The 54,005-nt window shown below is 60.1% G+C and carries 70 protein-coding genes, 2 tRNA genes and 1 pseudogene (1 of these 73 running past the window's edge); 11 read left to right on the forward strand and 62 right to left on the reverse strand.

Features of this window, described 5'->3' with window-relative positions; translation table 11 throughout:
* Positions 1-323 precede the first annotated feature (323 nt).
* On the forward strand, positions 324-680 hold the full coding sequence (locus tag RQ865_RS06675) for an Lsr2 family protein (protein ID WP_311478363.1): 357 nt from the start codon (positions 324-326) through the stop codon (positions 678-680).
* 142 nt (positions 681-822) lie between these two features.
* Here the strand turns inward: RQ865_RS06675 and RQ865_RS06680 are convergent, their stop codons facing one another.
* Positions 823-1,548, reverse strand: a complete 726-nt coding sequence (locus RQ865_RS06680; protein ID WP_311478364.1) for a thioredoxin domain-containing protein — start codon at positions 1,546-1,548, stop codon at positions 823-825.
* Positions 1,549-1,720: 172 nt separating this feature from the next.
* On the opposite strand from RQ865_RS06680, the gene RQ865_RS06685 reads away from it, so the two are divergent.
* On the forward strand, positions 1,721-2,551 hold the full coding sequence (locus RQ865_RS06685; protein WP_311478365.1) for an NADPH-dependent oxidoreductase: 831 nt from the start codon (positions 1,721-1,723) through the stop codon (positions 2,549-2,551).
* Positions 2,552-2,624: 73 nt separating this feature from the next.
* Entirely contained in the window at positions 2,625-3,122 is a 498-nt protein-coding gene (locus RQ865_RS06690; protein WP_311478367.1) for a DUF2087 domain-containing protein, read from the forward strand.
* 28 nt (positions 3,123-3,150) lie between these two features.
* On the opposite strand, the gene RQ865_RS06695 is transcribed toward RQ865_RS06690, so the two are convergent.
* A complete protein-coding gene (locus tag RQ865_RS06695; protein WP_311478486.1) occupies positions 3,151-3,498 on the reverse strand; it encodes a macro domain-containing protein in 348 nt (115 codons plus the stop codon).
* 2 nt (positions 3,499-3,500) lie between these two features.
* Between RQ865_RS06695 and RQ865_RS06700 the strand changes: the two genes are divergently transcribed.
* Complete coding sequence (locus RQ865_RS06700) at positions 3,501-3,941, forward strand: hypothetical protein (protein ID WP_311478369.1); 441 nt, start codon at positions 3,501-3,503, stop codon at positions 3,939-3,941.
* 138 nt (positions 3,942-4,079) lie between these two features.
* On the opposite strand, the gene RQ865_RS06705 is transcribed toward RQ865_RS06700, so the two are convergent.
* Together RQ865_RS06705 and RQ865_RS06710 are read right to left on the reverse strand one after the other, a co-directional pair.
* A complete protein-coding gene (locus RQ865_RS06705; RefSeq protein ID WP_311478370.1) occupies positions 4,080-4,457 on the reverse strand; it encodes a VOC family protein in 378 nt (125 codons plus the stop codon).
* A 41-nt stretch (positions 4,458-4,498) separates the two neighbouring features.
* Positions 4,499-5,140, reverse strand: a complete 642-nt coding sequence (locus RQ865_RS06710) for a hypothetical protein (RefSeq protein WP_311478372.1) — start codon at positions 5,138-5,140, stop codon at positions 4,499-4,501.
* 684 nt (positions 5,141-5,824) lie between these two features.
* Here RQ865_RS06710 and RQ865_RS06715 point away from each other — a divergent pair.
* Together RQ865_RS06715 and RQ865_RS06720 are read left to right on the forward strand one after the other, a co-directional pair.
* Complete coding sequence (locus RQ865_RS06715; RefSeq protein WP_311478373.1) at positions 5,825-6,019, forward strand: hypothetical protein; 195 nt, start codon at positions 5,825-5,827, stop codon at positions 6,017-6,019.
* Between the two features lie 103 nt (positions 6,020-6,122).
* Positions 6,123-6,623 (forward strand): hypothetical protein, encoded by a 501-nt coding sequence (locus RQ865_RS06720; RefSeq protein ID WP_311478374.1) that lies wholly within the window; start codon positions 6,123-6,125, stop codon positions 6,621-6,623.
* A 71-nt stretch (positions 6,624-6,694) separates the two neighbouring features.
* Here RQ865_RS06720 and RQ865_RS06725 read toward each other — a convergent pair whose 3' ends face one another.
* The 40 genes and pseudogenes from RQ865_RS06725 to RQ865_RS06920 all read right to left on the reverse strand — a co-directional run bounded on the left by RQ865_RS06725 (position 6,695) and on the right by RQ865_RS06920 (position 35,179).
* Positions 6,695-6,913, reverse strand: coding sequence for a hypothetical protein (locus RQ865_RS06725; protein WP_311478375.1), 219 nt, complete (start codon positions 6,911-6,913; stop codon positions 6,695-6,697).
* On the reverse strand, positions 6,913-7,209 hold the full coding sequence (locus tag RQ865_RS06730) for a hypothetical protein (protein WP_311478376.1): 297 nt from the start codon (positions 7,207-7,209) through the stop codon (positions 6,913-6,915). Before RQ865_RS06730 ends, RQ865_RS06725 begins: the two co-directional genes overlap by 1 nt.
* Positions 7,210-7,220: 11 nt before the next feature.
* A complete protein-coding gene (locus tag RQ865_RS06735) occupies positions 7,221-7,631 on the reverse strand; it encodes a hypothetical protein (RefSeq protein WP_311478377.1) in 411 nt (136 codons plus the stop codon).
* Between the two features lie 8 nt (positions 7,632-7,639).
* Positions 7,640-8,377: a peptidoglycan-binding domain-containing protein gene (locus RQ865_RS06740; protein WP_311478378.1), complete on the reverse strand. Its 738-nt coding sequence runs from the start codon at positions 8,375-8,377 to the stop codon at positions 7,640-7,642.
* A 141-nt stretch (positions 8,378-8,518) separates the two neighbouring features.
* Positions 8,519-9,076: a hypothetical protein gene (locus RQ865_RS06745; protein ID WP_311478379.1), complete on the reverse strand. Its 558-nt coding sequence runs from the start codon at positions 9,074-9,076 to the stop codon at positions 8,519-8,521.
* Positions 9,076-9,972, reverse strand: coding sequence for a hypothetical protein (locus RQ865_RS06750; RefSeq protein WP_311478380.1), 897 nt, complete (start codon positions 9,970-9,972; stop codon positions 9,076-9,078). The genes RQ865_RS06745 and RQ865_RS06750 overlap by 1 nt, the downstream gene beginning before the upstream one ends.
* Positions 9,965-10,906: a hypothetical protein gene (locus RQ865_RS06755; RefSeq protein ID WP_311478382.1), complete on the reverse strand. Its 942-nt coding sequence runs from the start codon at positions 10,904-10,906 to the stop codon at positions 9,965-9,967. Before RQ865_RS06755 ends, RQ865_RS06750 begins: the two co-directional genes overlap by 8 nt.
* Positions 10,907-11,099: 193 nt before the next feature.
* Positions 11,100-11,915 carry a hypothetical protein gene (locus RQ865_RS06760; RefSeq protein WP_311478384.1) on the reverse strand — a complete coding sequence of 272 codons (816 nt, stop codon included), beginning with the start codon at positions 11,913-11,915 and terminating at the stop codon, positions 11,100-11,102.
* Complete coding sequence (locus RQ865_RS06765) at positions 11,915-15,124, reverse strand: phage tail tape measure protein (protein ID WP_311478385.1); 3,210 nt, start codon at positions 15,122-15,124, stop codon at positions 11,915-11,917. Before RQ865_RS06765 ends, RQ865_RS06760 begins: the two co-directional genes overlap by 1 nt.
* Positions 15,117-15,509, reverse strand: a complete 393-nt coding sequence (locus tag RQ865_RS06770; protein ID WP_311478387.1) for a hypothetical protein — start codon at positions 15,507-15,509, stop codon at positions 15,117-15,119. Before RQ865_RS06770 ends, RQ865_RS06765 begins: the two co-directional genes overlap by 8 nt.
* Before the next feature lie 14 nt (positions 15,510-15,523).
* The gene (locus RQ865_RS06775; protein ID WP_311478388.1) at positions 15,524-16,057 is read right to left on the reverse strand and encodes a hypothetical protein; all 534 of its coding nucleotides are present in this window, start codon (positions 16,055-16,057) and stop codon (positions 15,524-15,526) included.
* A gap of 74 nt (positions 16,058-16,131) precedes the next feature.
* On the reverse strand, positions 16,132-16,659 hold the full coding sequence (locus RQ865_RS06780) for a hypothetical protein (protein ID WP_311478390.1): 528 nt from the start codon (positions 16,657-16,659) through the stop codon (positions 16,132-16,134).
* Positions 16,659-16,823: a hypothetical protein gene (locus tag RQ865_RS06785; RefSeq protein WP_311478392.1), complete on the reverse strand. Its 165-nt coding sequence runs from the start codon at positions 16,821-16,823 to the stop codon at positions 16,659-16,661. Before RQ865_RS06785 ends, RQ865_RS06780 begins: the two co-directional genes overlap by 1 nt.
* Before the next feature lie 10 nt (positions 16,824-16,833).
* The gene (locus tag RQ865_RS06790; protein ID WP_311478393.1) at positions 16,834-17,232 is read right to left on the reverse strand and encodes a hypothetical protein; all 399 of its coding nucleotides are present in this window, start codon (positions 17,230-17,232) and stop codon (positions 16,834-16,836) included.
* Positions 17,229-17,519, reverse strand: coding sequence for a hypothetical protein (locus tag RQ865_RS06795; protein ID WP_311478395.1), 291 nt, complete (start codon positions 17,517-17,519; stop codon positions 17,229-17,231). The genes RQ865_RS06790 and RQ865_RS06795 overlap by 4 nt, the downstream gene beginning before the upstream one ends.
* A gap of 95 nt (positions 17,520-17,614) precedes the next feature.
* Complete coding sequence (locus RQ865_RS06800) at positions 17,615-17,998, reverse strand: DUF6093 family protein (RefSeq protein WP_311478397.1); 384 nt, start codon at positions 17,996-17,998, stop codon at positions 17,615-17,617.
* On the reverse strand, positions 17,995-18,552 hold the full coding sequence (locus tag RQ865_RS06805) for a hypothetical protein (RefSeq protein WP_311478398.1): 558 nt from the start codon (positions 18,550-18,552) through the stop codon (positions 17,995-17,997). The genes RQ865_RS06800 and RQ865_RS06805 overlap by 4 nt, the downstream gene beginning before the upstream one ends.
* 145 nt (positions 18,553-18,697) lie before the next feature.
* Positions 18,698-19,660: pseudogene (locus tag RQ865_RS06810) on the reverse strand (phage major capsid protein); the annotation flags it as partial.
* A gap of 27 nt (positions 19,661-19,687) precedes the next feature.
* A complete protein-coding gene (locus RQ865_RS06815; RefSeq protein ID WP_311478399.1) occupies positions 19,688-20,188 on the reverse strand; it encodes a hypothetical protein in 501 nt (166 codons plus the stop codon).
* Between the two features lie 72 nt (positions 20,189-20,260).
* Complete coding sequence (locus tag RQ865_RS06820; protein WP_311478401.1) at positions 20,261-20,545, reverse strand: hypothetical protein; 285 nt, start codon at positions 20,543-20,545, stop codon at positions 20,261-20,263.
* Positions 20,546-20,548: 3 nt separating this feature from the next.
* Positions 20,549-22,396, reverse strand: a complete 1,848-nt coding sequence (locus RQ865_RS06825) for a hypothetical protein (protein WP_311478403.1) — start codon at positions 22,394-22,396, stop codon at positions 20,549-20,551.
* Positions 22,341-23,810 carry a phage portal protein gene (locus tag RQ865_RS06830; protein ID WP_311478405.1) on the reverse strand — a complete coding sequence of 490 codons (1,470 nt, stop codon included), beginning with the start codon at positions 23,808-23,810 and terminating at the stop codon, positions 22,341-22,343. Before RQ865_RS06830 ends, RQ865_RS06825 begins: the two co-directional genes overlap by 56 nt.
* Before the next feature lie 11 nt (positions 23,811-23,821).
* Positions 23,822-25,414 (reverse strand): hypothetical protein, encoded by a 1,593-nt coding sequence (locus RQ865_RS06835; protein ID WP_311478406.1) that lies wholly within the window; start codon positions 25,412-25,414, stop codon positions 23,822-23,824.
* Between the two features lie 9 nt (positions 25,415-25,423).
* On the reverse strand, positions 25,424-25,798 hold the full coding sequence (locus RQ865_RS06840) for a hypothetical protein (RefSeq protein ID WP_311478407.1): 375 nt from the start codon (positions 25,796-25,798) through the stop codon (positions 25,424-25,426).
* A gap of 786 nt (positions 25,799-26,584) precedes the next feature.
* Positions 26,585-26,653, reverse strand: a tRNA-Trp gene (locus RQ865_RS06845).
* A 64-nt stretch (positions 26,654-26,717) separates the two neighbouring features.
* Positions 26,718-27,551 (reverse strand): hypothetical protein, encoded by an 834-nt coding sequence (locus tag RQ865_RS06850; RefSeq protein WP_311478409.1) that lies wholly within the window; start codon positions 27,549-27,551, stop codon positions 26,718-26,720.
* Positions 27,552-27,566: 15 nt separating this feature from the next.
* Complete coding sequence (locus RQ865_RS06855) at positions 27,567-27,746, reverse strand: hypothetical protein (protein ID WP_311478410.1); 180 nt, start codon at positions 27,744-27,746, stop codon at positions 27,567-27,569.
* Positions 27,736-28,440 (reverse strand): hypothetical protein, encoded by a 705-nt coding sequence (locus tag RQ865_RS06860; protein WP_311478411.1) that lies wholly within the window; start codon positions 28,438-28,440, stop codon positions 27,736-27,738. Before RQ865_RS06860 ends, RQ865_RS06855 begins: the two co-directional genes overlap by 11 nt.
* A complete protein-coding gene (locus RQ865_RS06865) occupies positions 28,437-29,093 on the reverse strand; it encodes a hypothetical protein (RefSeq protein ID WP_311478412.1) in 657 nt (218 codons plus the stop codon). The genes RQ865_RS06860 and RQ865_RS06865 overlap by 4 nt, the downstream gene beginning before the upstream one ends.
* A gap of 12 nt (positions 29,094-29,105) precedes the next feature.
* Positions 29,106-29,327, reverse strand: coding sequence for a hypothetical protein (locus tag RQ865_RS06870; RefSeq protein WP_311478413.1), 222 nt, complete (start codon positions 29,325-29,327; stop codon positions 29,106-29,108).
* Positions 29,320-30,039 (reverse strand): hypothetical protein, encoded by a 720-nt coding sequence (locus tag RQ865_RS06875; protein WP_311478414.1) that lies wholly within the window; start codon positions 30,037-30,039, stop codon positions 29,320-29,322. The genes RQ865_RS06870 and RQ865_RS06875 overlap by 8 nt, the downstream gene beginning before the upstream one ends.
* A 29-nt stretch (positions 30,040-30,068) precedes the next feature.
* Complete coding sequence (locus RQ865_RS06880; RefSeq protein ID WP_311478415.1) at positions 30,069-30,563, reverse strand: single-stranded DNA-binding protein; 495 nt, start codon at positions 30,561-30,563, stop codon at positions 30,069-30,071.
* Between the two features lie 2 nt (positions 30,564-30,565).
* Entirely contained in the window at positions 30,566-30,889 is a 324-nt protein-coding gene (locus RQ865_RS06885) for a hypothetical protein (RefSeq protein ID WP_311478416.1), read from the reverse strand.
* On the reverse strand, positions 30,867-31,454 hold the full coding sequence (locus RQ865_RS06890) for a hypothetical protein (protein ID WP_311478417.1): 588 nt from the start codon (positions 31,452-31,454) through the stop codon (positions 30,867-30,869). Before RQ865_RS06890 ends, RQ865_RS06885 begins: the two co-directional genes overlap by 23 nt.
* Positions 31,455-32,230: 776 nt before the next feature.
* Positions 32,231-32,449 carry a hypothetical protein gene (locus RQ865_RS06895; protein ID WP_311478418.1) on the reverse strand — a complete coding sequence of 73 codons (219 nt, stop codon included), beginning with the start codon at positions 32,447-32,449 and terminating at the stop codon, positions 32,231-32,233.
* Positions 32,446-32,889 carry a hypothetical protein gene (locus RQ865_RS06900; RefSeq protein WP_311478419.1) on the reverse strand — a complete coding sequence of 148 codons (444 nt, stop codon included), beginning with the start codon at positions 32,887-32,889 and terminating at the stop codon, positions 32,446-32,448. Before RQ865_RS06900 ends, RQ865_RS06895 begins: the two co-directional genes overlap by 4 nt.
* Before the next feature lie 5 nt (positions 32,890-32,894).
* Positions 32,895-33,317: a hypothetical protein gene (locus RQ865_RS06905; protein ID WP_311478420.1), complete on the reverse strand. Its 423-nt coding sequence runs from the start codon at positions 33,315-33,317 to the stop codon at positions 32,895-32,897.
* A 263-nt stretch (positions 33,318-33,580) separates the two neighbouring features.
* The gene (locus tag RQ865_RS06910) at positions 33,581-34,537 is read right to left on the reverse strand and encodes a YqaJ viral recombinase family protein (RefSeq protein WP_311478421.1); all 957 of its coding nucleotides are present in this window, start codon (positions 34,535-34,537) and stop codon (positions 33,581-33,583) included.
* A 208-nt stretch (positions 34,538-34,745) separates the two neighbouring features.
* The gene (locus RQ865_RS06915) at positions 34,746-34,946 is read right to left on the reverse strand and encodes a hypothetical protein (RefSeq protein ID WP_311478422.1); all 201 of its coding nucleotides are present in this window, start codon (positions 34,944-34,946) and stop codon (positions 34,746-34,748) included.
* Between the two features lie 8 nt (positions 34,947-34,954).
* Positions 34,955-35,179: a hypothetical protein gene (locus RQ865_RS06920; RefSeq protein WP_311478423.1), complete on the reverse strand. Its 225-nt coding sequence runs from the start codon at positions 35,177-35,179 to the stop codon at positions 34,955-34,957.
* 68 nt (positions 35,180-35,247) lie between these two features.
* On the opposite strand from RQ865_RS06920, the gene RQ865_RS06925 reads away from it, so the two are divergent.
* Positions 35,248-35,838, forward strand: a complete 591-nt coding sequence (locus RQ865_RS06925) for an HIRAN domain-containing protein (RefSeq protein ID WP_311478425.1) — start codon at positions 35,248-35,250, stop codon at positions 35,836-35,838.
* 5 nt (positions 35,839-35,843) lie between these two features.
* On the opposite strand, the gene RQ865_RS09810 is transcribed toward RQ865_RS06925, so the two are convergent.
* On the reverse strand, positions 35,844-36,083 hold the full coding sequence (locus tag RQ865_RS09810; RefSeq protein ID WP_399521811.1) for a helix-turn-helix domain-containing protein: 240 nt from the start codon (positions 36,081-36,083) through the stop codon (positions 35,844-35,846).
* 167 nt (positions 36,084-36,250) lie between these two features.
* Here RQ865_RS09810 and RQ865_RS06930 point away from each other — a divergent pair, with 167 nt between their 5' ends.
* The 4 genes from RQ865_RS06930 (at position 36,251) to RQ865_RS06945 (ending at position 38,986) form a co-directional block, all read left to right on the forward strand.
* Positions 36,251-36,721, forward strand: coding sequence for a hypothetical protein (locus RQ865_RS06930; protein ID WP_311478426.1), 471 nt, complete (start codon positions 36,251-36,253; stop codon positions 36,719-36,721).
* A 273-nt stretch (positions 36,722-36,994) separates the two neighbouring features.
* The gene (locus RQ865_RS06935) at positions 36,995-37,450 is read left to right on the forward strand and encodes a DUF2335 domain-containing protein (protein ID WP_311478428.1); all 456 of its coding nucleotides are present in this window, start codon (positions 36,995-36,997) and stop codon (positions 37,448-37,450) included.
* A 61-nt stretch (positions 37,451-37,511) separates the two neighbouring features.
* Positions 37,512-37,907: a hypothetical protein gene (locus RQ865_RS06940; protein WP_311478429.1), complete on the forward strand. Its 396-nt coding sequence runs from the start codon at positions 37,512-37,514 to the stop codon at positions 37,905-37,907.
* Positions 37,907-38,986, forward strand: coding sequence for a tyrosine-type recombinase/integrase (locus RQ865_RS06945; RefSeq protein WP_311478430.1), 1,080 nt, complete (start codon positions 37,907-37,909; stop codon positions 38,984-38,986). The genes RQ865_RS06940 and RQ865_RS06945 overlap by 1 nt, the downstream gene beginning before the upstream one ends.
* A gap of 95 nt (positions 38,987-39,081) precedes the next feature.
* Here the strand turns inward: RQ865_RS06945 and RQ865_RS06950 are convergent.
* The 17 genes from RQ865_RS06950 to RQ865_RS07030 form a co-directional block, all read right to left on the reverse strand.
* A tRNA-Ala gene (locus RQ865_RS06950) sits at positions 39,082-39,154 on the reverse strand.
* 50 nt (positions 39,155-39,204) lie between these two features.
* Positions 39,205-39,999: a sulfite exporter TauE/SafE family protein gene (locus tag RQ865_RS06955; RefSeq protein ID WP_311478431.1), complete on the reverse strand. Its 795-nt coding sequence runs from the start codon at positions 39,997-39,999 to the stop codon at positions 39,205-39,207.
* 47 nt (positions 40,000-40,046) lie between these two features.
* Entirely contained in the window at positions 40,047-40,448 is a 402-nt protein-coding gene (rsfS, locus tag RQ865_RS06960) for a ribosome silencing factor (protein ID WP_311478433.1), read from the reverse strand.
* The gene (nadD, locus tag RQ865_RS06965) at positions 40,445-41,062 is read right to left on the reverse strand and encodes a nicotinate-nucleotide adenylyltransferase (RefSeq protein WP_399521813.1); all 618 of its coding nucleotides are present in this window, start codon (positions 41,060-41,062) and stop codon (positions 40,445-40,447) included. Before nadD ends, rsfS begins: the two co-directional genes overlap by 4 nt.
* 46 nt (positions 41,063-41,108) lie before the next feature.
* Positions 41,109-41,345, reverse strand: a complete 237-nt coding sequence (locus RQ865_RS06970) for a hypothetical protein (RefSeq protein WP_311478435.1) — start codon at positions 41,343-41,345, stop codon at positions 41,109-41,111.
* 36 nt (positions 41,346-41,381) lie between these two features.
* Positions 41,382-42,887 carry a GTPase ObgE gene (gene obgE / locus RQ865_RS06975; protein ID WP_311478437.1) on the reverse strand — a complete coding sequence of 502 codons (1,506 nt, stop codon included), beginning with the start codon at positions 42,885-42,887 and terminating at the stop codon, positions 41,382-41,384.
* Between the two features lie 105 nt (positions 42,888-42,992).
* Positions 42,993-43,250, reverse strand: coding sequence for a 50S ribosomal protein L27 (gene rpmA / locus RQ865_RS06980; protein WP_201517738.1), 258 nt, complete (start codon positions 43,248-43,250; stop codon positions 42,993-42,995).
* Between the two features lie 19 nt (positions 43,251-43,269).
* A complete protein-coding gene (rplU, locus tag RQ865_RS06985) occupies positions 43,270-43,578 on the reverse strand; it encodes a 50S ribosomal protein L21 (RefSeq protein WP_311478438.1) in 309 nt (102 codons plus the stop codon).
* A 200-nt stretch (positions 43,579-43,778) separates the two neighbouring features.
* Positions 43,779-46,469, reverse strand: coding sequence for an Rne/Rng family ribonuclease (locus RQ865_RS06990; RefSeq protein WP_311478440.1), 2,691 nt, complete (start codon positions 46,467-46,469; stop codon positions 43,779-43,781).
* 375 nt (positions 46,470-46,844) lie between these two features.
* Positions 46,845-48,143, reverse strand: coding sequence for a Cys-Gln thioester bond-forming surface protein (locus RQ865_RS06995; protein WP_311478441.1), 1,299 nt, complete (start codon positions 48,141-48,143; stop codon positions 46,845-46,847).
* Between the two features lie 292 nt (positions 48,144-48,435).
* Entirely contained in the window at positions 48,436-49,077 is a 642-nt protein-coding gene (locus RQ865_RS07000; protein ID WP_311478442.1) for a hypothetical protein, read from the reverse strand.
* A 10-nt stretch (positions 49,078-49,087) separates the two neighbouring features.
* Positions 49,088-49,675, reverse strand: a complete 588-nt coding sequence (locus tag RQ865_RS07005; RefSeq protein WP_311478443.1) for a hypothetical protein — start codon at positions 49,673-49,675, stop codon at positions 49,088-49,090.
* A 38-nt stretch (positions 49,676-49,713) separates the two neighbouring features.
* Complete coding sequence (locus RQ865_RS07010; protein WP_311478488.1) at positions 49,714-51,423, reverse strand: alpha/beta hydrolase; 1,710 nt, start codon at positions 51,421-51,423, stop codon at positions 49,714-49,716.
* A complete protein-coding gene (locus RQ865_RS07015; protein WP_311478445.1) occupies positions 51,423-51,722 on the reverse strand; it encodes a hypothetical protein in 300 nt (99 codons plus the stop codon). The genes RQ865_RS07010 and RQ865_RS07015 overlap by 1 nt, the downstream gene beginning before the upstream one ends.
* A gap of 159 nt (positions 51,723-51,881) precedes the next feature.
* A complete protein-coding gene (gene ndk / locus RQ865_RS07020) occupies positions 51,882-52,313 on the reverse strand; it encodes a nucleoside-diphosphate kinase (protein WP_311478446.1) in 432 nt (143 codons plus the stop codon).
* Positions 52,314-52,376: 63 nt separating this feature from the next.
* Positions 52,377-52,724, reverse strand: coding sequence for a DUF4233 domain-containing protein (locus RQ865_RS07025; RefSeq protein WP_311478448.1), 348 nt, complete (start codon positions 52,722-52,724; stop codon positions 52,377-52,379).
* A 26-nt stretch (positions 52,725-52,750) separates the two neighbouring features.
* Positions 52,751-54,005 carry the 3' portion of a bifunctional folylpolyglutamate synthase/dihydrofolate synthase gene (locus RQ865_RS07030; protein ID WP_399521814.1) on the reverse strand. The gene runs 179 nt beyond the window's last position, so 1,255 of the gene's 1,434 nt are visible here — the last part of the coding sequence; its start codon lies off the right edge, out of view; it ends in the stop codon at positions 52,751-52,753.

Consider the following 54,005-nt stretch of genomic DNA (forward strand, 5'->3'; position numbering starts at 1 on the left):
GTTTCAACTTGCTGGCACCCCGCAAACGCGGTTTGGGGTTCTTTCATTCGCGCCTAGGAACTCGTCGTAATGCGCTGGTCGATCTTAGTTGCTATTGTGTCGGCCCCGAAATGCAATTCGAGCCATAGATTTCACCAGGTTGCCCTCTAAGTGCAGCTTGTAGAACAAATCACTGGGGACGACAGCCGACGCGAAGCCCATCAAAAAACTGAGAGTTTGCCAAACCCACACACCGCCGGTTGCAAATCAATTGCATCCAGAACGATAATTGAATGATACCTGTGATCATTCACATGGATACTCACCAGTACTGAAAGGCAATAATGGCCCGCAAGGTTATTTACCAGATCGTTGACGACCTCGACGGCACCGTACTCTCAAACGGACAGGGCGAGACCGTAAAGTTCGGACTCGACGGTGTCGACTACGAAATTGACCTCGGCCCCGAGAACGCGGCCGAGCTTCGCGAAAAGCTCCAGACCTATGTTTCCGTTGCTCGCCGCACCGGCGGCCGTCAGGTTCGCGGCACGCGCACGCAGCTGCCCTCAACCGGCCCGAAGCGCGACCTTGCTGCCGTGCGCAAGTGGGCCCGCGCAAACGGCTACGAGGTGGCCGACCGCGGCCGGGTGCCCACCGACATTATCGAAGCATTCGATGCTTCACAGGGTAACGGTGAATAATAGGCACTGCCCCTTCAAAAAAGGTTCGCCCCGTCACCTTCGTGCGGGGCGAACCTTTTTCGCCAACTGGCCTTTCGACCATTGACGCCAGGCCTGCTCTCATTTGCTCGCATCGTTAGCGAGCAGTGAGCGTGCGCGGCCGTTAACCGCGTGTCAGTTTGCGGATCTCGTTGAGAGTTGGCTGCTTGACACGCTCACCATTCACGAAAACCGCCGGGGTGCCGTCCACATTCATCTGTTCACCCTGCCGCTCATCCTCGACAACGCCGCGACTGAGCGCGACGTTGTTGATGTCGCTCTCGAACTTCTGCAGGTCGGGCACACCAGCTTGTTTTGCCAGCTCGACCATCACTTCCTCATCCAAAGTGTCTGCGCTGAGGTGGTCATGCAGCGATTGTTGCTCCTGCATCAACACCGCGTGCATTTCATCGAATTTGCCCTGTTCACCTGCGGCACGAGCCGCCACCGCTGTCAGCATTGAGCCCGAATCATCAATCACCCGGAAGTCGTGTAGCACCACTTTGATGTCGCTGCCGGCGAGCGCATCCGACTTGAGCTCGGGCAACACGTCGCTGGCATACTGTGCGCAGTGCGGGCAGAGGTAGTCGGAATAAATGTCGATGGTGGTTTTGGCATTCGGGTCGCCGTACACCATGTAGCTCGGGGTGGCTTCAACCTCGATTGCCGAGGGAGTTTGCACGGGCTGCGTGCCCGATTCTGTGGGGCCTGTCTGCGTCAGCACCGGTGGCTCTTCCGACTGCGTGCTGGCGGGCGTGTGCTGCGCGTCTGTGCTCGCGGCGCAGCCACCCAGTGCGAGAGCACCCGCAATACTCACGATCACGGCGACCCGACGATTCTGGCTCTTCATAGAAACTCCCTGGCTTCAAACAAAATTCCTGCCGCCATTGTATTGGCGGCAACCACCAAATCGCGTCTCAGAGCGCACTGGTCGCACAGTTCTGCGACAGATTGCTTTCGACCGTCGCCTATTAGGCTGCTAATACCGTGCCACCCCTCGCACCTCAAGAAAGGGCGTTCTGTTGACCACCGCTGCCGATGTCGCCAAGCTCATTGCCACCCGCTACGCAGACGAATCGTTTGCTTCGCTACCGGCTGCCGCATCCGAAACCATTGCGCTGCAATTACGGCACCGCTCGGTACGGAAGTTTACCGACCAACCAATCACCGAAACCGAACTCAACACGATCCTGGCGGCGGGGCTATCTGCTTCGGTCTCATCAAACCTGCAACTTTTCAGCGTGGTCGCTATTCGTGATCGCGACCGGATGCAACGAATCTCGGCAGCAATTGGCGGTCACCCCTACGTAGCGTCGGCCGAAGTATTCCTGGTTTGGGTGGTCGACTTGCACCGAGCAGTGGCTATGGCTGAGGCGGCCGATGCTCAGGTCGAGTCGCTCCCCTATCTCGAGAACACTCTCGTTGGTTTTGTTGATTGCGGCATCGCGGCACAAAACACCCTGCTGGCTGCCGAATCGCTCGGAATGGGAGGGGTGTTCGTGGGTTCGGTGCGCAATAATCCGATGGCGGTAGCCGACGAGCTGAATCTACCGCCCCATGTTTTCCCGGCGTTTGGGATGTCGCTTGGCTGGCCCGACCCGAGCGAACAGGCTGGTATCAAACCCCGCGTTCCGATGGCAGCGGTCGTGCACCACGAAAGCTACGATGCTGATGCCTGGCGTGAACCAGTTGCCGAATATGAATCTCGGCTTGCCGGATACTACGCGAACTATGGCAAACCCGACTACAGCTGGCAGCGCACCATTCTTGGCCGCGTCGGCAGCCTCAAGGGCTTGCACGGGCGCGAAAAGATGCGCGAGTGGTTAGCGCAGCTCGGCCTTGAGTCACGCTAACGACTGGCCGCAAACCGGTGCGATAGTTCGTTCCCGGGAGATAGTTTCGCGCCGATGCGCATATGCTGGCCCAATGACTCACGAGACTGATCAGGTTCATGAGGCGGTGCGACGAGCACGAATGCTGTTTTCGCTGCTCGCCACACCCAAACTGCGGCTGGCACTTGCGGCTCGGCTCAGTGGCAATCAGACCGATGCTACGGGTGCGTCTTTACCGCCGCTCAATTGGCTGGATGAATCTGGTCAGGTCGATGCTGCACTGGCGCGTGACACCGCATCCGCGCTCATGTCGACGATTTCGGATCGCGCCATTCTCGATGCCTCGCAGGTGTCGGAAATGCCAGCGGATGCTGGTGAACGTATGGAGCTGTCGCAGCGGATCGTGTCGATCGTATTCGACCGCTTTGCTCGTTCGCAGACGCTTTCAGAGCCCGAGCTCAACGCTGGCATCGCCATGTTTTGCCGCGATTTTGCGCTGATTCGTCGCGATGCCGTCGACAGTGGATTTCTCGAACGCTCAGCCGATGGCGCCCAGTATGCGCTGCGAGAGTCGGGGCACATTGGCACTTAGCCCGGTGCGTTTCTGAGCAGCGGGCAGGTTAGCAATTGACGCCTTTGCCGCACTGCGTCAGCACGGTTTCGATGAGTTCAAACGTGTCTTCTGTGAACGCCACGATCCGGATATCTGCAACGTTAGTTTCAGTGGTCAGCAGTGTCGTGACCGCGATTTTGACGGCATCGCGCAGCGGCCAGCGGTACACACCGGCACTGATGAGCGGGAACGCGATACTGCGCGCTCCGAGTGCGTCAGCGACCTCGAGCACGCGACGATAGCAGGATGTGAGCAGCTCGGGGTTGCGGTTGCCGACCCCATAATTTGGGCCGACTGTGTGAATCACCCATTTGGCGTTGAGCGCGCCCGCTGTCGTGGTCGCATAAGCTGGCAGCTATGCGATTGGTTCGGATAACCGCTGCGATCGGAATGACATTGCTGCTGACTTCATGCGCTGCCACCACCGCCGAAGATATTCCTCCGGCAAGCAACGCATCAAGCACACAACTACCTGATCTGAGACAAACCGCACCCGAATTGCCGTTGCTTGAAGCAGCAAGCATGTGTGCCACTGAAATCGATAGCGTGGTATTTCTCGACGCCATGCGCGATGGCGTATCGAACCGCGATGGTTTTGACCCGCACTACAACGCCGAACTGTTCAACGTGACGGTAGTTGATGGCGAGTGGCATTTTGAGTTTCTCCCCACCCACGAGAACATCGCAGCCGTCACTTGCCACACTGACGGTGATCAGGTGGTTTCGATGTCCCGCGCCGAGTTTGAAGAAGCGATGAACGGCCGCAGCTACGACGGCTACGTCGAAGTAACGACGTAACCAACCTCACCGCCGGGCACGGGATTCTGCGCTACAACGGCCTGATCACCATCACCGCCACCACGATCGAAGACCTCGACGCCCACGTCGCAGCCCTACCACTCTGCCGGCCAAGTCTGACTACCAGGAAGAGTGGGGTCATTCGGGCACTGTGACGAGGCAAAAGGGATGGCCTGCGGGGTCAGCGTAGATGCGCCAGGCTTTCGGGCCTGGGTCCAAGACGTCAGTGAGTGGGTGGCCGCCTGCTGCCTCGACGGCGGCACATGCCTCCGAGAGGTCATCGACTAGCAGGTCAAGGTGAACCTGCAGCTCGCCTCTGTGGCCCGGCCACTGCGGGGGTTCGTAATCGGAGACGCGATGGAAAGAGAGGCGTCCGACAGGCTCCCAGTCCAGCGTCAACCACTGGTCATCACCGGTGGCCGGTGCAAGATCCAGGACTTTCTGCCAGAAGAGTGCTTCTGCTGTGGGGTCCTTGCACTCAAAGACGAGTTGCGTGAGGCGTCCGATTGCTGGCATCTCTCCATGCTAGGACGCATCACCTGACCAGCCGAACGGTTCTATCGGGGTGCAGGGTGCTCACCGCGTGCTGCCTGATCGATCGCATGGGCAAAGCGGGAGTTCATCGGGTCGTGCAGGTCGAACCACTCGATCGCTGCGAGGTCGTCGACGTGCGCTCGATACAGCTCAGGCCACGCTTCGCCAAGAACTTCGGTGTTGGTCGGTGTCGCGTATCCCAGTGCATCGCTGGCGACGGGAACCAACCGATCGCCAAAGTGCGTCAACGTGTTCCAGAGACGGTGCCGCCCGTTGGTGATGGGCTCGAACCAGGGGTCGACGCACACTGCTTCGCCGGCAGAAAACCATGAGGTCACGATGTGCCGCTCAGTCTCCGTCAGTGGTTCCGGTACCGGAGCCGCCACCATTCCGTAGTACGTGTCGTCATCTTCATCGATGGTCCACCGCCCCGCGGCGAGCTCGTCTCCGACGAGGGCAACGGTAGAGGCAATCAGTCTCCAGCGCTGCTCGGAAGTGTCACTCCAACGAGGTTCACGGTGATCCTCCTGGTCCGGGTCTTCGGGCACCCATTCTCGGACATGCTGCGCTGCGCCTCTCCACCAGAACGCGGGCATCCACACAGGAACTGACAACTCCATGAGCACCTCGCATCCGTCGACTCGGCTGTCCTCCATGACAGCCATTAGAGGACGCCATTGTACACCTCTCTCGTAGGCGTGCCGCCGCTGCGTAGAGAGGACCCTGGGATGGCGGCGTTTGTTAACCCGGTTGCTGATGCTGCTGGGGCCCAATGAGGGGTTGCGAGAGTTGGCGCACACGACTCGCACCTTCGAGGATCCGGTCGATACGTACCGGGTGTTGGGTGAGGTGTCGGGGGCTTACCGAGAATGGGCCTGAGGGGACTCGACTCCCCATCACCATCTCCACGCGTCACCAACGACGCGCGGAGCCTCCGGCGACGGGGCCCCACCAAGGGGTTCTCGTGCCCAGCCACTTTCACCAAATAAAAACGGCCCCTCACGGGGCCGCCTTTATTTGGTGGACCTGAGGGGACTCGAACCCAATTTTGGGGGTATTGGGGTTATGCGGAAGTTGGCGACTTCCTTGTGTTTTCTAGGGCACTCGGGCTATCTCAGGCGTGCTCGGGTTAGCTCAGGTTTGCTCAAATGTGGGCAAAATGTGGGCAAAATGTGGGCACGAAAACTGGCTCTGTTACACCTGGGAGCACACCCGTTCGCAGTGAGTTTCACGCATGAGGTTAGCGCTACAATTCCGCCGCCTTGTTTCCGTCGACAACATTTGATATTATTGTCACTGTCACCAATTAGGTGGCATAGCAAAACTCAATAGAGAGGAGGTGCCACCACTTGGAGAAAGAGCTGAAAAAGCTCATCCGCAACCTGGAAGATCAGGGCTGGACCGTGAAACAAAAAAAGAGCGGGTACATGCTGTACCCACCCGACATCACCAAGAACCCGGTCATGATCCACCTGACCGCCTCAGACCGTAGAGCATGGGCCAACATGCTCGCAGAACTGAGACGGAGCGGATACCAGGGCTAAGAACCAGGTGGAGGGAATCAAGCGCGGGAAGCTAGATCCCCTCCACCGTAGCCCAAAACACCCCAAGTTGGCACCACTCACAACAAACAAGAAAGGAACACCAGTGACCACCTGGCACGCCAGCATCGGCTACACCATCACGCCGCGACTCACCGAAGACACCGCATTCGATGTCCTCGACGCGCTCGGCGCTTACGGTGCATCCCAGAGCGTGTCACGGGACTTCACAGAAGCTCACGCCACCATGACCGTCACTGCGCCGACCGCAATCGACGCCATTGAGTGCGCAACCGATGCCATTCGCGCCGCAACAGCCCCGTTCGGAACCATCGACATCACTGAGCTTCGTGCTATCACCCCTGCAGCTTTCGACGCTGAACTCGCAGAACCGATCTTCCCGCCGGTTGTCGGATTCGCCGAGATCGCTGACCGCGCTGGAGTAACCCGCCAGCGCGCACGCCAGTTCACCAAGATCACCGGCTTCCCGCCGCCGGTAATCGAAACTGCTCAGGGGCCGCTGTTCAACCTCCACGCGATTGAACGCTGGCTCGAAACCCGCGACACCACCCCCGGCCGCCGTAAGAAAGTGGCCGCCTCCGCCTGATTCATAGCCCTGAATCACAAAATAGCCCCCTCACGCCACTACAGCGCGAGGGGGCTATCCCTAATCATTGACTAACTCTCATCACCGGGGTTGCGGACGTTCACGCCCGCCAGCGCTGACGACCCAACGGCCAGCACTGCAGCAGCCACGGTCAGGATCGCCTGACCCACGTCATCAGCTACCAGGCCCAGCAGCACCAGCAGCGGCACCACCGCTGACGCGATGCCGTACAGCCACTTCCGCACCTGCACGCTCGGCACCAACGTGCCTTCAGCTCCATGCTTTCCCATCACTCCCCTCCTTCCTCCCGTAGCTTGTCGACCAGCCGATCAACCGTCGCGACCTCGGCCGGGTCCGCGCCCGCCTCAACCGCGAGAATCTTCATCTGCGCGTACGCCTCACCCAAAATGAGTCGCTTACGCCACTCACGGTCACGCTCAGCTTTCGCGCCACGGATCGACACCTGTTCCCGGCTTTCACGGCCAGTCCAGCGACGACTCAGCCCCTTAAAGCCAGCAACCAGTGAGCCGAGCACGCCAGTGGTCGCGAGCACCGTGACAAGAGCCGTCAGGTCAATATCCGCCATGCCGGCCCTCCCTATCGCGGGTCACGATTCCAATATCTGATGTCCCAGTGCCGTACCGCGAGCGCGAGGATGAATGCGACGACGAACCCGAGTTGGGTGATGCGGTTTCCGTGCTCGACGAAGTGGTTCACGAAGATCGTGGCGCCGTAGATCGCGGCCCCATGGCCGCACAGCAGAATCGCCATTCGCTCGATCACCCAGTAGCGTGTGAGTGTCGCCCACGCGCCCAGGCCGCCGCCGATGGTGAGCATTCCCGACCATATGGCGGTGAGCACTTCGCCGATCTGCCACTCAACCGATTTCGGTGGCATGATCATGGCTGCTGCGCCGGCGATGAGGATCGCGGTGTACAGCAGCGACCACATGACTCGGCGGGTGCGTGGTTCTTCGATCAGCTGCCAGAGTTTTTTTGCCAGCTTCATTCGGTCTCCTAGCTTGAGAGGCGTTTCACGAACCCGGCCCACGAACGCGGACCCATGACCCCATCGATGGGGCCGGTGTAACCGCCGCCATCGCGTGCGTACGATTGCATGCCCTTGTAGGTGTTGATGCCTGGCACGCCGTCGATGGGGCCGTGGTAGTAGCCGTATTTCGCGACGGTTTTCTGCACACCCTTCCAGGTGTTCGTGCCAGGCACGCCATCAACGGGACCGCTGTAGCGGCCAAGCTTGCGGAGCCAGGACTGGATGGTGCGCCACTGATCTTTCGACGCGGAGCTACCAGACGCTGCGGGCGCAGCTGCCGACAATCGCCCAATGATCGAAGCGTTCCCGCCGTTCGTGCGCGACCACCCCAAATACGGGTTCCCGGCAGCACTCGTGTAGTGCGCGACCGTGGTGATGCCGTAATTTTTCCCGAGCTGCTGCGGCACCTTACCCGGCGTACCGGTCATCAAGACCCGCCCGCCACCGAGCGAGATTCCCACGTGACCTTCGGCAGGATTCCGCCAGTAATGAATCGCCCCCACCGGCGCTTTACTCGCATCAGTCGACTCGATACGGGACGCGACCCGCGCGGCAGTTGCCGTAGCGTAGGTACGCATCTGCGAATCAGAAGCATAGCCGAGCAGGAAATAGATTGCGTTCCACACCAGCCGCTGGCACTGCTGATCCCAGTCGCGCGTCGGGTATTCCCGATTCAGCCGCGCCACAAGTGTATTGATATCCATTGCTTTCTCCTCGATTTTTGGGTACAAAAATGCCCCCGTGTTTCAGGGGGGGCTGTGATGGTCACCATCCGGTCAAGCGGACTAGAGCACTCGCTGCGGCGGTCTGGCCACCGGGGTCGGTAGCGTGATGAGCTGGTGCGGTTACCAGTTCATGGTGAGATTGAGCTGCGCAGTCCCATCCACTTGCACGTCCGAGCTGTTGTCCAGCACGACTTGCCCGTTTGTGGTGACTTCTACAGCGTGGGCTTCCCATCTCCCTCCCGTACGAAGCGTCGCCATTACTGCGATGTTGACTGGTGGCGCGAGCTCTGCAGGGATACTCCCAAGCTGACGACGCTGTGGGCCCCACTTCACCGACCGGTTACCTACCAGCTTGAGCGTAAAAAGCACCCCACCTGCTGGGAGTTTCGTGATCCGCGAGTGCGTTTCACGCCAGTCCCCATGAGCGTGGCGATACTCGCCGATTTCATGGTCGGCTCGCTGCCATTGCCCTGCGTGGTACCGGAATTTGCCTGGATCGGCGTCGGTTTGCCACCACTCAAGGCCCTCGAACGGCTTAGCTGCTTCGCGTTGCGCTTGCGTGCCGCGCCGGTACTGGCCCGAGCTGATCGAATCCGCTGCCGTCGTGAGATCGACCGCCAGATTTACTGCGTCTGCGTCTGTCCAGGTCGGCTGCCCGTATTGATCTGTGCCTGCCATTAGCTCCTCCAAGTGATTTCGAGTGCCCCGCTCATCGGGTCTTCCGAGAGCGGCTTATACATGTCATGCGTGCCGCCGCCGTTCGCGCTGTTCACCGAGAGGCGGATGCCTCGGTTACCTGTGCGCAGCTGTTCTGCCACTGCGCGGGGAATGTCCACCCAGCCCTGCCTCGCCGGTAGCACTCCGGTGGGGCCGGTGCCGGCTTGCGAGGGTGGTGGCGATGCGAGCGCCTGCACGATCGGGGCGTTCGGGTACAGCACCTGCGTGGTGGGGAGATACATTCGGCAGCGCACGATCTCGGCGTCGTCGGGGAGTGTCTTCCCCAAGATGTCGCCGTAATGCCATGCAGCTACTCGGTAGTCCGAGACCGCTGGGCGTCCTGATCCCCAGTCACCATTGCGCCAGTTACCGGCGATCCTTGCGCGAAACGTCTTCTTCGTAGTCGTCGGAGCTGCCGGTGGCGGAGGCTGCGGAGGCGGCGGAGGCGGCGGCACGTATGATGGCTTGCCACTGGCCAGGTACCCCTCATGCCCGTATGTGAGCGCTACCTTGTCACCGACCTGCGGATTCGCGTACAGTACCGCAGCTTCGATTGGTGATTCGCCGACCGCTACTTCCACCATTACCGTCGTCGATGACACCGCAGTCACCGTCCCTTGCGTCGGCGTCGGGAGCGTCCTGCCAAGTACCACATGCCTACCGCCAGAGTTCTGCACCTGTACGGAGTCTCCCGGCGCCGGAATCACTGTCCCCGCCCACCGCCATGCCTGCTCGACCCCGAGCGCGTCGATCACAACACATAGCGGGCCATCGAATCTCACGAAGGTGGCCGTCTCGGTTGCGGATGACTGCACGTCGCCCAGCCCCTGAATGAGCCGCTGCGTCGCGTCATGCATAGACATCCTCCTGATACTGGAGCGTGCCTTCCATGACGTCACCGGCCCATTTGATGGCCGTCACCAGCCCGGTGATTTCCTCACCGGTTGGTGTAACTATCGTCCAGGTATCGCCGATCTCCATGCGCGGGTCGAGCATTGCGGTGAATTTCTGTGCGAATGATGGTTTCGACACCTGTTGCAAGATCTTCTGCAGTGCTGATTGTGCGGCAGCTTTTGTCTTAACAAACTCGGATGCGTAGAACCGCGAGTAAGTGCCGTATGGGCCTCCGACTGCGAGTGGGCCGCTGGTGATTCTCGCGGGCTCCACCACGATAGGGTTACGAGCTTCATCTTCAAACGAGCCGATCACCTCGTTATAGACGTCGTCTGATTCGACCGAGTACGGGGCTTCCAGGATCGTGCCCTCGACCCGCCCGACCGGTTCGCCAACCGTGTCTGAGACTACGTTCAAAACACCATATGCGTCGACGACTGCGACACCACCGAGGTGTGCTGCGAGCGCATGTACTTGTTTTAGCCGGTCGCCCTGTGCGCGCTCATACTCGAGCTGTGGCGGCGACTTGTCTGGCACATTCCTAGCCACCAGCATCCCGGTTAGCCGAACTATTTCATCCCATGACGATTTCTTCGTTGGTTTCAGTGTGACTTGGCTGAACCCGTTACGTCGGACGCGCTCTTCTTGCGACTTCGCGCGTATCGTGAGCATTGAGCCGGTGACAATGCGACGTCCCTGCAACCGGTATTTCCCGCTCGAATCGGTGGCTTCTGGTACTGCCGTAATCATTAGCTGACCAACGGGTACGCTCGCTATCTGCTCTCCTAGCCGTGCTTCGAGCGTTAGGTCAATGTCGTTGCCCCACGGTCCCAGCATGGCTTCGAAATCTCGTGGCACGATGCTCTCGCCGTAACGGTGTGCGTACACGATATTCACGTGCGCTACTTGCTTGATCTCCCCAGACAGGTCCCACGACACTTCGAATGCTGTCGGAGTGAACCCTTCTGGCGCGAGCTCTTCGGAAACGCGGGTCCCGTCCCGTAAGACATCAACTCGCAAGCGCAGCTCTCTGCCCGGCGACATGAATATGAGTAGGTCTGATTCAGTCAGATTTCGCACTTGCTGTCCCCTATTGCATTGTCAAGTCGTAGCGGCGGTTCAATTCGCCGTACGTCAGGTTGTCTTGCTTCGCCTTGAGATATGTGTCGTACACCGCATTGACATGCGCGTACGTCAACAACGGAATAAAGAGTCCAGGTGCCGGTGGGAGCACCTCATTCCCCGCGCCGTCGAAGTGAGTAATGTCACCGCCGTACCGCACATCGATGTCGTTCAGCCCGTAGTTCGGGACTGCAGCGAAGAATGGGCGTGGCAAGGGAATCTTGTGGTCGGAACCGAAGCGGAAACACAGGATCGGGGGAAGGTCTCTCTCCCCACGCCCGAGCATGGTGATGACCTTGTCTCGGTTTACAACCGTTTCGACCTCTAGGGAGAGGTCGATATCGATAATTCCTCGCTGTGTCCCGGCCATGAATATCCCAGCCTTGAGGCCCGGCACCCACTGGGTTTCACCAGTATTGGGCGCATGCACCGGGAACACTGCGTTACCTCGGAAGAAGCACTCCACGCCACCATTCGGGTCGAGCGGGTTGTGTACCCAGAGTCCATTAACGTCAACCAGTACGGATGCGCCGTCGGTCAACGCGATTCTTGTTCCGGCAGCGTCGAAGCACTCAACTCGATAAACCGCTTCAGTACCAAGCGGCACTTCGTGATCGATATGGGTGAGCTCCCCAGCTACCGCTTTCTGGATTGCACCACGCACTTGATACTGTCTGCCATCCGCTAGGCGCCAGAGTGTCACAGTTGTGGTTCCAGCAGGCAATGCCGCTTCAAACACTTCCACGGCTGGGCCGCCGGGCAAATCTAGTTTCGTGATCCGCATCAGCTTCCCCTCTGCTGACCGTGAATAGCCGCTAGCGTCGCGCCGGAGTCGTACGCGCTAACGGCGCTCTTCGCCGCAGCAGTAGCAATCGGCGATGCGATTGCCCGTACCACGCCTTCGATCGGCTGACCGGCTACTTCCAGGACAAGCTTCGACCCAGCGGGGATACCGTTATTCATCACAGTCGTGGACGTGATCGCGCGATGTTCCGCAGCTCGAGCGTGCCGTACGATGCCGCCATCCGCATACTGCTGTAGTCGGTACACGCCCATGCCAAGCCGCTTTGCTGCCTCGGCGAGGATGCCACGGTTTCGCTCTTCCTCACCACGCTTCCCAGACACAAATGCCTCCCATCGCGTTTCTGGTTCAGCGAACTTCAGAATGTTTGCGCCTCCCGGGTAAATACCGGTCGGAACGTGCGACCGAACACCACCGTTGGCGTACTCCTGATACGAGTACATGCCCCCGATGGCGTTCTTTAGCATTGCCTGTACCCCGATACTGATCGTGGTCCCCGCCAGGCGCCAGATCGCGGCCTCCGCCATCGACGTGTCCGCGTCGACGCGCGCCGTCGCGATCGTTCCATTCGCCATGACCTTCCACTGATTGGTAGCGGTGTACGCCATACCCGCATCCGTGCCCATGCGAGCCACCGCCCAGGTACCGTCCGCGAGTTGCTTCCACTCGATCACTCCCCTGTCGGCTGCTGCGGTGTCCGCGTCCATCGTGGTGACCGCGAATGTGCCGTCGGCTTGCAGCTTCCACACGGCGACCTCGCCCTCTGCAGGCGAGATATCGGCGCCCAGCGTGGCCTGCGCATACATGCCGTCAGCGGTGCGGTGCCATGTGATCACATCCGCGACCGCCCCGCTGGTATCAGCCGTGAACTCGGTCGTCACTCGTGCCGGAACTAGCCCATACTGGTCTGCGAGAGCGGCCGCCTCATCACCAGACAGGCCCATCGCCTGAGCCGCTTCAATGAACGCCTCGCGCCCTTCACGCATCTTCGCGACCACCTCGTCAGTGCTCGCTCCAGCCGAAGTCAATTCAGCCGCAAGATCGGTGGTCGCGCCCGCCAAATCCCTGAGCGCAGCACGGTTTGAACGTCCCGCCTCAGTCGTGACGTCCAGGTTTTGCCCGTTCTTCTCGAGAGCCGCGTTTACCTCATCAATGGACTCGTAGAAGTTGTTCTCAGCGCCAACCAGGCCACCCATCAGGTCATCAAGCGCTCGAATTGAGTCGGCCAGGTCTTCGTTCGCTGCAGCCGCTTTTTCGGCTGCTTTGGCTTGCTTGCGTTGCGCGTCGGTAAGACTGTCCGTACCACTTGCCGCGTCACCCATTGCGGCTTCAACGAGCCAGGCTTGCCGTTCCGTCTCCGACATCGCCGAAAGATTGACACCCTGTTCAGTTGCAAGCGCAGTGAGCTTGTCCTTATACGCATCCATTGACTCGAGCAACTGCCACTGCGCCTCCGACCCAAGGTTGTATTCCTCGACAAGTGCCCGGTAAGCGGTCTGAGCACGTGGCAAGTCGGAATCCGCTAGTTGTGCGAGTTGCTCACCAACCGCCTGCAACGCATCCGCGAATTTCCATTCACCCTGCGTTACATCCATCCACTCGAACCAGTTCCCTGTCGAAATTCGTGACAGCGTGGCTTCGAAGTTCTCGAGATACTTTTGCGAATCTTCCAGACCACCGAAGAACGTTTTAGCGGCACCAGTCCGATCCAACGCAGCGGTCAGCGTATCAGCCGCGCTCCCCGTTGTCTCCAGAGCGTTGCGCAGTTGTTCACTCGTTGGGATTCCGTCTTCGACAGCGCGATTGAACGCGTCAACGGCCACTGTCGCTGCCACAATTGCTGCAGTGATTCCGAGGTTCTTCAACGTGAACAGCTTGCCGAGCTTGGCTTTCGTATCCGCCGACGTGATGCCCAGCGTCTTCAGTGCGGTTTTCGTTTCTGCGATGCGTGGGATCAGCACGAGCGCGGCCCCCGCCGCGAGCGTTAGCCCACCGCCCACCGCACCCAGCACAGTTACCGTTGCTTTAATCGGGCCGGGAAGATTCGTAAACGCATCAATCAGACTGGTGAGCCCCTGCACCATGCCACGCAGTGGCCCATCAGCGGTTTCGCCCATACCGATCAGCAGTTCATCCCAGGCACCGCCGAGTTTCTCGAGATCGCCCTTGAGGTTGTCCTGCATGATCGCCGCCGTCTCAGCGGCGTAGCCAGCGTCATTGACCTTGTCGATCCACCCCTGGATGCCTTCCTGGCCCTGATCGAACAGCACGTTCGCGGCGCGTACCGCGTCGGTACCGAACAGGATCGACATTGCCGCGTTCCGCGCTTCCGGAGTCAACTCCGACATCCGCGTTTTCAACTGTCCCGCGAACTCGGCCAAACCAACGAAGTTGCCCTGCGCATCCCACGCATTCAGGCCGAGCGATGCCATCGTGTCGGCGGCTTCCTTTGACGGGTTCGCCAGGCGCTGCAGCATCGTCTTAAACGATGTACCCGCGTCCGACCCCATCAAGCCTGCCGATGCGAACGCCGATAGACCACCCACGGTCTCTTCAATCGACAGCCCCATCTGTGACGCAATCAAACCCGACTGCGCCAACGCCTGCGACAGCTCCTGCACGCCACCCTGGGCTTTACCGGCACCAGCTGCCAGCAAATCTGCGACGTGAGTGACGTCCTTACCCGTCAGATTAAACTGCACCATCGCCGACGCTGCCGTCTCAGCAGCAAACGCCACATCAACATTGCCTGCTGCGGCCAGCGCGAGCGCACCGTCCAAACCACCGTTCAGAATGTCAGTGGTCTCGACACCGGCTTTCGCGAGCTCTTCAATCGCGCCAGCCGCTTCCGTGGCTGAATACGCCGTATCCGCACCAGCTCGCCGTGCCGCGTCCGTGAGCAGCTGCATCTCCGACGTGGACGCGTGCGTGGCCGACTGTACCTTCGACATGGCTTCGTCGAAGTTCGCGTATGCGTTCACTGCCAGCCCGACACCGGCGACTGCTGCGCCGCCGATGAACATCAGCTGGCCGCCAATCTTCGACGCGGCCTCCGACCACGACGCGCCCCACTGCTCGATGTTCTCAGCTGAGCGCGCCGTCTCCTCAGTTGCTTCCGACGCCTGCTTCATGCCTTGCAGATAGTTCTGCACATCCGCAATCAGGCGAACCTTAATCGCTTTGTCAGCCATTGCGCCCCTCACCATCCACCAGCGTGACCGGCCACACCAGTCCATCCAGTGGGCGGTCTTCGGTCTCGTATTTTTTCCGGAACGCTCGATCCGCGCGCTGCTGCGCCCGGATTGCGTGGTTCACGCGAGGCAGCCCGTCCGGGCCACCCACGTGGAACCGAGCATCCTTGTTCATTTCGTCCTCGTACGGAATGCCCCGAGGCGAAATCGACTCTTCCGCCTGTTTCGCGGCAAGAAACAGATCAATGTCGGCGCTGGTGAACTCATCCACCCTGACGACCTGAAAACTGTCGCCGTCTGCAACTGCTCGATACTGTTGCGGTTCGCCCCACAACCTGCGCGGTGATACGCCCAACCGCTCTGCAAGACGGATTTCGTCACGCATGCGCGGCTGAGCGATTAGCGTTTTACTAGCTCACCGAACGCCTGTTCCGTGGTCTCTTCCATCACCTGAATCACGGCCAGCGCGAACATGTACGCGTCGCCCGGAGAGATCACATCCCACAACTGTTTCCACTCTGCCGGTGATGGCTTTTCAACCTCGTCGCCGATGATGATCTGGCCATGCTGCTCGATCGCGTCCAGCGATGCCGGAATCACCGCATAGCCCTTCACACCGTCGAGCTGATCGCGGTGCTCTTTGTTTGCTGCCACTGGGTTACGGCGCTGAATTTCCCGCCACTGCGACAGTGAACACTGATTCACGCGCACCGTCAGTACTCGGTCGGCGTGCTGCTTGTCCCAGGTGTCGAGCGCTTCCTGCGCCTGCGCACGGTTACTGCCAGCCAGACGCTTCGAGGCAGTATTTGCGGCTGCCACCGCTGCTTTCACCAGTTCGGCTCGTTCGTCAGCAAGCTCACCGTCCAAAACGATCCGTACGTCTTTGTGTCGCCGGGACGCAGTGGCTACAAAATCAGCAAGGGTTGACATCATGCTCCTGAATTGTGTGCAACATGGAGCGGCCGGTTGCTTACGCATTGCCCGGCCGCTCCATGCTCAATTACTCGTTACTCTGCGAGCTTGTGCTCATCAACAACAGTGCCGAACGGCAGCATCTGTACCGTCCGAGTGAACTCAGCGCCCGTCTCCGGTGCATCATCCGCTTTGCGGCCGCACCGCACCGGGATAACTTTCACCACCTGGCCAGCTGCGAATGTTTCATCATGCGCAACACCGGCACGCGACACGATGTAGTACTTCGCGCCCTTCACAAGTGCCGTGTCCAGCTGTGTCTCGTCCTGCGACACTTCAGGGTTCCACGCATACTGCAGCGTGACCGTGTCAGTCTGCTTGCCCTCACGTTTCAGCTCAGTGGCGAGCGTTAGCCGGTTCAGCGTGAGCTCTTCATTACCCGGCGTGTGCTGGAATCCCCCAGGCACCATGTCGTAGGTAATGTCGAGCGCCTTCTCACCGTTCAGCAACGTCGGAGTAATGTCGCTGATCGCTTTTACTTCTGCTTCAGGGATGAGCATGACCGCGAGATTCCCGTCAGTGATGACGCCATCTACGCCGCTCCAATTCAGTTTGAGTGCCATTACTTTGCCTCCTTCTTCGTGGGAGCAGCGGTCGGTTTTGATTTGCCGACAAGCTCATACCCAAACGTTTCTACGATCTGTTCCGGAACCTCGATGATGCGGCCGGAGGATGACTTCACTTTCACCTGTTTCGGGGTTACATTCCCGTAGTTGAACTGCGCCACGGCAGCCTCCTTAATTAATTGGTTGTTGACGGAATGTGTATACGGATGCGGCGCGCCATTTACGCGTCGCGGAATCATCGGCACCCACTTGGCTGGCTCGGCGCCGCACATTGTCGATTCGAGCGTTCGCAGTGACGAGCACGACCCCGCGTCCGTGAGGCCGCAGTGCGCGGTCGACGTGTTGGTCACACCACATCGCTTGTTCCGGGGTGTCTCCCACGGATACGGCAGTGACGGCGATTTGTTCGCTGGAAAACGGCCCGGTTACCCGCTCCTGTACGTCTGCATCGCGCTCCGGGTACAGCACCACATACGGTGCTTTTGCCGAGCGAGGCGCTTCCCCTACATACACTCGGCCACCGAGATTCGGTGCGATCAGTGCCGTCAGTTGCTCGAGTGCGTGGATCATTCGATCACCACCTCGCTGATCGCTTTCAGCAGGCCCCGGTAGAAATCGTCCACGTTCGCAAGCAATGCTGGCTCCAGCGATTGTTTGTGCCCCGAGTACGGGTTCCCCGTCTCAAAGATCGGTGCCAGATCACCCTGACCACCAGGCCTAGGCCCGATATCAGCGGTCACACTGTCTTCCTGGTCTTTGAGGTCGTACTCCATCGTGTACGGGTACAGGCGGCCGTGACGCCCCACTTGGGCACGTGAAATGTTGCGCGCGTCATCCTTGATGTGTCGCGCGGTCACTTCTATAGCCTTCCGCACCTTTGGCGCTACCCGGGACGGCACTCCCTCGAGTGATTCCTGCAGTGTCCGTAGCTCTGATAGGTCTACTTCCACACTCATTCGAGCACCTCCAGTTGGAACCTGCGCGCGGTACGGTGTGGCCGCTGTTCTTCAGCGATCACGCGCGCCCGCACGTCCCCGTTCGCGGTGGTAACGACAACTTCACAGCCAGGTGGAAACGCGCCGGGTGTTTCGGCTGGGATCCGCAGCTGTGGCTGTGACAGCACCATGTCGCGTTCACCGCTGCTGGAGTGCTTCGCGGCTGCCTGTCGCGATACCAGCTCGCAAGGCCCTTCATAAAGCAGCACCGGGTCATCAACGTAGTCGCCGGTGTCATGGTCGAACTCGCCAAGCACCAACATGGTGACACGACACTGTTGCGTCATTCGCATGCGTGCGAACTCGGCTCCGAAGTTTGCTGCGCGGGTGAGTATGTTCATCGCGTTGTCACCACCGCAGTGCCGCCGCCGTACTGTTCACGCAGCTGTTGCGCCACCCGTTCCGGCAGCGTCATGCCGGCTTTGTCGCCACCGTCCGCCCACGATGCTCGAAAGTCGTCAATCGCTACCGATGACAGCCCACCCGGTGCAAGCCCGACCCCAAGGTCGAGGTTTGCAAGAGCAGTGGCAGTGAGGACACACGTCCAGTGCTCGAGGTCGCGGGGCACTTCTGCAAACCCGTACGTGAACGTCACGGTTACTTTTTCGGTGACCGGTACAGTCACGTAGTTGTCGCGCAGCGTGAACGCGACCGGCATATCCTTTGCCGTGACCGCTGACACGTCGACAACCGGAGTTTGCGGTAGGTACACGCGGCCCTCCGAGTCGGGCCAGTCACTGAACGTCGCGGTTTGACGCGGTGCCACATGCTGCCCGATATCGGCGCGGATTGCTTGTGTGGCGTCCTCCAGCAGCGCTTCCACCTGCGGCACCGAGTCGTTATCGAAGGTGGTGTTCATGCGCAGCTGCAGCTGCTCAACGGTAGCGAACGACATGGCTATTCCTTTCGTGTTGCCTTGCGTCGCGCTGGCTTCTTAACCTCCGGTTGCGGTACCAGCTTCCACCCGAGGGCAAGCATTGACCGCTCGCCCTCGGGTGGAATCTGGAGCCGCTCACCAGTCGGTGAAACGAACTCTCGCATTAGCTATCAGCCGGCACCAGTGCAGCGAACGGGAATCCGTTTTCGACACCCACTTGGATCGGGTTCGCGACCGCGTAGCCGACACGGAACTTGAACCGCAGCGCCACCATGTCGCGCTCGGCGAGGTTGATGCCTCCGACCGTTGCCTGGTCGAGCAGCTTGACCTGCACGTCCTGACGGATACCGAGGATGGCATTACTCGTGTCACCCACGAGTGCGCTTGCCACATCACGCTTCCAGGATCCGTTCTCCACGTAGTGCAGACGTTCACCGTAGACCGACTCAGTGGCACCATCCTCACGGATCGCGGTGAGGTAGATCGGCTGGCCGTTGCTGTCGCGCAGGCCACGCAGCTGCGGCTTCAGGAAGCGGCCTGTGTACACCGCATTCACGTCGAACCCGTCCTCTTCAACCTTGCCGAACGTCTGGTTCAGGTCTTCAGCCAGGTCCTTCGGGGTACCGCTTCCAGCGGTGAACGTGTTGCCGGCAGCGATTGCGCCGGGAACGAGCGCCGGGTCCTTCCAGGTGGCGGGCTTGCCTTCACCGAAGAACACTGCGAGGTCGAGCAGTCGACCGAACTCCTGTGCCACCAGCGGGCGCACCTCGCCCCAGATGTCGAAGTTCGAGTCATCCAGCACGTTCTCGTGTACTGGGATGATCACTGCGAGCTCTTCAGCGATGAGCTCCTTGCTGTCCCACTTGACCTCGCTGGTGGGCTTCACGCCACTTGTTTCAGTGGCAGACTCGGTTACCCAGCCAGCGGTTGGCAGCGCCGACAGCACCGGCATGCGGGCCGTCCCGGCGGTCATCTGGATCGTGCGGAACGAGGCCAGCGCTGCAGAGGTTTGCGTGCCGCCCTTAATGATTTCGTTGATGTCTTGACGCGCCAGCAGGGCAAGCGCATCGTCGCGTGCGATATCAGCCATTTGGTTTCCTTCCAAACAAAAAACGCCACCCGATAGGTAGCGTCGAAACGATTGATGTTGTGGTTATCCGCGCGCTGCGCGCAGGATGTCGTTCATTGTCGGAGGTGCAGGCGGCGGCGTTGCGCCCCGCTGCCCCTTGTCAGGGTCGGGAATGAACCGTCGTGCCGCGAGTTCCGGGAACTCTTCCACGAGCTTGTTCACTGCCGTAGCAACGGCTGATTCATCAACCGTGCCTTGCTCATTGACCTCGATTGTCGACAGGTCAATGAGTTTCGTTGCCAGTTCCGGGTGCGACAGCTTGCCTGCCGCAGCCGCTTTCACCGCGTACTGCACACTCTGAGCAGCAAGCACCGACCGTGCCTTCGACTCGGCCTCCGTGCGCGCCGCCGCTAATTGGGCATCAAACCCCGCCACCTGCTCTCGCAGGGCAGCAGCCTCATCACGCGCTTCGTGCCACTTCTGCTTCATCGCGTCCAGCGCTTTCTTACCTGGATCACCCAGCGCCTCAGCGCCAGCCGAGTCAGCTGGTGCTGACTGGTCGGCTGCTTGTTCATTAGTTCCCATTGCGGGCCTCCTCAACTCAACGGAAAACAGGAAGTGCCCGCAACAAGGCGGGCACTTCAGCTAAGAGATCGATTACATGTACGGTTTGACGAACGGCATCGCGTAGTCAGGTACCGGCTCCCCAAACCTTTCGGCAGATTTCACAGCGTCTGCCACAAGCTCACGGGGCACAGTTACGCTGTGAAGCTCAGCAAAATTTGTGGCACTGAATACGTTATGGCCAAGGGTCTCACCACCAGTGAGTGCTACTCGCATGACGACTCGCTGGTGCCCTTCTGGCTTGACAGCGTCAAATACAAACTGCGCCAACCGGTTAATCTCAGGGCTGTCCGTTGCGTTATCAATCGTGAACTTCATCGACTACCTCACCACCTTGCCGTTACGAAGAATCCGAACGCCATTCCCCGATACAGGGTAAAACGACACGGTTTCCTCCACTCGTTGAGCATTGGGGAAGAACTCGATCTTCACTGTGACTCCCAAGTGCGTCGCCTCGGCGGATACCGGCTTCCCAGCTGACAAGATGCTTGTCTCCAGCGTATCAAGTGCGGCGTGGAAAGCGTCTATCGTGTCCTGCTCGCTCCACCAGCTTGGAAACTCGGTATTTGTGCCGCGTTTGCCTCGTGGCGTCATGCCATACGCATGCCCACCAACAGTCGTACCCGGGATGCCATACATGATCTTTTCGAGCAAGAACTCATCAATGTTCGGCACCCGGTCATCGTGCAGCCACCACTTGTCGCCATCTGGTTCGAACCGCTCCCGGCCACCCGATGGTGGCTTCTTCCCACCACCAGAACCCCGGCCAGCCCCGCGCCCGGCACCCGGCGCCGCGCCACGAGCGCCGCCGCGACTTCCGCGACTACCTCGGCCAACCGCCGCCTGTGCACGCTTACCGCCCTTCGCCAGCGCGACCACCTCAAGCCGCCGCAAATCATCCAGCGACAGGTCATCCAACGCCAGCACGAGCCTGGTCAGCCCGGGCGGTGCCGACGCCTGCAAGGCCAAGTTCTTCAACTGGTCGACCTGCCGATACAAGGCATCCACCTCACCCGGTGACGGGGCACGCAACTTCACCCCCAAATCGGCGCTGTTCGGGCCAATCGTTGCCGGGATCTTGCCAGTCCGCTCGTAATACTTCAGACGGTAATTCGCGTCGTAATACCGACGCTCGGCGGATGTCATCGTGTACCGATTCAACGGGTCACGAACACCCGTCCGACGTGCCTCGAGCACCGCTTCACGTGCCGCCGCAGCGCGACCGCCTTTGCCGAGCTCTCCGTACCCCTCATAGAACCTGCCGAGGATGTTGCCGCCACGCACCTGCGGCCCAGTGATGAAGCCCTCCTGCCGCATCAACCGGATCGCGTCATCACGGGACTTCGCTTGCTCATAGATATCGTCGATGGTCATCCGGTGCGGGGTACCGAACTTCCGTGCACCCTTCGCGGTCGCAAGACCACGTTCACGAATATTCACCACCCGGTAAATATCGGCACCGTCACGGATCGCCTGCGCATCCGCCTTACCGAACAACCGATCCTGTTGTTCTTCGGTGAGGCTGTTGAAATACGCATACGGGTCAGTCGTCAAATCCCCAGCACAATCTTCACGAGCAGGGATGTGGATGCAGTCACAGCCAGGATGCCGCTCGAATCCTTCGTTCCACCGATACCAGCGCCCTGCAAGGATCACGCACCTCGAACATGACGGCGGCACCAGCTGCCGCACATACCCAGTCACCTGTGGTCGCCGCGTCATATCGGCAGCCACGACACTGCGCACCGTGTCCGACAACGTGGTGAGTGTCATCGTCAACACCAACGCCGCCACCTGTTGCAGTGCCAGCTGCGGCATCAAGCCGCGCGCCATCCTGGCCTTCGCGCTAATCGCTGCCTGCTCATACAGGCCGTCAACGGTGCGGCCGTCCGGTGCGTACTCCAAGAACCGTTCAAGGTTCAATTCACCAACCGGCTCGGTCACGAGCCGAGTTTCGTGAAGTAGCGCTGGTGTATACGCCGCTGCCGCTATGGCAGCTTGCCTCCGGTACCCTTGCAACGCACGCACCAGATGCGGACGGATCACCTGCATGGATGCATCCACCTGTGTCGGGTCAACCCTGCGCCACAACTGTTGCGCGGTGACTCCGGCTCTAGCCGAGATCACCTTCCGTTGCTGCTCGAACTCTCGAATCGCGTTCGGAATCACTCGGTACCTCCAGCTTGGCGGCCGTGAACGGCATTGCATCCTGTTCAAGGCGCGCCATGTTCAGCACTCGATCCACTTCACCCGGTGACAGCCCATCCAGCTCGAGCAGGTACTCGAGCGGGTACCCCATCGACCGCTTCTTCATCAGCGCGTCCGCCAACTGAGATTCCGACCGGATCTCCGGGTTCATCCACGACACCGACGCATCCATCACCGCATCAGCCATCCCAGCTGACCCACCAACGAGCGCCGCCAGCCGGTAAATCTCGCGAATCGCAGGAGTTGCGAATGTTTGGAACTCAAGCGTCTTCTTCACCAGCCCGATCTCCGACGCCTTCAAGCCCTCGCTCGACACGTTCGACATGCCAGTACGAGTGATTAGATACGTCGGTGGCGTGCGAGTCTGCGCTGCGATGTGCCCGACCGCCTGTTCGATCACGTCAGTGAACACATCGAGCTTCGCCGCTTCCCAAGCCCCGATCTTCGCGTTCGGATTCTGCAAGTACATCAAGCGCTTTTCTTGCAGATCGCGAATATCGATCAGCTTTTCACCGATCTTGTTGCCGTAGTCATCCACAAGCGGAATCTTCGGCGGCCCCTGCCCCATGACCACACGTGCAGGCATCGACGCATAGTCCGCAGACAAGAACAAGTACGCCCACAGCAAGTTAATCGCATCCTGCAGTGGCGCCACCGGCGTAATCTCCGAAACAGGCTCACCGAACAGCAACGGACGGTTCGGGATCTCCACAAACGGCACGTCACCGATCACGTTTCGGCTATACCAGGCCTGCCCATCCATCGTGCGCGGCATCCACGCGCCAGTGCCCGCACTGCGTCGAGCTTCCTTGATCTGCGACAACCCCACACCAATCGCACGAGATAGTGGCCGCTGCCACCGCCACACCTCGTCACGGGTGTACAGCGTCGCCAACTCAAACTCGTCCTCGGCCCACACTTTCAGAGCGGCACGACGCCGCCGCAAGTTGCCCCACTCGTACTCGATCTCCACCTGCCCGGCATGCTCCCACTGCATGATCGGGTTCCCGTCACTGTCACCATCGACAGAAACGTATGACCTACCCCCGTACAGCGTGGCGAGAAACCCGTGCGAAGACTGCGCCTCCATATCGTTCCGCTGCCACCAAGTCCACAGCATGCGCTGCAGCTCACGGTCATCAGCTTTCATGCCCGTATGGCGGATGCGCTCACCAACTGCATCCACGACGGGGCGACACCAGTTATCCGCAAATCCGGAATACCGTGCCGCGTTCGCTTTCTTCCACTCACGAGTCGCGAACGTCAACGGCTGCTTACCGAGGTAGTAGTCCTCCCACAGCTGCAGTTGCGCACGCCGCTTCGACAACCGCTCCGACAACCGATTCGTGAGCGCAAGCGCTTCTTTCGCTTCCACACGAACCCCCTCTAGAAATACACGTAGTCACTGATCTGCTCTTCACGCCCAGCTGCTACCGCGTCCGCACGGGCTTCATGCGCCAACACAGCAGCCATAGCAGCATCGATCTTCTGCGCCTGCGATGCTTTACCCAGCACATACCGGGATCCGCGACGCGCGAGCTCAACCGCGTTCCGGATATGCGACTCCAACTCGCTGTCACCGGAATGCGAAAACGCTGAACCTTCGTGCAGCACATCATCGCGATACCGTTCAAGTGCTGAATGCATCTGCACCGGCCGGTACGTCTCCCAGCGGAACACACGCTTGGGGTACCTACCTGCAAGCTCGTCAATCAATGTCGCCCAAAATGGCGGGTCGCAATACGCGCGCACCACCTCGAACCGTTCAAACAACTCTTCGAACGCTGCCCATACCTCTTGCTGCGGAACCCGACCATCTGGCCATTCCCGTGGGTCCCAGATCGTGCGCCGCCCACCGTGATACACCGGCACGAACTGATGCCCATCCAACGTTTCTGCGATGATCGCCGTGAAGTCGTCCACTTCTGAACCGTCAAACCCGAGCACAATCCGTGTACCATCCGGGACTGGCTCGTCAGTTGCCCGCGCAATCCACTTAGCGATTGGCATCCACGCACCCAGGCCCTGCACCAACCGGTTCCCGTAGAACCGTTCGGCCTCGGCCGGGCTTTTCTCACTCAGCTCGGCCGCCTCAGCCAGGATCGCTTCGACATCCACCCACGGTGCACCCGCATAGTTCCATTCAATGATCTGACGCCGCTCATCTACGTCATCCCACGACAACCCAACCGGTGGCGAACGGAAATCACGCTGCACGTCAGCCGCCGTCGATTCGAACGTGCGCTGTGCCACCGAATCCTCCGACGGGTCCCACGCATTCGTGGTCTCAACCGCACGACCGCCCGTACCCGACAAACCACGGCGAATCGTCGTCGCCAACGCGTGGCCGGCCGTCCCTACCCAGACACCGGTTTCATCCAGCACGGCGAACGTCACACGAGCACCAAGCCGCGACCGCGCTTTCGCTGACACCGGCTCGATCCGCGCTTCACCATGATCCGGGATACGAATAACATCTTCACCCGTTTTCGGAAGCACACGCGCAAGCGGCCCCAGATTGATCATGTCTCGCAACAACCCGTACACGTTGTCGGTTTGCCCCTCAGAGGTCGCGACGATCTGAATGATCGGAACCGTCCACCGACGACCCAACGGCTCCCCCGGTTGAAACACGTATTCCCAACCACACGGGCAGCCATTGTCCGCGCAGGCATACACCTCACCGCCCACGGCCCACCCATCAAACACAGCAGGCCCGACAGCCTCCAAGCACACCAGCGCGGCCTGCAACGGCGACTTGCCCCACTTCTGCGCCCGCACTAACTGGGACCGTCGATGCACAAACGCCGGGGCAAGCATCCCCCGCTTCGCACCAGCCGCAACCAGGTAATGCCCGGCAGTGAACGAAAGCTGCTCGTCAGTGAACCGAAACGGCACCACGCCCTCACCCGAAGTGATCACACAATGCGCTTCAACCCACTCCAACGCGACATAGAGCGGGACATCAACACGCTCCACGCTCGCCTCCTAGTTGACAGCTGACAACCGCGCACGCACCGACCCCGGCGCAGGCTCAACCGATTTCTTCTTCGACGACCGCTTCTCGCCCACCTCATCCTCAGCAAACCGCCAACGATGCCGCGCCATCCCCGAAAGCGAAATGCCCAGCTCTTCCTCGAAACGACGCACCTCAGCACGCGCAGCAGCGGGCGCATCCGGCAACAGCGAATCATGAAACGCCACCAGATAGTGCGCCACCTGCACGTGCAACGAATACTTCGCCCACATATGCGCCTGCGGCAACTTCCACAGCCGCCGCCACTGCTCCAACATCCACTCAGTCGGCAGGCCCTCAACCTCAACCTCGCCGTTCTCAGCAAGCTTTTCCGCAACTGACGGCAACGGCCACTTCGGCGCCCGGCCAGGACGACCCCGAGCAGGCAACGTCACCCACCCAGCAGCGTCATCCTTCCGCAACCGACGCAACGCATTCGGATCCGGAGCCGGGCCAGACCGAAACCGCGCACCACCTGACCCCATAACCCCTCCAAATACTTAAACTTGCAACCCTTTGAACCTGACAAACCAAAAATCGCCCTCCCCGGCGGTACTGGAGCCTTGGTGTTGTCGGGGTGTACCCCCACCCTTACTGGTCGATGCGGTGCCAGCCGCCGGGTTGGTTGGTTGCGGTTTCTTTGCTGTGGCAGTTGTGGCACAAGCCTCGACCGTGTTGTGGGTCGTTGGGGTTGAGTCCGAGCTGTTCGAGGTCTCGTCTGCTGTGTGGATGGTGGTCGGCGATGGTTGCTGGTGCGAGTTGGCAGACTGTGCAGATTTGGTCTCGTTCGAGGACTGCGGTTCGGAATGCTTTGTGGTGTTTGTTGTTGTAGCCGCGTGTGGCGGCTGTGCCTCGTGCCCGGTCGGCTTGTTTGGTGTGGGTTTGGCACCTGGTGGAGGTGGTGATCTCTGGGCAGTCTGGGACGTTGCATACCCGTAGCCTGGTCATGCCGGTTCCTCCCGGTTGTGTGGTGCCCATGGAGTTTTGCCAGGCGGCCCCTTCACCGGGCTCTTACCGATCGGTGTGGTCACCGTTCCTGCACCGATCCGCTGATAGCGTCGCCGGGCCTGGGCTTCTGCTGGCATGGCATAGCTATGACTCCCAGGCCTGTGGCGTGGGGCATGCCAGCATTGCGCCGCCGTGAGGTATCGAACCCCACCCTTCCGGTTTTGGAGACCGGCCTGCACCCTGTGCTCGACGACGATTGGAAACCGACTGTGCCCCGAAGATTGTTTCTCCGGGGCACAGTTATTGCGCAGGCTCAGCCTAACACACGACTGCGACGTTCGGGGCCAGTGTCACTTCCCAGTCACCATTCGGTTGTTTCTGCACGGTCATGTGGTGGTCGCGCAGGGCTGGCAGATTGCGGGCACGCCTCGCGGCGAGGAAGTCTCGCCACTCCATGCACTCATGAAGCTCCACATACCGGCGGCCTTTTACTTTGCGCATCTCGATACCGTCATCTGCGATCCACCGCTCAAGTTGCCGTACATCCCTGCCGACCCGTTCCGCTGCATCCCGAATCGGTATCCACTGCGGCACCGTCTGCTGCCAGCGGCAAGAGTCACAGCGTGCCCCGTGAAGCTGTAGGTCAGCCCAGACCTCGCCGCCGCACTCAGGGCAGGTGCGGGGCCGAGCCGGTACCGGTGCGCGTCCCTCGAGTGGCCATGCCCGCAGTGGTCGGATCAGCCACACGTCCATGAGGTCTCGATACACCGGGAATGCTTCATGCGCAACGACGTCCGGCCACCATGCTCGGAGCCTGCCGGTTAGACTCACCGTCCACTTACGTAGAGTCTCCGATGTGTCAGCGACCACGCTGGCTACGCCCACTGGCTCACCATTAGAGGCGCACCGCACCATATGTGATGTGTCCGCGAACCCGAAGCGTGGGAGTCGCTCTCTGAAATAGTCCTCCATCTTCCACAGTTCAGCGAAAGAGAAGTCGATCTGATCCATCGGGTTAAGCCGGGCAGGTGCCGGGGTCAAATCCCGCGCCCTCGGCTGGCCATCTCCCATGTGCACGCCCGGCACCACCAGGTGCGCGAGATGCTCCAGCAAGTCCGGCAGCTCAGCCAGCGCTTCCTCATAACGATGCACCGGTAACGACACTGCTTACTCCCGCCCGCTGGTTTGTTTGGTGTATTTCATGTGGCAGTAACAGCTCTGGTCGCCGTCCCGATAGATCGCCCCAAAGCCGGAGCGCACAGTCTCGTCCTCAAAATCAAAAGGCCAGTCAATCTCGTACTCGATGCCGTCCCAGGTAAATCGCCCAATAGTGGCTTCATTCATCATTCTGCTCACCCCTTAGTGCCGCTTGGAACTCAAAGAATTGTTTATTTAGGACTGCAAGGCGCATCGAGTCACAATCCGGGCACCAATACCGGCCCCACAATGTCCCAGCCGGTGCACCACAGTGGATGCATTTATAGCCCGACGGCTGGTGGCAAATGTGTTCCCCCAGCGCTGCCTCCAATGCCACCATTGCACCCTTCAGGAATCGGTTGATTTCCCACGTTGTGAGGTCGTCCCACTTCTCCACGGTCATCTCGTAGCTCAGTGCCCGTGCTGCGCGGTCGATCATTTCGTCGGTAATCTCTACCTCCGGTTTTGGCCACAACACCTCGAAACCGCGCTCATCGGCATGTTCTTGAAGATCGCCAGTGCCTATCGCATTCGGTGACATGTCGCTTGTCCGGAACCACAAATCGGTGTTGTAGTCGTACTCCGCCACAATTACCGAGAGTCCTGGAATACGGATTACTACCCCGTCCTCGGTCGGGATTAGTCCGTGCGGATGGTCTTCGATTTCGCGTGCGAACCTCACACCTATTTTCTCTGCAACCTCCCGGTCGATGCTTTTGATCGTGCCTGCGGCTTCAAAGCTAATCTGAAAAAGCCCCATTTCCACGATCCGGGTATGCACGCCGTTAATGTCGATGTAATCGCCGGGCTTGGCGTCGCCGGGCAGGATTTCTTTCCACGTCATTTGCTCGAACCTTTCTCGACCTCTCCGCACTCGCAATAAGAAAGCGCGCGGTGGCAAGTGCACGGACAGAGAACGTCCATCGCACGCTCAACCATTTCGTCGGTCACTGTGACCGGCGTGCGTTCCCCTGCATCATTACCCGGGTTGGTTTCCCCCTTGAATCGCAACACAGACCTGTCAAGATCAAGCGAACATAAGAGAACAATGAGGTTTTCAAGGTCAGGCGAATGCCACACATAGTTTGAATACGAACATGCGTTCTCCCCGCGCCGTGGCCGATACTGAAGCTCTCGGTCTGCCGCTTTCCTCGTGAGAAACACCAGGTCCTCGTCCGGTTCGCGGTGCCGACTCATGCGACACACAAACAGATCAGTTTCGCGCTCTACTAGCTCCTCCAGCTCGTAATCGTCGAGCGCGTTGATATCGGTACTGAGGTCGTAGTGCTCGTCTACCCAGTGCCGATCATAAGGCCCGCTATCTACATCCCAGAATGTAAGTTCGCCTTCGTCGTCGCGGCGCCACACATCGCGCATGATCTGGTAGAAGCGTGGCGCGCGGGTCCACCCGATATCTGGCCCGGTTTGGTCTTCACGTAGCTCGGTGACGATGCGCCGGAACTCGCTGGCGGGTTCTTTAATGTTGTCTAGATTCATGATTCGTTTCTCCTAGAACGGCGGCACGTCGCTGCTCATGCTCGGTTCAAGGTCGGAGGCCGCGACAAGCTCTGCCGCAAGCTCAGCCTTCGACGCGATGCTCTCCAGCCGATCCAGCGTGCCTTTCGCCTCAGCAAGCTCTCGCTCCACCAAGGCCGTCCAGCGGCGCAGGTTCTCGGCGGCTTTCCCGGCCTCGTCACGCAGGGCGTAGAGATAGCCCGATACCTCACTCATCGGTCTCCTTCCGGTGCGGGTTGGAGATACTGGTCTTCAGGCCGAGGATGGTGGCCCGGTTCATTTCCTGTCGGTGGGCGAGATAACCTTCGTCCCATGCGTTGGCTTTCACCTGCGCGAGCCACCGATCGAACCCCTCCGGGTCCATCGAGTTCGCATAGAGCTGTCGCACCTGCCCCGTCGTCGGCGTGTACTCGGTCACGGTGTCTTCTCCTCTGGAGCGATGACTCATCGGCCTTCGTCCTCTCGCTCGCGTTCGCACCAGGTGCAGTCGCACTCCTCGTAACTTCCGCTGTGCTTCTGCGACCGCGCCGGGCCATGCAGCCGCTTGACGCTCGGTGAGGCCTGCGGGGGCCGCGTCTATCGCTGCGATGTGCGCTGACGCCACAGCGGCTTCGAGAGCTCGCACGCGCTCGATCAGTTCGGGGATCGCGGCCCTGGCGGCCACAATGAACTCGGCATCGGCTTCGCCGCCGCGCTCAACCGTCGCCACGTGTGGGCAGACCATCCAATTGCCGCCGTCGAAGTATCCGGTACCAGTAACGCAATACCAGTCGTCTGCGTCGTCGTATTCTGCTACCCAGGGGCCGGGTGTGGCGGCCTTCGCCAACTCTTCTAAACGCTCTAGATCAAGCATCTTGCTCATCGTGCCGTTGATGTCGATGTAGTCCCCGGCCTTTACTTCGTCGGCCTGGATTTCTTCCCACGTCATCTGTTCGACCCTTTCTCGATCATCGTCGACTAGAACGGTGGTTCGTCTTCAACGCCAGGTGCCCAGCTATCTGCCGGTTGCTGTGTCGGCCAATGCGTTTGCTGACCCTGCTGCGGTGTCGGCTGTGCCGGTGCTGTGACCTGCTGCTGGCCGCCCGACACCGTTGTTTTCGTGACCTGCGCGGTCGCGAATCGCAACGACGGGCCCAGCTCTTCCACCTCCAGCTCGATCACGGTGCGCTTGTCACCCTGCTCGGTCTCGTACGAGCGCTGCTTCAACCGCCCCTGCACGATCACTCTGGTTCCCCGCTGCACGCTCGAGGCCACGTGCTCGGCAAACTCACGCCACGCCGTGCAGCGCAGAAACAGCGCGTCACCATCACGCCACTCACCTGCTTGCCGATCAAACACCCGAGACGTCGACGCGACAGTGAAGTTCGCGACCGCCACACCATTCGGCGTATACCTCAACTCCGGATCCGCAGTGAGGTTCCCCACCAGCGTCAGATTCGTTTCTCCAGCCATCCCTAAATCGGTCCTTCCCCGTACCCCGGTGGGCACGCTTTCATTCCTGCCTGCTCCCGCCACGCACGCACATTCACACGCGGCACCCGCAACTGCTCTGCGATTGTCAGGTCGTCCCAGCCACGAGTAACCGCGTCAATCGCACGCCGATACGCCTCATCCTCGGCACACACACCATCGGCGTCGATGATGCGTTTCACCGCCGTCGCCACCAGATCCCGCACCTTGCAGCCGTCACGGTCAGCGATCCTGGCCAGCTTCCCCCACACCTTCGATGGCATCGTCACCGGTACCGTCATCAGCTCAGAATGGTTCTTCATCGACATACGACACCCCCTCCTGCTCGTAGAAGTCGGTCAGTTTGCGTTCGTACACCCGCTCTTCGATCCACAGATCCCGGTTGAGGCGAGCGTCCCTGCAAGGCCCGCAAGCTTTGTCGTGCCCGTTCGGATGCTCTCGACACCCAATCGGCGGGGCATTCAGCAACAGCGGACGTTCGGGCATCACCGCTCGCTCTGGCTCGCGCTCTCGCTCCCACCGCGCATCCCGCACTCGCTGCTCTTCCCGCATCTGCTCTCGCGCTCGCTCGCCCGCTCTCCCCACAGCCATGAACTTTCGTGAAACTTCGCGATCTGGTTGTGGTGGGGCCGGGCAATCCGTTTCCGCGCCCCGCTGGTCGGTCTTGAGTGGCCTGGTGAGTTGTAGCCACTCGGCGTCGTCTGCCTGGTACAGGTTGAGGAACCCGCACTCTTCCAGGATCAGCAGGTGCTCGAGTATCCGATCCGTCGCTGCTTCGCCCGGGTACACATCCGCCGCGATCAGTTCCGGGATCATCGCTCGTCTCCCCCACGGGTCGGTGTGCACCCACAGGCCGATCGCTGTCGGTTTCACCTCGTGCGGGATCCTCAGGAACTCTGGTGACGCGAGATCCTGCGCCGATATTGCTCTCTGTCTCGGACGCCGTGACACAGCGATCATTCCCTTTCGCGAAGCCATCGATGATTCGGTCGACAGCGAAGTTCAAGTCGTATTCATCGACGATGAAGCACTCTGTCCAACCCCTGCCCAACGGCAGAATCCCGTAGGCGTCGTTCTCATGTCGGAATGCTTTCGGGAACCACACCGCCAGCTCACGCAGTGCCTCACGTTCCCAGGTAGCGTCAGTGCCGCGTACGTCCAGGATGAGGTGCGCGCCATAGCGCACCTGAAGCCAAATGCGGTGCTGTCGCCATGCACGGCCCACCTTGAGCACGCCCCGGCCTGGGCCGAACACGTTCCGGTAATACGTGACGTAGGTTGTCGCGTACTTCGGCATCTCGCTCATCGGTTGTTCTCCTTGCATGGTGTCTTGCTGCCGTCTTGGCCAAGTCGCCACCAACCAAGGCCGTCCCAGATCGGCCGGTTTTCGGGAGCGTCGGCGGGGTCGACGGATGACGGCAGCGCCCATCCGTTTGCTTCGCCCTGTTTCCCGGAATGCGCGATGCCGTGGCAGCCGGTGTGATTACCCCACCCGCACAAGTGGATGAGGTTGGCGACCTCGTGGCCCCCGCCACGCGACCGAAACAGTCGATGGTGCATCTCGGTTGCTGCCGCTGCGTTACAGCCCTCGCAGATACCCCGTGAGCGGCGCTCCACGATTTGGCGCACGTTAGCTGGAATGCCTTTGGTCATGACGCGACCCCCGAGAGCAGAGACCGGACACGGTGCGTCTCGTGCTGGTAAGCGTTGTCTTGGCGGAACCGTGACGGCCACGCCCGACGCACGTTGACGATGGCTGTCGGGTCTTCCCGACGGCCAAGCTCATGAGCGAATGTCAGTTCCTTTAGGTAGCGCTGCACACCCTCCGGGTCGAGGCCCTCACGTTCCACTAATTCTTCAAGCATCATTTCGTCTCCGCTCGCATGTTTGCGTTCACACTGCGCAGCAACTCCACGTCACGCCCCAGCGCGGTGTTCCAGTCCTTCGCATACTCGAGGGCCAGCCAAGCCACATCGTGGGCTTCCCGTGCTTCGATCACCCTCGTATCTGCTTCCGCAAGTCGTGTCCGTTCGGACACGGCAAGGTTCGGATACTGATCCGCAAGTTCCAGCGTCGTTCTGGCGATGGCGATCTTGAGATCTCGCTCGGCAGCTTTCAACGCGTCCTTTGCCTGCCGCAGCGCATACGGTGCCCGAGCTACCGCCTGGCGCGCCTTCAGTAGCGCACCGGCCGCTTGCACCGGGGACGGGAACAGTTGCGCGAGCTCCTGTTCATCGAGTGCTGCGATATCCACGGCAACCACCTCAAGTGGCCGCTCGAGCACTTCACCCGTTGCCGGGTCAATCATCTGATTCATTGCTTCCCCCACTTCTTTGCCATGACCAGCGGCGTCGGCCGTGAATGACGTGCCTGCTCATCCGCTGCCACACGGTCAGCGAGCGCAGTCATGCGGTCTGCCAGGTCGCGTTCCGCGACCCGCTCGGCGATGTCCTTCACCTTGTCGTCAATCTCAGTGAGCTCGCCCTTACGCGCCTTCCATTCGCGGTTCAGGACCGTCGTGAACGCCCGCTGCTTCTTCATTTCCTTGCCAAGCTGCTCCAGCTCTTCCAACGAGGCGGCAGCTGCGATGCGTGCGCTCCAATCCGGTACAGGCTCCGCCACCGATGCCGCGTCTGGTACGTCATCACCCTCAGCCGGGTTCGGCGCCACCTCAACAACGTCACCAAACGCGCGGCGGTATGCGGCACGCAGTGCCCTGGCGCCAAACAGGGCCATCGGCCGCTTAAACCACGCCAACTGCCATGCAGGATCTTCAGGAAGTGATTCCGCCCACGAGACTGTGACCGTGACCGGAGCTACCGCGCCTACGCGATGCACTGATGCTCGCGCGAACTCCGGATGCCGACACTGAGCAGTCGGGATGAACACCGGCGACCATTCACTACCATCAGTCGAGAACTCCGGCTCGCCAGCACCCGCCCAATACCCCGACGCGAGTACGATCGCTGAGATCTCCGCCAACGTTGCTGCCTGAGTCATCACACACCCCCAACCAGGCGCAGTGACTGATTCCCGACCATGCGATCCACGCCGTACTCAGTGCGCAGCTGCTCCTCAAAATCCTCAACAGCGGCACACGCACGGCCCGCCTGCTGGCGGAGGTCGCGCAGCGCACCCTTCTGGGAGGCACTAATCAGAGATTCGTCCAGGACGCGTCCCCATGACGCAGCCGTCAGCGTGGCGCCGCCAGTCTCGCCCTGCACCTGCACGCCATAGCGTGAATATGCACGCGCCTTCAGCAGCTTCGTCAGCTCCGCTTTCGCGGTTTTTTCGATCTTCGCAATCGGGTCGAGATCGCGTTTCGCGTCGATCCAGCGCGCGAGCGCACTCTCGGTGGCGGCGTCAAGATCGTCTGCCTCTGGGCAATCGGCATCCCACCACGCCAGAAACTCGAGCGCTCGGTCGTGCAGCCAAGCGATATGTTCTTCGTCGCGCTCCACCCACTGCCAATCCGGGTCGGTAAGGGGTCCTTGCCCGTCCTTGTCCATCACTTCCCGCACATACAGCGCGCGTGATGCCCCGGTGACGAGCATTTGCCATTGCATCTGTGATCGATGCTCGGGAGGGATCATGCCGAGGTCGTGGCCGTGCGCGTGTGATTTGACTTCCGCTACCACGTCGTCGCCGATACCGTCTGGTGTGGCCCGAAACCGGGTGTCGTGTGCGTCGGCCCACAGTGCCGAGTTCGGCTCGATTGACGGATCGATAGTGGCTGCGAAGTCGATGAGGATCGCTTCGCGTTCGTTGCCGCGCCGGGTGTGCTTGTTCCCCCGGAAGGTTGATCCGTTGAGTTTGTCGTCGAGGATCTTGGCCCAGGCTTTACGCCCGCCGGTAGCGATGGCGTGTGCTTCGGATGCGGTAACGCCCTCTGAGCGGGCGGTGATCCAGTCTTCTCGTGGCGCGTCAGCGTCGACGATGATTTGTCCGGTGATCATGCGTTGCCTCTTGTCTTGAAATATTCGAGAATGTCCAGCTCGTCGTGGACAGGTGGTGGTGTGAAGTCTTGGTGCGTGGCCCTGAACCGCGCGATACGGTCTCCCGAGATTGGGAAGTCGTAGCCAGCGAGTACGTGGGCCGCGTCGAGTTTGTAAAGCGGCCGTCCTGCTTTGTCTGGCTCGATCTGATGCATGTAAGTTGGCACGATCATTTGGCGGTGCCCTCCCTGTCAGAGTCCTCGCCGTGCATGAGTTCGTCGAGCGCGTCCTCGTGGTAAATCAGCCACGCGAGACCCGCGATCGATAGGAGCACCAGCGCGGGGTTGCTGGGATTCACCCACAGACAGGTCAGCCCAAAGATCGTGGACGCGAGCGCGAGCGCGCCCCAAAACCAATCAATACGAGTCATCACTACCCCTAAACAGTTCGCTCGCCGAACCGGTCGGTCTGGTCAGTTGCCTGGCTACGGAGCCAGTCGCACACGTCGGCCCAGCAATAGAGCCGCTGCCGGTTCACAACCGTGAATCGCGGCCCCTTACCACGCCGCCCAGCCGCACTCTTTAACCAGCTCGTGGTCATGGCCGGGATGCGTTCAGCGAGTTGCTCGTCAGTGAGGTACTGCTGTTCAGCCGGGAGGTTCATCTGCCCTCCCCGTTTGTTTTGCCCTGAGTAAGTGTGGGCGCGTCACCACAAACGGCTACCTTGTTGTCATGGGACTCTTTGACAGCATCCGCCGCATCTTCAACTCGCCAGAACCCAAGAAACCCTCGTTGCGTGATGACGGCACAGCAAATCCAGCACGCGATATCAGTGACCGTCCGAATCGGCATACACATGAGGACAAACGACACGAGTCGGTTTACATCGGCGATGACCTGGCCAAGGATCTGCTCGTACCCAATAGCGACGGACTGCCACCGCTGCATTTCACTACCTACCAAGGTGCAGAGTGGCTGACCGAAGACACTAGCGGCAAACTGGTGAACGTCCAGAACCGCTACCTTCGTCGTATTGGCGTTTGGGCTAGTCGTGTACGTGGAGACCAGCACTACCCCAATGACGCGAAGCTCGGCCCTGCCGAATTTGTTCGAGAACCCGACAACGAGCACGACCCGAACGCGATCGCTATCTACAGCGATGGCGCGAAAATTGGCTACGTCAACAAACAGAAGGCTGTTGGACTCACGAAACTGCTTGACGCTGGCACCGTGCTTCAAGTGCGCATCATTTCTATAGACCCGCCCAAGTGGGTCGCAGCTGAACCACACGTCATGACGCATCTTCGTCGAAAAATCGGCTAGAGCGTTCATGCTGTTACTTCTTCGCGTGGGTCGTTGATGATCTCGAATGCTTCGCCTAGCCCAACTCGGTATAGAGAACAGACCGATGCCATGAACTGTGGGCTAGGGGCGTCACCGCCCTCTATCCGATAGATACTCGCTCGAGAAACACCAAGCAGCTTGGCCTGGTCATCGACGCTCGTGAGGCGTGTGAGCTCTCGCTGCCGCTTCAGCCACCCACTGCGCATCCTAATGGTTGGTGTCATTTACGCGACTCCTAATCTCATTTGTGCGATTGCATAGCGAGCATAGCATGCAAAATCTCATTCGAACACCTGTTCCGAACATTTGTTCTCACTTATGAGACTTCCTACAAAGCTGTGAGCCGCGTAACGACTACATAACGTCTCACAAGTGCGACACAATTGGTGCCATGAAGCGTGGAGAACTAACACCCTTTGAGAGCTGGATAGCAGCACGCAGCCAGCTCTCCACCACTGGCGATTTTGCTGATCATTGCGGCGCGTCGCGCGCTACCTACTACCGGCGGCGCAACGAAACGCCGCTGCCGATCGAGATGGTGTCCTCTATCTCTAAGGCGGCCGGCGTCTCACTCGCACACGCACTGATAGCTGCCGGCTGGATTGACCGTGTTGAGCTCGACTGGCCGGACACGCAAACCGCGCTTGAGTCGGCGAGTGATTCCGCCCTGCTTACCCAGCTCCTCCACCGCGCCACGCTGCGCGAGCAAGACGACCACAACGACACCGGCCCATCGAACAGCCCTAGCACGCCACTCGCTCCGGTCACCGGCCTCCACACAGACCCGCTCCCCTACGCCGCGCTCACCGACGACACCGAACACCGCATGGACCGCGTGCAAAGCGAAGAAGACGGCGCATAGCCCCCATCCATGCACGAAATTACGCAATTCTAAGGAACACCACATAGCATGAATGACCAGCACAAGGCCGACGACAACGAGCAAGGAGGCCACGGTGACGATGATCACCCCATCACAACGCCGCCGCGCTTACCTCGCGGGGGTCAAGGAGGGCATCGCCCTGAGTCTGGGGCAGACCTCACGGAACGACAGGATACTGGAGGCCCTGATGCAGACTCCGAGCCTCGCCATCCGGCGCTACCAGGCCTTGACGAACTTGCGACGGCATGGGGCATGCCCGACGGCGAACCGCAGCTCCTCACACAGCACCAGGTAACTGCAACGTCGCACTCTGGGCCGCTTCCCGAAGCGGAAATGCTACGCGCCTACGAAAACATCTACCCAGGTGCCGCAAAAATTATCTTCGATGACTTCGACCGTCAGTCACGGCTCCAAGAAAAAGTTGTCGAATCCGCAACCATCGTTGACGCTGCCACGGCTGACGCTACTCGACTAATCGCTGACGCTCGCGCACGAGGGATCAAACTTGGCGCATGGCTTCCCTTCGCCGTTGTTGGGCTAATGGGCGTCGGCATGGTTGGGCCAGCGTTCGGGCTGCCTGACACTACGAGCCTCCTGTCCGTCGGCGGAGGGCTTCTTCTCGGGGCTGCTGCGACGGTACAGGCACTCGCCAACCCTGGCCAGAAACCATCGAAAAAGACCGACAGCAACGACGACGACCCGAGTTAGCGACGCAATAGGGCCTGCCTAACCGGCGGCGAGTGTCGGAGGCTCATGTCAGCATCGAGCCATGTTCGACCCGCACGAGCACGCACATGTAACCGGCGTCACCGTAGACCACATCCCCGGCCTCCCCGACCTCGGCCGCTACTACCCCAGCCACCACCACATCCAGCTACGAGCCGACCTCACCTGGATCGAAGAACGCTGCGTGCTCACCCACGAACTCGGCCACCACCGATACGGCCACCACCAATCCACACCACGTACCGAACGCGAAGCCGACCAATGGGCCGCCAACCAGCTCATCACCATCGACGCCATAGTCGAATGCGCCCGCATCTGGCCGCACAACCCCGAAAAATGGTGCCACCACCTCGCTGTGACACCCGCCATCCTCCGTGCCTGGCTCAGCCAACCAAGCAACTACCAGGCAGCACTCGCCCACTACGAAACCCACACCTAATGGCCACCATCACCAGCTACACCACCAAAACCGGCACCCGCTACCGTGTCCGCTACCGCAAACCTGACGGCACACAGACCGATAAACGCGGCTTCAAAACCAAGCGCGCCGCGCAAGAATGGGCCGCCCGCAACACCGCCGCCATCCGAGACGGCACCTACATCGACCCGTCAGCCGGCAAGACCACCGTTGGCGATCTTCACGCAACATGGATCACACTCAAGGCCGGGCTGAAGCCGAGTTATCTCGCATCGCTCGAATCCACGTGGAACACACACGTAAACCCCACATGGGGCGCCCGCGCGGTTAGCTCCATCCGTAAATCCGAGCTCCAAGCATGGGTATCAGAACTCGCCACACGTCGTTCACCAACGATAACGAGACGCGCACACGACATCCTTGCGGGCATCCTCGACCTCGCAGTCAACGACCAGCTAATCCGCGTCAACCCCGCGCGAGGTTTCCCGCTCCCCCGAAAAACACGCGGCAGACACGCCTACCTCACCTGGGAACAACTCGCCGCGTTCGCTACCGAATGCGGCAGATATGAACCGTTCGTGTTGTTCCTCGCAACAACCGGCCTCCGCTGGGGTGAAGCTATCGCGCTCCAAGGCAAACATGTTGACCGGGTACGTGGCCGCGTCACTGTGGAACGCTCAGCATCATACGTGAAGGGCAGTTTTGAGATTGGCACACCCAAGACTCATGAGCTGCGCAGCGTGCCAGTGCCGCCATCGGTGTTCACTATGGTGCCGCGCGCATTACCTGACGTGCTCGTCTGGCAAGGCCCTACCGGTGGGATGATCCGGCGGCAGCAGCTCAGTAAGGGTTGGTGGGGTGCAGCAGTGAAAGCGTGCCAGGAAACCGACCCTCACTTTCCCGAGATCACCCCGCATGACTTGCGCCACACCGCTGCGTCGCTGGCGGTGTCGGCTGGCGCGAATGTCAAGGCGGTTCAGCGGATGCTTGGGCACGCATCGGCGGCGATGACACTTGACCAATACGCTGATCTTTTTGATACCGACCTCGACGCTGTAGCACTCGCGTTGGATGACCGCCTGCGGAAATTTGTTTCGTAGAAATGTGGGCAAAATGTGGGCACGGCGCGTTTTCGGGAAAGAAGAAAGCCCCCGACTTCCGCTTGTTTAAGCCGAAGTCGGGGACTTGCTGAGAGTGGACCTGAGGGGACTCGAACCCCTGACCCCCTGCATGCCATGCAGGTGCGCTACCAGCTGCGCCACAGGCCCGTGCCGAAGCAACCTCATTAATATATCCCGCACGGGGGTAGCTACGCAAATCATCCCTGTGTGGGCTTCCTACGCGGCCACACATCGAAAGCCATCCGAACAATTACCAGCACCAGGAACACCGCAAACGCCACATTCGCGGCAAACGGGCTCAGCGTCGACGCAATCAGCGACCCCACCGGGGTCAACACTCCCGCCGCAACGCCGATATATGCCGCTGCCCGTAGATCGACGTTCTTTTGCCGCAAGTTCGCGACCGTGCCCGACATGCTGGTGGCAATAATCATCAACAGCGAAGACCCCTTCGCCACCAGATCACTCGTTCCAAACACAAGCACAAGCAGCGGCACCACCACGACACCGCCACCGATGCCGAACAGCCCCGAAGCCACACCCGCAACAAAACCAAGCACCACCAACAGTGCACCCAGTGCCATGTTGATGTGAACTGCCGACTCGCGGTTCGGCAGCACCAAAAACAGTGACACGATGATCACAACCAAAAACGCCATAAAGCTCAACTGCAAGGCCCGTTTCGGCAATCGCTGCAGCAGCCACGCCCCCATCGGGGCGCCCACCACCGAGCCAATTGCCATCAGCACAGCCAGCAGCACACTGACGTTGCCGTGCATCCCATAGGCGACCACGCCCGCCAGCGCAGTTGGCACGATCGCCAGCAGTGAAGTTCCGGATGCGATGCGCTGATCAATATGGAACAGATACACCAGCACCGGCACGATGATGATTCCGCCACCGACCCCGAACATGCCCGAGGCCAGGCCGACCGCAACACCCAGCAGTACGAGCCCCCACCAGGGGTGCTGATGTGACTGTGCGACGTTCATATTGTTCCCGATCCTAACCCTCATCCGGCGGTCGGGCTGCCACCGCGTTACTCGACCGTGCTGTCGGCAGTAGCCTCGCTCTCGTGGGCGTCGAGCTGCAGGTCAATCACCGGGGCATCGCGCCAGATGCGCTCGAGTCCGTAGAACAGGCGGTCTTCTTCGTGGAACACATGCACCACGATGTCACCAAAATCAAGCAGCACCCAGCGCCCCAGTTGCAGCCCCTCGCGACGCAGCGCCTTCTGGCCGTGCTCAACCCGCAGGCGATCTTCAACCTCGTCGGCAATCGAGAGCACCATCCGCTCATTACGACCCGAAACCAGCAAGAACGCATCGGTCAGCGGCATATTCTCGCTCACATCGAGGCCGACAAGATCGAATCCACTGCGATCTTCAGCCGCAGCTGCGGCCGTGCGGATGAGTTCGAGGGCGCGGTCAGTGGCCGTCATACGGTTGTGATCTCCTCAGGTTCGTTGTTTGCGGCAGGCTCGGCCGCGTTCGCAGCGTCACCCACATAGAGCGAATTCTTGGTGATGTATTGCACCACGCCATCCGGCACCAGGTACCAGACCTGTTTACCGCTGGCCACGCGCGCGCGGCAGTCGGTGGATGAGATCGCCAGCGCCGGGATCTCGAGCATCGACACCCGCTCGGGTGGCAGATTGAGTTCGGGCAGGTCGTGACCGGGACGTGAAACCGCCACAAAATGGGCGATCTCAAACATCTCGTCGGCGTCTTTCCACTCGAGAATCTGCGCCACCGCGTCGGCCCCGGTAATGAAGTAGAACTCGGCGTCGGGCAGCAGCTTGCGCAGGTCGCGAAGCGTGTCAACCGTGTAGGTGGGGCCGGGACGGTCGATATCCACACGGCTGACTTTGAAGCGCGGGTTGGATGCGGTGGCGATGACCGTCATCAGGTAGCGATGCTCGGATGCTGAAACACCGGTCTTCATATAGGGGTTGCCGGTGGGCACGAAATACACCCCGTCGAGACCGAAGTGTTGGGCCACTTCGCTGGCTGCGACGAGGTGTCCGTGGTGGATCGGGTCGAAGGTGCCGCCCATGATCCCGATACGGGGGCGGGCGGATGACTTCGCGGCGTCCACCGAGTTAGTGCTGATCGCCCGACTCGATAATCGGCTGGCCGGGGTGGCCGACCGGCTCGTGGCGAATCACGCGCGAACGCTCAGGGTGCGCGCTCGCCATGTTACGGAACGAGAAGGTGACGGCCATCAGCGCGACCATGATCACGAGAGCCAGGATTCCGAAAACGATCGGCGGGAAAACCATGTGACCGGGAACAACGACCACCGTCTCTGCAGCCTGATTAATAACCTGTGCGAACATAGCAACCATCCTAACCAATTCTTGCGGCGGCGATGACTACTCGTCGTCACCGCTCCACAGCCCGGCAGCGCGCTCGGCCTCGAGTTCGGCGCGGGCGGCAGCCTTCGCATCCATACGGTTGTAATATTCCTCACGCTTTTCGGCACGGGTGGGGCGACTGCGCTCTTCCAGGCGCGGGTCGGTGCCGTGCGCTGTCATCACTTCGGCGGCGGATGCGAGGGTCGGTTCCCAATCGAAAACGATACCGTCACCGGGGCCAATCACGACGGTTGAGCCGGCCTGCGCACCCGCTTTAACGAGCGCATCCTCAATTCCGATCTTGGATAGTCGATCGGCAAGGTAACCGACGGCCTCATTATTTTGAAAGTCGGTTTGTGCCACCCAGCGCTCCGGTTTACGGCCAAGGATGCGGTAGACGGTGCCGTAGCTGCCACCCTCAACCTGCAGCTGGAACGTGGCACGGTCGACCGCGCGCGGACGCACCACAATGCGCGGCCTGACTGTTTCGGCTTCGGAACGCTGCGCCCGGTCGGCCTCAACGATCTCGGCGAGCGCGAACGAGAGTTCGCGCAGCCCCTTGTGCGCCACGGCCGACACTTCAAATACCCGGTAGCCGCGGGCTTCAAGATCGCCACGCACAAACTCGGCAAGCTCAGCCGCCTCGGGCACATCCACTTTGTTGAGGGCGATGAGCGCCGGACGTTCAAGCAGCGGCAGCTGCCCCTCGGGCACCGGGTAGGCGGCAAGTTCGGCCAGGATCACGTCGAGGTCGCTGATTGGATCGCGCCCCGGTTCGAGGGTGGCGCAGTCGAGCACGTGCAACAGCACCGAGCAGCGTTCCACATGCCGCAAAAAATCGAGCCCGAGCCCGCGCCCTTCACTGGCGCCCTCGATGAGCCCGGGCACATCCGCGATGGTGTAGCGCGAATTGCCGGCCTGCACCACTCCAAGGTTGGGGTGCAGCGTCGTGAACGGATAGTCGGCAATCTTTGGCCGGGCCGCGCTCATCGCGGCGATCAGCGACGACTTCCCCGCCGAGGGATAGCCCACCAGGGCCACATCGGCCACCGATTTCAGCTCGAGGACGATGCGTGCTTGTTCGCCCGGGGTTCCCAGCAGTGCAAAACCGGGCGCTTTGCGTTTGCTATTGGCGAGCGCAGCGTTACCGAGGCCACCGACTCCGCCTTCGGCGACGGTAATGCGCATCCCCGGCTCGACCAGATCAGCCAGCTCGAGGCCTTCTTCGGTGCGCACCACCGTGCCAACTGGCACCGGCAGCTCAAGGTCGGCGCCCTTGGTGCCATTACGGAAATCACCCATCCCAAAACCACCGGATTCGCTGCGACGGTGGGCTCGGTGGTGGTAGCTCAGCAGCGTCGTAACGTTGTTGTCAGCAACGAGCACAATGTCGCCGCCGTCGCCGCCGTTACCGCCATCGGGCCCGGCCAGCGGTTTGAATTTTTCGCGCCGGATCGACATGCACCCATTGCCGCCGTCGCCGGCGTTGAGATAGAGCGTCACTTCGTCAACAAATGTGACCATGGCGATCCTTTCGTTCAGTGATTCGAGAATACGAGAAGAGGGGCGGATGCTTCTCCGCCCCTCTTCAGGAATGATCACCGGTGCGTGTGCAGCCGGTGTCGGTGGTTATTCACCAACCGCTACAACGTTGACGACCTTGCGGCCCTTGCGTGCGCCGAACTCGACGGCACCGTCAGCGAGTGCAAACAGAGTGTCGTCACCGCCACGACCAACATTGACACCGGGGTGGATCTTGGTGCCGCGCTGACGAACGAGGATCTCGCCCGCGTTAACGACCTGACCGGCAAAGCGCTTCACGCCGAGGCGCTTCGCGTTCGAGTCGCGACCGTTCTTGGTCGAGCTCGCGCCCTTCTTTGTTGCCATGAGTTTTCAGCTCCTCGGGTTATTTGATGTCGGTGACCTTGACGCGGGTGAGCTCCTGGCGGTGCCCCTGGCGCTTGCGGTAACCGGTCTTGTTCTTGTACTTAATGATCTTGATCTTCGGGCCGCGGAGGTCGTCGAGAACCTCGGCAGTCACCTTCACTTTGGCCAGCTTTTCGGCGTCGGTGGTGACCTTGTCACCATCAACGAGGAGCAAAGCGGGCAGAGTGATCTGGCCCTTGTCGTCGCCAACGACACGGTTCATCTCGATGATCGAGCCAACCTCGACCTTCTCTTGCCGGGCCCCGGCGCGCACAACTGCGAATACCACTTCAGCTACCTTTTCTTTCAGCCCACGTACTTAGGTGGGCAAACCGTCTCATTTAATGAGGAAGTACCAAGTTCGCTGCGCCGGGCATCCACGAGCTCGCAATGCATCCGTTAGCGAACGTGCAACAGCGCCCTACTTTACCCCAGCGAACAGAATCGCGTCAACCGCCGTCCGGGTTGAGTTGCAGGTGCTGCGTGCAGCTAGTCACTTCCCTCGTTCGCACCCGTTGTCTGGCTCGACGATGCGGCACCGCCATCGGTTGAGATAGGGCCGATGGTGATGCGCCGACGCGATTTTCGAGGCGACTGAGGGGTCTCGTTCTTCGCCGCCTCTTGTTTGGTGCTGGCCAGTGAGTCGAGTGCGGCGTCGAGGCTGCCCAGCGTCGTCGGGGTCGATTCGGTGGCGACCGCCTCTACCTCGTTGAGGGGCAGGCTAATGGATGCGATACGCGCGGCGCGGTCTGATTGTTCACTGCTGTCGGCGGGCACCTCTACAACCACGCGGCGTCGACGCGGTTTCTGTTTGGGCTGCGCTGTTTCGTCATTAGTTGCAGATGATTCGGTGCGTTTCGGGTGTGGTTCGGTGTCGCGATCAGAGTTTGCCGAGTTGGTGTCATGCCCCCGCTGTTCAGATGTGTCGCGACGTTGATCACCGCCCGCGGCGCTGTTGCCGTTGCGGCCCCGTCGACTACGTCGCGAGCGCCGCGACGAGCCGTGTTCTGCATCCGCACCACCGTCGTCGTGTTCACCATCAACAACCGAGTCAGCGGCAGCCACCGCCGCCTCGAGCGATTTACCGCTCACCACTGCGGCAGCGGCGATCGCGAGGCGTTCAGCTGAGGCTTCGATTGCTGCTTGGCTGGGTTCGTTGCTGTCTTTTGTCGCGCCCGCGATGGTGGATGCGGCAATCTTGGTGAGCGCGTTGCGGGCATCATCGGTGATTTCGTGGGTCGAACCGTTTTGTTGCGATTTCGATTTCGGCTGTTGTTGACCAGAGTTCTTATTGCGACGGCCCCGGTTCTGCCGGCCGCTACCTCCCGACTGTGGAGGCTGGTGGACAGGTTCGGCGTGCACATGCACGCCTCGACCATCACAGCATTCGCACGGTTCCGAGAATGTTTCGAGCAGCCCCAGGCCAATTTTCTTGCGCGTCATCTGCACGAGGCCGAGGCTGGTTACCTCGGTCACCTGGTGCTTGGTGCGGTCGCGTCCGAGGCATTCGATAAGTCGACGCAGCACGAGGTCACGGTTGGTTTCGAGCACCATGTCGATGAAGTCGATGACGACGATGCCACCGATATCGCGCAGCCGCAGCTGACGCACCACTTCTTCGGCCGCTTCGAGGTTGTTCTTGGTGACGGTTTCTTCGAGGTTGCCACCGGATCCCACGAACTTACCGGTGTTGACGTCGACGACGGTCATGGCTTCGGTGCGGTCGATGACAAGCGAACCGCCCGACGGCAGCCATACCTTGCGGGCTAGGGCCCGGTCGATCATCTCGTTGACGCGGTAGTGGGCGAAAATATCGCCGTCGCTGTCAAAACGTTCGACCCGGTCGAGCAGATCGGGTGCAACCTGACCGAGGTAGCTCCTGATGGTGTCGAGTTCAGATTGCCCCTGAACGATGAGTTTGTCGAAGTCTTCGTTGAACACATCGCGCACGATCTTAATCAGCATGTCGGGTTCGGCATGCAGCGTCTGGGGTGCACGGCCACCATTGGCCTTGTTCTGAATCGACTCCCACTGTTTCATGAGCCGTTCGACATCGCGCGCCAGTTGCTCTTTCGTGGCACCTTCAGCGGCGGTGCGCACGATTACGCCGACGCCCTGTGGCAGCACCTCTTTGAGAATCTTCTTGAGGCGTGCCCGTTCGGTGTCGGGTAGTTTTCGGCTGATGCCATTGAGGGTGTTGCCGGGCACGTATACGAGGTAGCGACCGGGCAGCGACACCTGACTGGTGAGCCGGGCGCCCTTGTGCCCCACCGGGTCTTTGGTGACCTGTACGAGCACTTTGTCGCCGGGTTTGAGCGCGTTCTCAATTTTGCGTGGCGTGTTGGCACCGAGGTTCGATTTGGCCCAGTCGACTTCGCCCGAGTAGAGCACGGCGTTGCGGGCACGCCCAATGTCAACGAATGCTGCTTCCATGCTCGGCAGCACGTTCTGTACACGACCGAGGTACACGTTGCCAATGAGTGAGATGTCTTCGTTGCGAGCTACGTAGTGTTCGACGAGCACATTGTCTTCGAGCACGCCGATTTGCACGCGATTGTCTTTGGCGCGCACGAGCATCTTGCGGTCGACCGCTTCGCGGCGTGCTTGGAACTCGGTCTCGGTGACTACCGGGCGTCGTCTACCACTGTCACGATTGTCGCGGCGGCGCTGGCGTTTGGCCGCCAACCGGGTTGAACCGTGCAGTTTCTGCGGCTCGGTAATGTCTTCGGATTGTTCGCGTCGATCTTGCTCACGCGAGTCTGCATCCGGGTTGTGCGAGCTGGCGTTACTTCCTTTACCTCGGCGGTTGCGACGTGAGCGGCCGCGCCCGCGCCCGCTTCCCGGTTCGTGGTCGCCTTCGGTGTCTTCGCCGCTGTCGTGGTCGCGGCGGGCAGGACGTTCTGGGCGCGGCGGCAGGTCGGGTGCCAAGAAGAACAGTGTGCGGGTGGTGATGATTTCGGGGATGCGTGGGTCGAGCTTGGGTTTGTTTTCTTTGACTTCCGCAGGCGCTTCGGTGTCACCCGCATCGGGCGCGCCAGCGGCGGCATCCGCGAGTGATGGTTGCGCTGCCGATTCGTCGTCGGTGATGTTTTCAGTAGCTTCGGGGGGCGTGTCACCGGTAATGGGGGCCGGATCGTCTGCTGGAGTTTCGGGTTGCTTTGATGTGGAATTTTCCACCATGGTCGGTGCTCCTTGTAGCCAGTCGCTTCGCGTTCCTGGCCACGTGTCTCGTGCCGCAGTTCTGGCTGCGGGAATGCTTGCGCCGCGTCTGACGGCGTTGCCGCTGGGGTGCGGCGGGCCACCCTCGAGCGACCCTGAAGTCTCGTGCGCTTTGCGCGCCACTCAAGACTAACGCACCGAACCACCGCCGATGCCGAACAGGTGCAGATTTGTGTGGGTGACACCTCGACGGCACGAGAAGCTGCCGTTTCATATCTTTCTGGCCGGTGAGACTGCGGTGTGGCCCCGGCCGTAAGAACACGCGAAAATGCCCGAGCATCCTACGATGCTCGGGCATTTTCTCTGCTGGGCTGAGGTTCAGCTCAGCGGGTTACTTTAGTGGCTCTGCTTGCGACGCACAGCGAAAACGGTCGCTGCACCAGCTGCGATCAGAGCAGCTGCGGCTGCCACCAGCGTGCCCGAAGACTCGGCACCGGTAGTCGCCAGTGAGTCTGAGCCGTTGCCGCCGCCCTTGCCACCGGGGGCCGGAGTTTCTGCGGCGGGCGGGGTCGACTCGCTCTCGGTCGGGGTCTCCTCAGCTGGCGGAGTCGACTCGCTCTCGGTCGGGGTCTCCTCAGCAGGCGGGGTCGACTCGCTCTCGGTCGGGGTCTCCTCAGCAGGCGGGGTCGACTCGCTCTCGGTCGGAGTCTCCTCAGCAGGCGGGGTTTCGACCGGCGGAGTCTCTTGCTTCTTCCACTGGATCGTTACCTCGGCCTGCTTGACGTCAGTTTCCGAGTCGATGAGCACAACGCGCTGGTACTTGCCGGCAGCGTGAACGAACAGGCGGCCGGTCAGCGAGTTAGCCGACGAAGTTGCGGTGAGGCTCAGGTTACCGTCAGAGGCGGTGTCTTTGATCTTGACGAAGAGTTCACCCGGCTTGACTGCGTTGAGGTCAACAGGGTTGCCGTCCTTGTCGACGATCTCGTAGTCGCTGTTGTCGGGTACTGCGGCAAGCTTCACCAGGTCTTGGCTGCTGGTAACCGTGATCGGACCAACCTTGTCGCCCGGCTTGTAGATCTTGTCGCCTTCAAGCTTCAGCTCGACGCTGGCTTTGTTGTCTGAGAAGTTAACGCCGACGTTCGCGTCGCCAACGAGGTACTCGTAGGCCTTCAGAATCTTCGCGGCGGCAGTCGGGTTGCTCCACTGAGAAGCGTCGGTGTTGATCGAAGTCGATTTTTCGGTGAAGTGCCAGATTGCAGCCTGCGTGGCAGCGATGGCTTCGCCCTTCGTCAGGCCCTCAACACCGGCAGCTGCTGAGAGTTCTTCAACACCGATCTTCGGGTAGGAGTTCTCGAGGATCCAGCCGACCTGGTTCTTCTTGGTTTCTTCAAGGTCATTCCACTCGGCTACCGAGCCCTGGCCCTCCCGGAAAACCTTGTCTCCCTCGATGCAGTACGACCGGTAGGTCTTACCGTTCACCTTGATCTCGAAGACCTGAGTCCGAAGGTTCGCCGACCCATTGGGCCGATCCAACCGCACTGTCAGGCCACGTTCGCCGTGCGAGGCGACAGCAGGGTCACCGATCTGCGGGATGGTCTCTGCTGAGGCGGATGACGCACCCGCCATTGGCGCAAAGAGCGCCAGTGAAGCCGCAACAGCTGCTGCGGCAAGTTTGCCAATGTGCCAAGTTTTCATACTTGCCCCTTCTATGTTCCGCGTTGCTCCATGAGCCGAACGCCGCGTCATTATAGGGGATCGATCTTTCGTTTAAAAAACCCAGGTATCTAAAGTGGGCATTTTCCCAGGTAAACGGGCTCTTTCTCTGCACATCAGCTGCATCTGTAGGTGTCAAAACGCGTCCAATGATGCTGTTGCTGATTGTCTTCAGACGTTGGGGGATGCACGCCACAGATGTGCCTTGGCGTGGCTTTGAATGCTCGGACAGCGAGTCGAACGACAGGGACTACCGGATCACCCTCTACCGCAATCACTCAGACGGCCTCGTCACCGTCGGTTCCCGCCACGTCCGCGTCGGAAGCTCCGTATTCGCCACCGAAGCCAACGCCCAAAAATCATCCACCGGCAGACAACCCGTGTACACATCGATGTAGGTTTGGTTGCCCTCAATCGTTCCAGCACTCACGATGATGCCATTCTCAGAATCAATCCACGCGAACTGATTCAACACCTTGCCGCTGCGCTGAGTTTCAGCAATCTTCTGCTTGAACTGCACATAACCACGAGACTCAAACACATCCCGCGCCGCCGCCAAAATCGGCTCCACCGCAACCGGCTCGGCCAAACGCTCCTCGACTCGAGTCGACACGAAACTTGCACCACGACTCTCTTCGCAGGGATACAGCGTGTACTGCTCCGGCTCCGGATCCTCCCAACCAACCGCGCCCGCCGCAGCCAACTGCAACTTAAACTCCCGAATCAATTCCCGAGACTCGGCCACAAACTCCTCACCCGAAATCCGCTCATCAAACGGCAACGAACCACTATTATCCGAAAACATCCGACCAGCATTCTCCGGCGGAGTATTCACCACACAACCACTCAACAACAACCCAGCAGCCAAGCAGGCACCCGCCTGCACTAAATGCGCACCACTGTTTCGCAGCATCATTAACCCGCAATCACTCAGACGGCCTCGTCACCGTCGGTTCCCGCCACGTCCGCGTCGGAAGCTCCGTATTCGCCACCGAAGCCAACGCCCAAAAATCATCCACCGGCAGACAACCCGTGTACACATCGATGTAGGTTTGGTTGCCCTCAATCGTTCCAGCACTCACGATGATGCCATTCTCAGAATCAATCCACGCGAACTGATTCAACACCTTGCCGCTGCGCTGAGTTTCAGCAATCTTCTGCTTGAACTGCACATAACCACGAGACTCAAACACATCCCGCGCCGCCGCCAAAATCGGCTCCACCGCAACCGGCTCGGCCAAACGCTCCTCGACTCGAGTCGACACGAAACTTGCACCACGACTCTCTTCGCAGGGATACAGCGTGTACTGCTCCGGCTCCGGATCCTCCCAACCAACCGCGCCCGCCGCAGCCAACTGCAACTTAAACTCCCGAATCAATTCCCGAGACTCGGCCACAAACTCCTCACCCGAAATCCGCTCATCAAACGGCAACGAACCACTATTATCCGAAAACATCCGACCAGCATTCTCCGGCGGAGTATTCACCACACAACCACTCAACAACACCACCACAAACGACAACACCAACCAACGTCTACCACCAACACGCATCATTCTTCCCCCACGATCACTTTAGCGAAATCATCAATAATTGGATTCGAGTCAGTACCCGCAATGGGCTTGAAGTAGTCAGCATGTTCATGCTCGCCAATAAATGTTGAACCATATGGCTCGTCCGGCGGCTGCGACCCCTGGTTTGCAAGCTGGTTGACGTTGGCGTCACTCATCGGGTTGCTCCCAAAGTTTCCGGTAATGTGCCCTCTGCCAATACCACCGACACCGTCACCGGGAATCAGCGAGGCATAGACGTTCCCCTGCTCAACATTCAGATCGCGCGCATCTTCGACTCCCATACCCGGTGACCCGAAGAAGACACATCTATCAACCACTCCCACCTTCGCCTGACCGACAGCGACGCCAGTGTTCGTCGAACCATAGGAGTGCCCCGAGGCAGTCAAGTTTAAATCGGCGCCATTAACGTCACGCACCGATCGCAACCCTTCAAGAAAAACACTCGCGCGCTCACCTCCCGCAATGAATGGTCGGGTGTCGGTCGCACCGCCAATAGTTTGTGGTACGTCGTAGTCCATCCAATACACCCCGGAAGCTGGTATGCCGTCATCATCTCGTGACTGCTCTAGCACGAGATCTAGCTCCGCAAGTCCATCATGCAACCCATCTCGTGCATTAGTTAAGATTCCGGGCGTGTGCACAACCACATTTTCGGCATGGTCGATATCGCCAACACCAATAGCCACTTCAAGGTTGTCATGATGATAATCAAGCACGAGCAGCGAACGAGACGAATCCTCGAGAAGCGCATCACGAACGGCCAGCACATCAGCAAGGTGCGGATTCCTTCTCAACCATGCATCCTTCGCAGTTTCCAGACTGGGCGGTTGCATCTCGTCACCGTAAATGTGTCGAGTGGACTCATAGATATCGAGCTGTTCCTCGTAGATCCTCTGCAGATCTTGATCATATTGCTGCAATTTAGGGTCGGCGAGCAACTGATCCAGCACCATCCGGTTTGCTCGATCGCGATCAGCGGCGGGGATACCGTCAAGGTTTCCGTAGAGTTCAGGGTCTTGTTCAATGAGTGTGCGTCGCTCAGCTTCACTCAGCGCTGCCCACCAAACCGAAACCTCAGTGGTCGACCAGCCAGCCCGCGGCGACGTCGGCAGGCCTGGAGCAAAATCGTCTCCCGACCTGGTAAACGAAACGGTGTCGAGTTCGAGCCCCGACAATCTTGAGCCAAACTCGATATCGACCTCCTGCGCGCGTGCGCACGCTTCGGCGATCATTGAACGTAATTCTTCAGCGTGTGCCTCATATGCTTTAATCTCGTCTCGCATAGCATTTACCGCTACACGCGATGGTGTGGTCTTGACCTTAATCTGCAGTTCGTCGTATCTGGCCCCCATCTGGACGCTTCCATCCGGGCTAATCACCAGATCATGTATCTGAGCAAACTGTCGGCACTCGAGAACCGCAGTCTCGACTTCCCACACCCCATCGGTTGCAGCGGCGCAAGCCAGCATCAGTTCTGCTACGGCAGCGACAAAGATATCAAGCCGTGCCTCGTGTTGCACAATTCGCGATTTGAAAGCTTCTGCCGTAAACCCCGTTGATTCCACACCCGACCGGATAGCGAAACAATCATCTGAGGCAGTATCGAGCGCGTTACGAACGGGGATACAGATCTCGTCTGATTGGCCCAGCGGTTCATGTTTCCATTGAACTATCGTCTGCCAGTCCATCACGGCACCAATCTCCACAATGCTTCGCTATTGAGTTCGTCGACAGCGGCAAAATCTGCCTCACTCGCACGCAACGACTCGCTATCAGCGCTCAGCGCTGATTGAAACTCCCGCAGCTCTCGAGCAATCTTGCCGGTCACCGAACTGAGTTTCGGCGCTGACTGCGAAGCCGGCATCGAGTCTTGCGCATACGACTCCGCTTCGCTGATGCGCAGTGCCGCGCCCAGTTCGGCGATCACCTCATCGAGGCGAGCGGATAGGGCAGCAAACTCACCCGCGATAATTGACAGCGACTGCATAGCTCAGGCTCCTCACCTTTGAAGGCCAAACCGGTAGCAGCCACTCTAGCGCCCAAACGGTCAATTCGCACATTCGCTCTCGAGAATGAGAAATGGCCCGCCAAAAGGCGAGCCATTTCCATTAAAAGGTTTCTGAAATTGATTCAGTTTCACCGAGTGTTACTCGGCAGGAAACCACAACCCAAGCTCACGCTCGGCCGAAAGCGTCGAGTCGCTGCCGTGCACCACATTTTCAACCGCGGCACTGCCCCAGTCGCGACCAAGATCGCCACGGATAGTTCCGGGACGCGCAATAGTCGGGTTCGTTTCACCAGCGAGCGAGCGGAACCCCTCAATCACACGGTTGCCCTCAACGCGAATCGCGACCACCGGGCCCGACATCATGAACTCGAGCAGCGGTGCAAAGAACGGCTTATCGACGTGCTCCTCATAGTGCGCGGTGAGCAGCTCGCGCGACGGAGTGAGCATCTTGAGGTCGGTGACGATGTATCCCTTGCGCTCAATACGCCCGATCACCTCACCGATCAGGTTCCGACGCACACCGTCGGGTTTCACCAAAACAAGCGTTGCTTCGGGGGCGGTCTGCGTCATTCCAACTCCTCAATATTCGTTATTTGCTAGTCACCACGCTAGCGCGCCTCGGTAACTAAAAATTCACTTCAACTCAGTTTCCGCCTGATTCATCTGCGCACGACGCCGTTCAGCGTCGCCACCCGCTTTCAAACACCACAGCCACAACGCGGTGAAAATACCGCCCACAACCCACATCGAGCCGTGCACGAAACCCAGCAGCATCAGTGCGATCTCCAGCCCCAACAGAAACCATTTTCCCCAGCGGTGGCGCAGCGTATAAACCGCCACGAACATCAGCACGATATACCCGGCAGTGCCGCCCAGCGCCACCGCCGGAGGAAGCGCTTTCAAGCCGAATAGCGCCATGCCGGCACAGAACACCGACACCACCTGGAAGGCCACCAAAATCGAGCCGAGCTGTTCAATCAACGATCGTGATCGACGAGGTCGCGCACTCATGCCTCTTCTTCCTCTCCCGCAGCCGACCCCACAATCAGCGGTGCGTCGCCATCAGATGTGACCCGCCAGCCCTCGCGTTCAGCAACCGCAACCGCATCGCCGATGAGCGTAATCGAACCGGTAATCAGCACACCCGCCGACGCTTCGACCCCGAGTTCAGTGGCCAGCTGCCGGGCGGCGTCAAACGCATCAACATCGCGTTCAATTACCGCTAGCCGTTTCTGATCGGCAACCTCATCGCCGAGCACTTCACGCACCCGCTCCCCCAGCTCCCAGGCGTCGATCGCCCGCGGCGAATCCGACTGGGTAACGATGATGCGCGTGGCAACCTCTGCCAGCGGCGGCACGATTCCCGACACATCCTTATCGCCCAGCACACCCAACACGAGCACGAGCTCATCAAACGAAAACACCTCGCGCATCGCTACGGCAAGATGCCGGGCCGCATGAGGGTTGTGGCAGGCATCAACCACCACGCTCGGCTCAGTGCCGATGAGGTCGAGCCGCCCCGGCGAACGCGCATCCAGCAGCCCCTCAGCAAGCGCATCCTCATTCAATTCACGATCGAGCAGCTGCTCCACCGCGGCAATCGCCAGGGCCACGTTCTCGGCCTGATAGCTACCGAGCAGGCGCACCGCCTGCGGTGCATACTCGGCACGAGTTCCGCGCACCGCAACATAGCGGCCGCCCACAGCAGGTTGATCGCTCAACACCCCAAAGTCGGTCGGCGCGAACTTCACCGGTGCCTGCAATAGATCAGCAGCTCGACGCAACTCGACGGCGGCTGCTTCAGGTTGCGCTGCCGAAACCACGCGAGAACCCGGCTTAATAATTCCGGCTTTCGTGCGCGCAATCTCGGCGACCGTGTCGCCCAGACGCCCGCGATGGTCAAGCGAAATCGGTGCAAACACCGCTACATCGGCATCGGCAACATTGGTCGAATCCCATTCACCGCCCATGCCGACCTCAACAATGCCGACATCAATCGTGGCATCGGTGAAGCAGGCATACGCCAGCACCGTGAGCGCTTCAAAGAACGTCAGTGCGGGTTTACCAGCCCCTTCAAGCTCAGCGTCGACCAAACCAATAATCGGAGCGATATCCCGCCACACGGTCGCCAACTGTTCATCACTCACCGGTTCACCGTTAATGCAGATACGCTCATTGACGCGCACCAGATGCGGGCTGGTCAACAAGCCAGTGCGCAGCCCGTGCGCGCGCACAAGCGCCTCGCAGATCCTCGCGGTCGAT

The sequence above is a fragment of the uncultured Gulosibacter sp. genome, assembly GCF_963509965.1.
Lineage (GTDB): Bacteria > Actinomycetota > Actinomycetes > Actinomycetales > Microbacteriaceae > Gulosibacter.

What these genes read in the sequence shown, in the direction of transcription:
- RQ865_RS06675 (WP_311478363.1), top strand. Translation starts at nt 324, where the DNA reads ATGGCCCGCAAGGTTATTTACCAGATCGTTGACGACCTCGACGGCACC.
- RQ865_RS06680 (WP_311478364.1), bottom strand. Translation starts at nt 1,548, where the DNA reads ATGAAGAGCCAGAATCGTCGGGTCGCCGTGATCGTGAGTATTGCGGGT.
- RQ865_RS06690 (WP_311478367.1), top strand. Translation starts at nt 2,625, where the DNA reads ATGACTCACGAGACTGATCAGGTTCATGAGGCGGTGCGACGAGCACGA.
- RQ865_RS06700 (WP_311478369.1), top strand. Translation starts at nt 3,501, where the DNA reads ATGCGATTGGTTCGGATAACCGCTGCGATCGGAATGACATTGCTGCTG.
- RQ865_RS06705 (WP_311478370.1), bottom strand. Translation starts at nt 4,457, where the DNA reads ATGCCAGCAATCGGACGCCTCACGCAACTCGTCTTTGAGTGCAAGGAC.
- RQ865_RS06710 (WP_311478372.1), bottom strand. Translation starts at nt 5,140, where the DNA reads ATGGCTGTCATGGAGGACAGCCGAGTCGACGGATGCGAGGTGCTCATG.
- RQ865_RS06725 (WP_311478375.1), bottom strand. Translation starts at nt 6,913, where the DNA reads ATGGGAAAGCATGGAGCTGAAGGCACGTTGGTGCCGAGCGTGCAGGTG.
- RQ865_RS06730 (WP_311478376.1), bottom strand. Translation starts at nt 7,209, where the DNA reads ATGGCGGATATTGACCTGACGGCTCTTGTCACGGTGCTCGCGACCACT.
- RQ865_RS06735 (WP_311478377.1), bottom strand. Translation starts at nt 7,631, where the DNA reads ATGAAGCTGGCAAAAAAACTCTGGCAGCTGATCGAAGAACCACGCACC.
- RQ865_RS06740 (WP_311478378.1), bottom strand. Translation starts at nt 8,377, where the DNA reads ATGGATATCAATACACTTGTGGCGCGGCTGAATCGGGAATACCCGACG.
- RQ865_RS06745 (WP_311478379.1), bottom strand. Translation starts at nt 9,076, where the DNA reads ATGGCAGGCACAGATCAATACGGGCAGCCGACCTGGACAGACGCAGAC.
- RQ865_RS06750 (WP_311478380.1), bottom strand. Translation starts at nt 9,972, where the DNA reads ATGCATGACGCGACGCAGCGGCTCATTCAGGGGCTGGGCGACGTGCAG.
- RQ865_RS06760 (WP_311478384.1), bottom strand. Translation starts at nt 11,915, where the DNA reads ATGCGGATCACGAAACTAGATTTGCCCGGCGGCCCAGCCGTGGAAGTG.
- RQ865_RS06765 (WP_311478385.1), bottom strand. Translation starts at nt 15,124, where the DNA reads ATGGCTGACAAAGCGATTAAGGTTCGCCTGATTGCGGATGTGCAGAAC.
- RQ865_RS06770 (WP_311478387.1), bottom strand. Translation starts at nt 15,509, where the DNA reads ATGCGTGACGAAATCCGTCTTGCAGAGCGGTTGGGCGTATCACCGCGC.
- RQ865_RS06775 (WP_311478388.1), bottom strand. Translation starts at nt 16,057, where the DNA reads ATGATGTCAACCCTTGCTGATTTTGTAGCCACTGCGTCCCGGCGACAC.
- RQ865_RS06780 (WP_311478390.1), bottom strand. Translation starts at nt 16,659, where the DNA reads ATGGCACTCAAACTGAATTGGAGCGGCGTAGATGGCGTCATCACTGAC.
- RQ865_RS06790 (WP_311478393.1), bottom strand. Translation starts at nt 17,232, where the DNA reads ATGATCCACGCACTCGAGCAACTGACGGCACTGATCGCACCGAATCTC.
- RQ865_RS06800 (WP_311478397.1), bottom strand. Translation starts at nt 17,998, where the DNA reads ATGAACATACTCACCCGCGCAGCAAACTTCGGAGCCGAGTTCGCACGC.
- RQ865_RS06805 (WP_311478398.1), bottom strand. Translation starts at nt 18,552, where the DNA reads ATGTCGTTCGCTACCGTTGAGCAGCTGCAGCTGCGCATGAACACCACC.
- RQ865_RS06815 (WP_311478399.1), bottom strand. Translation starts at nt 20,188, where the DNA reads ATGGGAACTAATGAACAAGCAGCCGACCAGTCAGCACCAGCTGACTCG.
- RQ865_RS06820 (WP_311478401.1), bottom strand. Translation starts at nt 20,545, where the DNA reads ATGAAGTTCACGATTGATAACGCAACGGACAGCCCTGAGATTAACCGG.
- RQ865_RS06855 (WP_311478410.1), bottom strand. Translation starts at nt 27,746, where the DNA reads ATGATGAATGAAGCCACTATTGGGCGATTTACCTGGGACGGCATCGAG.
- RQ865_RS06860 (WP_311478411.1), bottom strand. Translation starts at nt 28,440, where the DNA reads ATGACGTGGAAAGAAATCCTGCCCGGCGACGCCAAGCCCGGCGATTAC.
- RQ865_RS06865 (WP_311478412.1), bottom strand. Translation starts at nt 29,093, where the DNA reads ATGAATCTAGACAACATTAAAGAACCCGCCAGCGAGTTCCGGCGCATC.
- RQ865_RS06870 (WP_311478413.1), bottom strand. Translation starts at nt 29,327, where the DNA reads ATGAGTGAGGTATCGGGCTATCTCTACGCCCTGCGTGACGAGGCCGGG.
- RQ865_RS06875 (WP_311478414.1), bottom strand. Translation starts at nt 30,039, where the DNA reads ATGACGTGGGAAGAAATCCAGGCCGACGAAGTAAAGGCCGGGGACTAC.
- RQ865_RS06880 (WP_311478415.1), bottom strand. Translation starts at nt 30,563, where the DNA reads ATGGCTGGAGAAACGAATCTGACGCTGGTGGGGAACCTCACTGCGGAT.
- RQ865_RS06885 (WP_311478416.1), bottom strand. Translation starts at nt 30,889, where the DNA reads ATGTCGATGAAGAACCATTCTGAGCTGATGACGGTACCGGTGACGATG.
- RQ865_RS06895 (WP_311478418.1), bottom strand. Translation starts at nt 32,449, where the DNA reads ATGATGCTTGAAGAATTAGTGGAACGTGAGGGCCTCGACCCGGAGGGT.
- RQ865_RS06900 (WP_311478419.1), bottom strand. Translation starts at nt 32,889, where the DNA reads ATGATTGACCCGGCAACGGGTGAAGTGCTCGAGCGGCCACTTGAGGTG.
- RQ865_RS06905 (WP_311478420.1), bottom strand. Translation starts at nt 33,317, where the DNA reads ATGGCCCTGTTTGGCGCCAGGGCACTGCGTGCCGCATACCGCCGCGCG.
- RQ865_RS06910 (WP_311478421.1), bottom strand. Translation starts at nt 34,537, where the DNA reads ATGATCACCGGACAAATCATCGTCGACGCTGACGCGCCACGAGAAGAC.
- RQ865_RS06915 (WP_311478422.1), bottom strand. Translation starts at nt 34,946, where the DNA reads ATGACTCGTATTGATTGGTTTTGGGGCGCGCTCGCGCTCGCGTCCACG.
- RQ865_RS06920 (WP_311478423.1), bottom strand. Translation starts at nt 35,179, where the DNA reads ATGAACCTCCCGGCTGAACAGCAGTACCTCACTGACGAGCAACTCGCT.
- RQ865_RS06925 (WP_311478425.1), top strand. Translation starts at nt 35,248, where the DNA reads ATGGGACTCTTTGACAGCATCCGCCGCATCTTCAACTCGCCAGAACCC.
- RQ865_RS09810 (WP_399521811.1), bottom strand. Translation starts at nt 36,083, where the DNA reads ATGACACCAACCATTAGGATGCGCAGTGGGTGGCTGAAGCGGCAGCGA.
- RQ865_RS06930 (WP_311478426.1), top strand. Translation starts at nt 36,251, where the DNA reads ATGAAGCGTGGAGAACTAACACCCTTTGAGAGCTGGATAGCAGCACGC.
- RQ865_RS06935 (WP_311478428.1), top strand. Translation starts at nt 36,995, where the DNA reads ATGCCCGACGGCGAACCGCAGCTCCTCACACAGCACCAGGTAACTGCA.
- RQ865_RS06940 (WP_311478429.1), top strand. Translation starts at nt 37,512, where the DNA reads ATGTTCGACCCGCACGAGCACGCACATGTAACCGGCGTCACCGTAGAC.
- RQ865_RS06945 (WP_311478430.1), top strand. Translation starts at nt 37,907, where the DNA reads ATGGCCACCATCACCAGCTACACCACCAAAACCGGCACCCGCTACCGT.
- RQ865_RS06955 (WP_311478431.1), bottom strand. Translation starts at nt 39,999, where the DNA reads ATGAACGTCGCACAGTCACATCAGCACCCCTGGTGGGGGCTCGTACTG.
- rsfS (WP_311478433.1), bottom strand. Translation starts at nt 40,448, where the DNA reads ATGACGGCCACTGACCGCGCCCTCGAACTCATCCGCACGGCCGCAGCT.
- nadD (WP_399521813.1), bottom strand. Translation starts at nt 41,062, where the DNA reads ATGGGCGGCACCTTCGACCCGATCCACCACGGACACCTCGTCGCAGCC.
- RQ865_RS06970 (WP_311478435.1), bottom strand. Translation starts at nt 41,345, where the DNA reads ATGTTCGCACAGGTTATTAATCAGGCTGCAGAGACGGTGGTCGTTGTT.
- obgE (WP_311478437.1), bottom strand. Translation starts at nt 42,887, where the DNA reads ATGGTCACATTTGTTGACGAAGTGACGCTCTATCTCAACGCCGGCGAC.
- rpmA (WP_201517738.1), bottom strand. Translation starts at nt 43,250, where the DNA reads ATGGCAACAAAGAAGGGCGCGAGCTCGACCAAGAACGGTCGCGACTCG.
- RQ865_RS06990 (WP_311478440.1), bottom strand. Translation starts at nt 46,469, where the DNA reads ATGGTGGAAAATTCCACATCAAAGCAACCCGAAACTCCAGCAGACGAT.
- RQ865_RS06995 (WP_311478441.1), bottom strand. Translation starts at nt 48,143, where the DNA reads ATGAAAACTTGGCACATTGGCAAACTTGCCGCAGCAGCTGTTGCGGCT.
- RQ865_RS07000 (WP_311478442.1), bottom strand. Translation starts at nt 49,077, where the DNA reads ATGATGCTGCGAAACAGTGGTGCGCATTTAGTGCAGGCGGGTGCCTGC.
- RQ865_RS07010 (WP_311478488.1), bottom strand. Translation starts at nt 51,423, where the DNA reads ATGGACTGGCAGACGATAGTTCAATGGAAACATGAACCGCTGGGCCAA.
- RQ865_RS07015 (WP_311478445.1), bottom strand. Translation starts at nt 51,722, where the DNA reads ATGCAGTCGCTGTCAATTATCGCGGGTGAGTTTGCTGCCCTATCCGCT.
- ndk (WP_311478446.1), bottom strand. Translation starts at nt 52,313, where the DNA reads ATGACGCAGACCGCCCCCGAAGCAACGCTTGTTTTGGTGAAACCCGAC.